Raw genomic sequence first — 41396 nt, 5'->3', positions numbered from 1 at the left:
CTGGTCGATCCAGATGACCTGCCCGTCCTCAAGCTCCAGGCGATGGGCCAGGGCATGGCTCCAACCGCGTCCCAGGCCCACGTCCAGCTCCACTGCGCTGGTGCGGTACAAGCGGGTGAAGACAAACGGCAGCCGACCATCGAGGGTGCCGTCCTCCAGGGTCAGCAGCTCCTCGCCGGTGACCATGGACACCGGGCAGCCGTCGGTGCGGGTCAGGGCCGCGCTGTCGGCACTGTCGCCGTTGGGGTTCTTCGATTGGGCTGGGGCGTCGTTGTGGGGTTCGTCTTTTTTCAAGGTGGTATTGCGTTTGGCGTCCCAGCGCAGTTGCATCCGGCCTTTCTTCACGCCGGCCACGATCCCCCGCGCGGCCACGGTTTTGTAGCGGTCGACGTAGCCCATGAAACCGTTGATCACGGTGAAGATCGAGTCGATGAAGCGCTGCACGGTATTCATCAAACCCGCACCATGCTTGGCCAGCCGCATCGACAGATAAGCGATACCGGCGCCCGCTCCGGCGAAGGTCAGGACCAAACCGATCAGCAGGTCGAGCAACAGCTGCACCGCCACCGTCGACAGGGCTTCGGCGGTTTCGCCCGCAAGTTCACTGGGCGGCAGCATCTCCAGCCAGAGGCTGGCGGTGCGCATCAGCAGGCACAGCGCCGCTTCGTCACTGACCAGCAGTTGCAGCCTGGCCATCATTTGCGGCGCATCCCGCGCCAGCTTTACCAACTGGCCGGCACTCTCACCCAATCGATCTGCAAACTCGCCGGGATCCTTGAGGATGTCCGAGAGCAAGCCGATGCTGTCCCACACCCCTTCGATGGCCGCCCAACTGCCGGCCAGCAACCCATTGCCCACCGCGGCCGCCGAAGTCGCCAGGGATTGCTGCGCCCATTGCGGCTTGAACCCCTGCCACTCGCCGCGCAACCACGCCGTCAGCTCACCGGTCAGGCCCTCGTAGGAAGAAAACAGATCCGCGATCTGCTCGGGCGCCACCTCGCCCTGGACATGCACCCGATAGAACCGGCCCGCCTCCCCCTTGAAGGTCCCCAGGCCCTGGGCATCCAGGGTTACGGGCGTGACCTTGCCGTCGTCCACCGCCACCACATCCACCACGATGTAGCCCAACGGGATCTCGTACACCGATTCGAATTTGCTCTCGAGGGTCATCACCCCACCCAGGGGGCATTGGACGACCGTGGAAAGAAAGTCATCATCGCCAGTACTGACGACGGTGGTGCTGTCACCGAAGCGAATCACCCGCTCCATGCCCAGCAGCGAAGGCAGGTCGGCGGCCTGGCTGGCCCGGTCCGCGGCCCGGCTGTACCAGCGCTCTAGCTGTTCGCGGTAGACGGACAGTGTGTCCTTGAAACTGTCGAGCTCCTGCTCGATGCGGCTGACCTGATCCATCAGGATCTGGCTCGATCAAGGATGCACAGGAAAAACCGGTCGAACATGGGCAAAAGTCTCGCAACACTCAGGAAGGACGAGACTTTGCCGGGGGTGGCTGGGGAAGTAAGTCAGGGAAAGAAGCGATGGATGTAGGGCAATTCTTTAAATGACCCCAGAAGGAGCAAACGAGCAGCCGACCGGGGGAAAAACAGCTTCAATCCGACCTGTGGTTAGACCTAGAGGTCATGGCCTTCAAGGTGCTTGAGCTTGTCCTCGGCCAACGGATGTCCGGCTTTTGCCGCCAGGGCCCACCAGCGTGCCGCTTCGACCGGGTCCGGTGCCTTGCCGACGGCCCCGGTCATGCTGAGCACGCCGACTTGATAGGCCGCCTTGCCATCACCCGCCAATGCAGCCAGTCGCAACAGGCGAACGCCTTCCGCTCGAGCGCCCAGCCCTTGGCCACGAAACGTGAGGATATGACCATAGAAACTTTGAGCACCGACATCGCCCAGGTTGGCCATGCGGGAGAACTGTCCCTCGAGCCAGGCCCAGCCACGTGGCTGCCGAACGAACCATGGCCAATGAAACAGTCGACGCGCCAGCCAGTAGCCGGCTCGCGCCTTGATCCGCCAGAACATTCAGGCCTCCGCCGACTCGGGGTATTCGTATTCGAACACGCGGACGACCTCGGAAGCATGCCATGAGGCAGCGGCCACACCATCGGAAGGCCCCGAAAAGCGTCCAAGGCGCTCGACACATTCAAAAAAACCGGTGCGCGGCAATCGGCTGGCGCCCTGGCTGATCACCAGCGAACTGCGCAGCGGCTGTTCGGCCCGGGCGTCCAGCGCAGCCAGATGCTCAAGTGCCGCGGTCAGTGTCTGCATGGCCGGGCTGGGCAACTGCAAGCGCTCCAGCAAGGCCCGATACGTCAATAAATGGCGCTGGCGGCGCGCCTGGTCCAGCTCACCCAACAACCCATCCCAATGCTGCCGACTGATACGTACACTCACGATTCATCCCTCCACCCCGGCACCGTCAGTTCCCAGGCCAGACTGCGCCGAATCGCGGCATCGGGCTGTCGCTCGCCGCTTTCGATCAAGGCCAGATAAGACGGGCTGATGCCTACCGTGCGGGCCAACGCCTCGATGGCGATGCCCTTCCCTTCGCGCAAACTGCGTAATTGATCCAGACCAGGAAGAACCTGGCCGGGTGCCGCCGCATGACGGACTGTTGCTTCGTGCGGCGGAGCTTGATGGATGCCTGCGGCTTTCAACAACGACTGGTACTGATCCCACGGTAAAACCGCGTATTCGGGCTCTCCGTCGCGTGTAATTATTTGGATATCCATGACTACCCCGTAGGACAACGACACTTAACTAGCCAGCCTTTTTCCTAGGAAGTGTAATCCTAAATGACGGCTAAGGTCGCGGGGCAATGAATCCCTGAGGGAAACGGGACGGGATCAGGACTTTTTCTGACCTTCGAGCTGGAGCTGTTCCGGCGTGTCGGGCAGCCTCTCGACTCGCACGAGCTTCTCGGGTGATTGTCGGTCACGCCAGGCACGGAAGGCGCTGAGCTCATCGTCGAGGGTCTTCATGATCCAGGCCAGCACGGCGATATCGTCGATCATGCCAAACATCGGCAACAGGTCTGGAATCGCGTCCAGTGGACTGAGGAAATACATCAGCCCCGCCACGATGGAAAGCAGGGATTTTGCGCTGACAGCCCGATAGTCGCCCCGCCAATACGCCAGACACAGGGCCTGGAGCAAACGCAGATCTTCCTTGAGCCTGCCCAACCGACTACCCTCCCGCGCGCCCTTGCTGGCGACTGCAAACAACAGCGTCGGCAGCCGACCTCGGGCCAGCAACCGCCCCGCCAGAGGCAGAAATCGAGCAAAATTCCACGGTGCCTTCATTTCTTCTTCCCACTGAAATGTTATCCACACAAATTGTGGATAACCTTGTGAACAGAGCTGCATTTCACCGCTAGAGCCCCCGTTTCACAAGGCCCCGGCTCAGATCGGGCGTTTTTTACTCACATAAAAAAACCCAATATTTCATTGACTTGACGGGCTGGCTGGGTCTAGAGCAGCGCCCGTATTGCCTATGACTGCCGCCCGCGGTGTGCGTTCGGTTTTTTGCTGTTTTCCAAGGCCCGGATGCGACAACGCCCCGCATAAGCGAGGCGTTGTCGTTATAGCAGACGCGATTACTTGGCTGCGTCTTCTTTTGTCGGGTCCTTGATTGCCAGCAGTTCCAGGTCAAACACCAGGACCGAATTGGCAGGGATGGCAGGGCTCGGGCTCTGGGCGCCGTAGGCCAGGTCGCTCGGGATGTACAGCTTGTACTTCTCGCCGACGTGCATCAGTTGCAAGCCTTCGACCCAACCCGGGATCACACCGCTGACCGGCAGGTCGATCGGGCTGCCACGCTCTACGGAGCTGTCGAACACCTTGCCGTCGATCAGTTTGCCGGTGTAGTGAACTGTCACCACGTCGGTCGGCTTGGGCTGTGGGCCGTCGGCCTTCTTGACCACTTCGTACTGCAGACCGGAAGCGGTGGTGGTGACACCCGACTTCTTGCCGTTTTCTTCGAGGAATTTCTTGCCAGCGGCCGCCGACCCTTCACTCATCTTGGCCATGCGCTCTTCGGCACGCTTCTGCAGCGCGGCGAAGGCTTCGACCAGCTCTTCGTCTTTCAGCTTCTGTTCTTTCTTGCCGACGGCATCTTCGATGCCCTGGGCTACAGCTTTGGAGTCCAGGTCATCCATACCTTCCTGAGCCAGGCTTTTGCCCATGTTCAGGCCGATACCGTAGGAAGCTTTCTGCGCCGGGGTTTTCAGCTCAACGCTGGTCTGCGAGTCGCAACCTGCGAGTACCAGGCCAACCAGGGCAACCGCCGCCGCCAACCGATGCTGTTTCATGCTATTTCCTTGTTCATGCGCCTAAAGGGCAATCGAATAAAGCCGCGAGCTTATCAGGCGGCCACGACCAATGGCTACCGGCATGTGAGCCACAAACCCATGATAAGTTCAGGTCTGAAAACGCAATTTAATCCTGGGCGGATTAAGGCTCTGTTATTCGGGACAGATGAAGACAAATTGCCGCGCCCCGCAATCCCACGATAATGGCCACTTGCCGGCCACGCAGCTCTGAGGCATAAGGGCTTATCAAAAAAACAAGGACGTTACCGTGCGCCTTCTCTCCCGCATTCTATTGTTGATCCTGGTGCTGCTTTTTGTCGCAGTGGCCGTAGTGCTCTACTACGTTGCCAACCCCCGCCTCCCCTTCTACACCCCGGTGGAACAGGTCCACTATCTGGATCAATGGAGCGCCGCCGAGCGCCAGACTTATTACTTCACGCCCCAAGGCACCCAGGTCAAAGGCCTGCGCTACGACTGGTTCACCGCCCTGGAACTGCCATTTTCGCAGCAGCGCTTCGCCTCGCCCGAATACCTGGCGCGCTTCGGTTTTCTGGTCGATCCGGCGCAAAAGGCCACGCCGCAGAATCCCGGCAACCTGCCGGTGGGCTTCACCCGCCACCAGAACCCCGGCAGCACCGAGCAGTTTCTGGATATCACCTGCGCCGCGTGTCATACCGGTGAATTGCACTTCAAGGGTCAGGCGATACGGATCGACGGCGGCTCGGCCCAGCACGTGCTGCCCTCCAGTGTTCCGACATTGCGCGGTGGCAGTTTCGGACAGGCTCTGGTCGCCAGTCTGGCGTCGACCTACTACAACCCTTGGAAATTCGAACGCTTCGCCCGCAAGGTATTGGGTGCGGAGTATGACGCCCGCAAAGACGACCTGCGCGAGGCCTTCAAGGACTCCCTGGACATTTTCGTGCGCACGGCATGGAACGACACCCACCGTGGCCTCTACCCCACCGAAGAAGGTCCCGGCCGAACCGACGCCTTCGGCCGTATCGCCAACGCCAGCTTCGGCGATGCCATTTCGGCCAAGAACTACCGGGTCGCGGACGCGCCGGTGGATTATCCGCAACTGTGGGATATATGGACGTTCGACTGGGTCCAGTGGAACGGTTCGGCCCAGCAGCCGATGGCACGCAACGTCGGCGAAGCGCTGGGGGTAGGCGCCACGCTGAATTTCTTCGACGCCCAGGGCAAGCCATTGCAGGGCGACGCACGATACCCTTCCAGCGTGCGCGTGCGCGACTTGCACACCATTGAAGAAACCCTGCAATTGCTCAAGCCACCGGTCTGGCCCGAAGCCGTCCTCGGCCCGATCGATAAGCCCCTGGCGGCCAAAGGCCGGGCACTGTTCGCCGAAAACTGTGCCGGTTGCCATGTGCCCAAAGTGATACAGGGGCCCGACAGACCGGTCCAGCAACTGCACATGCTTGCCGTTAAGGTGATCGGCACCGACCCGGGGACCGCCAACAACATCGCCGACCACCGTTTCGACCTGACCAGTCTGCAATGGGACCCGGCCGAACTGGCGAAACTGGAAGTGCAACTGCACCCGACCCCGACCCAACCCTTGGACATGAGCCAGATCTCGGTCGCCAAAGGCCTGGCTTATGTCACCGCGTTCGTCGAAAACCGGGCGTACCGTGACGCAGGCGTTACGCCCGAGGAACGTCCGGCGCTGGATGGCTTCGGCCTGCCCATCGGCGTGCGCGAACTGCGCGCCTACAAGGCCCGCCCGCTGGAGGGCGTCTGGGCCACGCCGCCGTTCCTGCATAACGGCTCGGTGCCGACGATCTACCAATTGCTTTCGCCTCAGGCCGAGCGGGAAACAACCTTCTATAAAGGCAGCTTCGAATACGATCCACGACACCTGGGCTATCGCACCGAGGCCTTTACCAATGGTTTTGTCTTCGACACCCGGATCACCGGCAACCACAACAGCGGCCATGAATTCCGCTCGGGTGAGCGAGGCAACGGCGTAATTGGCCGTCTGCTGCAACCGCAGGAGCGCTGGGCGCTGCTGGAATACCTCAAGGTGCTCGGCGGGCCGTTGGAGTCGCAACTGTGATGATGAATGTATCAGGTAAAAGGATCGCCCCATGCTGATCACACTCTGGCTGCGCCTCGGCGCCTTTCTGGGCAAGACGCTCTTGTGGCTGGTGGGCATCGGCCTGCTCGGCTGGGCGCTGGCCACGGCCTGGTTCGCCTGGCAGCACCGTGGTCCGGTCCCGGACAAGGAGCAGATCCCGCCCGGTGAAAGTGCCATGACGCAGGACATCATCCAGACCGCCATTCGCATCGTCGATCAGCATCGCGAAGGCACTCGCTATCTGCGCGACGCCCATGCCAAGGCCCACGGCTGCGTAATGGCCGAAGTCCAGGTGCCGGACAACCTGCCGGCACCGTTGCGCCAGGGTGTGTTCGCCGAACCGGGAAAGGTCTGGCAGGCAACGATGCGCCTGTCCAACGGCAACGCCTACCCTCAGTTCGACAGCCTGCGGGATGCGCGAGGAATGGCCATCAAGCTGTTGAACGTGCCGGGTAAACAACTGCTGGCAGAACGGCAGTCTCAGGGCGAACAGGATTTCGTGATGTTCAATCACCCGAACTTCTTCGTCAGTGACGTCGCCGAGTATCGTCAGAACGTCGCCGCCCAGGCCGATGGGAAAAAGGCGATGGCATTCTTTCCGAGCCTGGATCCGCGCAGCTGGCAGATCCGCCATCTGTTCATCGCTTTGGCGACCCTCTCGCCGCCGCCGGCCAGCCCGACCCAGACCACGTATTTTTCCGTATCGCCTTACAAGTTTGGTGAGGCCAACGCCAAGTTTCGAGTCGCACCGGATCCGGACAGTTGTCCGAATTACACCTTGCCGCCGCAGAACCAGGACCTGCCCAACTTTTTGCGCAGCGCGTTGAACCAGCAGTTATCCACAGACCGGGTGCCGGCGTGTTTCGTCTTGCAGGTCCAACGCCAGGATCCGAGCCGCTACATGCCGATCGAAGACACCAGTATCGAATGGCAGGAGAGCGACGCACCGTTCGAAACGGTGGCGCGAATCAAGGTCCCCGCCCAGGACTTCGACACCCCCAAGCAGAACCTGGCCTGTGACAACCTGTCCTTCAATCCCTGGTTCGGCATCGAGGCCCACCGTCCCATTGGCGGCATCAACCGATTGCGCAAGGCGGTGTATGAGGCGGTCAGCGATTACCGTCACAGCCGTAACGCCGAGCAATAATGCGCAAGTATTTCCAGACACCTGACAGCAAAAAGCCCGCTCAATGAGCGGGCTTTTCGTAGATGATCTGGCGTTCAGTGTTCCAGATGATCGAATATGGCGCAGCGGACGGGACTCGAACCCGCGACCCCCGGCGTGACAGGCCGGTATTCTAACCGACTGAACTACCGCTGCGCGAAACATTGAAAGCGTGGTGGGTGATGACGGGATCGAACCGCCGACATTCTGCTTGTAAGGCAGACGCTCTCCCGGCTGAGCTAATCACCCTGCACTTTCGATGCGGGGCGCATTCTCTCACAATTTTTTGTAACGTGCTGATTTAATTAGCAAAATCAGAAAAAAATGTTCGATACACCGCGCAGAAACACCAGACAGCAAAAAGCCCGCGTTAGCGGGCTCTTCGGTAGTTACCTGGCGTTCAGTGTTCCAGATAACTGAATATGGCGCAGCGGACGGGACTCGAACCCGCGACCCCCGGCGTGACAGGCCGGTATTCTAACCGACTGAACTACCGCTGCGCGTAACACTTTGAGCGAAATGGTGGGTGATGACGGGATCGAACCGCCGACATTCTGCTTGTAAGGCAGACGCTCTCCCGGCTGAGCTAATCACCCTTCGCTTTCGGTGTGGCGCGCATTCTACGGAGCGACCTCGAAGCTGGCAAGCACTTTTTAAATTAATTTTCTCAGCCCTTCCAAAGGCTTAGCGGAGGGTTGGCCTACGCCGCCACGAAGAGAATAATGCCCCCCTTTGTATAAAGGAGAGACTCGCCCCATGTGGTTCAAAAACCTGCTTATCTATCGCCTGACCCAAGATCTGCCTTTTGATGCCGAGGCGTTGGAAACTGCACTGGCCAGCAAACTGGCGCGTCCCTGTGCAAGCCAGGAGTTGACCACTTACGGTTTCGTCGCGCCGTTCGGCAAAGGCGAAGACGCACCGCTGGTGCACGTCAGCCAGGACTTCCTGCTGATCGCCGCTCGCAAGGAAGAGCGCATCCTGCCGGGCAGCGTTGTACGCGATGCCTTGAAGGAAAAGGTCGAAGAAATCGAAGCCGAACAGATGCGCAAGGTCTACAAGAAGGAACGGGACCAGCTCAAGGATGAGATCATCCAGGCTTTCCTGCCCCGCGCCTTCATCCGGCGCTCGTCCACCTTCGCCGCCATCGCGCCGAAGCAGGGCCTGATCCTGGTGAACTCCGCCAGCCCGAAACGTGCCGAAGACCTGCTTTCCACCCTGCGTGAAGTCATCGGCTCGCTGCCGGTGCGTCCGCTGACCGTAAAAACGGCGCCGACGGCCATCATGACCGACTGGGTCAAGACTCAGAAAGCCGCGGACGACTTCTTCGTGCTGGACGAATGCGAACTGCGCGACACCCACGAAGACGGCGGCATCGTGCGCTGCAAGCGCCAGGACCTGACCAGCGACGAAATCCAGCTGCACCTGAACACCGGCAAAGTCGTAACCCAACTGTCGCTGGCCTGGCAGGACAAACTGTCGTTCGTGCTCGACGACAAAATGGTGGTCAAGCGCCTGAAGTTCGAAGACCTGCTGCAGGACCAGGCGGAGCAGGACGGCGGCGACGAAGCCCTCGGCCAACTGGATGCCAGCTTCACGCTGATGATGCTGACATTCGGTGAATTCCTGCCGGCACTGGTCGAGGCGCTGGGTGGGGAAGAGATTCCGCAGGGGATCTAAAGGCTGATGACTTCCAGTGTGGGAGCGGGCTTGCTCGCGAAAGCGGTGTGTCAGACAGCAATTTCTCAGCTGACACACCGCCTTCGCGAGCAAGCCCGCTCCCACAATGGTTTTGTGTAATCCACTAACAACAAGGATCTGGTCATGCGCGCACTGGCTGCACTGAGCCGCTTCGTCGGCAATACCTTCGCCTACTGGGTGCTGATTTTCGCCATCGTGGCGTTTGTGCAACCCACCTGGTTCATTGGCCTGAAAAGCGCCATCGTGCCGCTGCTTGGCCTGGTGATGTTCGGCATGGGCCTGACCCTCAAACTCGAAGACTTCGCCGAAGTCGCGCGTCATCCGTGGCGTGTGGCCCTGGGTGTGGTCGCTCACTTCGTGATCATGCCCGGCGTGGCGTGGTTGCTTTGCCAGGTGTTTCATCTGCCGCCGGAAATTGCCGTGGGCGTCATCCTCGTGGGTTGCTGCCCGAGCGGCACCTCGTCGAATGTCATGACTTGGCTGGCCCGCGGTGACCTGGCGTTGTCGGTGGCAATCGCGGCCGTCACCACCCTCCTCGCTCCGCTGCTGACACCTGCGTTGATCTGGCTGCTGGCCTCGGCCTGGCTGCCAGTGTCGTTCATGGAGCTGTTCTGGTCGATCCTGCAAGTGGTGCTGTTGCCGATCGTGCTGGGCGTGGTGGCACAACGGCTACTGGGTGACAAGGTGCGCGTGGCGGTGGATGTGCTGCCGCTGGTGTCGGTGGTGAGCATCGTGATCATCGTCACGGCGGTAGTCGCCGCCAGCCAGGCGAAGATTGCCGAATCCGGCCTGCTGATCATGGCCGTGGTGATGCTGCACAATGGCTTCGGCTTCTTGCTGGGTTACTTCACCGGGCATTTGTTCAAGCTGCCGCTGGCGCAGCGAAAGTCCCTGGCATTGGAGGTGGGCATGCAGAACTCCGGCCTGGGTGCTGCATTGGCGAGTGCGCATTTTTCACCTTTAGCGGCAGTACCCAGTGCGCTGTTCAGCGTCTGGCACAACATTTCCGGAGCGCTGCTCTCGACGTACTTCCGGCGCATGAGCGAAAAGCGGGACGGCGAAACCCTCACCGCCCGGCAAACCGCCGATTAAGACGGGCTTGATCGAGTGCCCGATCATGGGCACTCTGCTGCCAGTGCGGGGACGACCCCACAGCTTGAATCGACTGTCAATCCGGGGACGACCCCATCCATTCATGAAGGGTATGTGATGTCCTGGATCATTCTGTTTTTTGCCGGCCTGTTCGAAGTGGGTTGGGCTGTCGGCCTGAAGTACACCGACGGCTTCAGCCGTCCTCTACCCACTGCCATGACGATTGCCGCCATGGGAATCAGCCTTGGCCTGCTGGGCCTTGCCATGAAGGAGTTGCCCCTGGGAACCGCCTATGCGGTCTGGACCGGGGTCGGCGCGGTGGGCACGGTGATCGCCGGGATCATTCTGTTTGGTGAATCGATGGCGTTGGTTCGGCTGGTCAGTGTGGCGTTGATCGTCACTGGGCTGATCGGGCTCAAGGTCAGCGCCTAAGTTGACTTCTAGAGCAGGTGAATGCAGGAACAATCTGTGGGAGCAAGGCTTGCCCGCGATGACCATCTCAAGAATGTCATCGCGGGCAAGCCTTGCTCCCACAGTTTTCTGCTTCTAAAGGTCTTACCCCCACAAATTCATCGTTTTATCTGGCCGCCCCGCGCAACTCCCCCACCAACGCTTGCAGCTTGGCCGGCTCAGCCATCTCGACTGCCACTGGCGGCCCGGCGATCAGTGTTACCCGCGACCAGAACCGGCGAAACAGGCCCTTGGCCGGGTCACGACTGAAGAAACTGCCCCACAAGCCCTGTAGCGCCAGGGGAATCACCGGCACCGGGGTTTCCTGGAGAATGCGCGTCAGTCCGCTCTTGAACTCATTGATCTCACCGTCGGCGGTCAATTTTCCTTCAGGGAAAATGCACACCAGCTCGCCGTCCTTCAGGTACTGCGCAATCCGGGTGAAGGCTTTTTCGTAGATGTGTATATCTTCCTGGCGTCCGGCAATCGGAATCGTCCCGGCGGTACGGAAGATGAAGTTCAGCACCGGCAGGTTGTAGATCTTGTAGTACATCACGAAGCGAATCGGCCGACGGACCGCGCCGCCAATCAGCAAGGCATCGACGAATGACACATGGTTGCAGACCAACAGCGCTGCACCTTCATCGGGGATCGCATCAAGATTGCGATGCTCCACGCGATACATGGAATGGCTCAGCAACCAGATCATGAAGCGCATGCTGAACTCGGGGACGATCTTGAAGATGTAGGCGTTGACACCGACGTTCAGCAGCGACACCACAAGAAACAGCTGTGGGATCGACAGTTTCGCCAGGCTCAGCAAGACGATGGAGACAATCGCCGAAACTACCATGAACAACGCGTTGAGAATGTTGTTGGCCGCGATAACCCGGGCCCGTTCATTCTCGACTGTGCGCGACTGGATCAGCGCATACAGCGGCACGATGTAGAAACCACCGAAGATGCCAAGGCCGAGGATGTCCATCAGCACCAGCCAGGCGTGGCCAAAACCCAGCACCTGGAGCCAACCGTGGCCGTCGACGCTGTCGGGAATCGAACCGGAGTGCCACCACAGCAACAGCCCGAACACCGTCAGGCCGAACGATCCGAACGGCACCAGGCCGATCTCGACTTTACGTCCCGACAACTTCTCGCAAAGCATCGAGCCCAACGCGATCCCCACCGAGAACACCGTCAGGATCAAGGTCACCACGGTTTCGTCGCCATGCATCCACTCTTTGGCATAGGCGGGAATCTGCGTCAGGTAAATCGCCCCGACGAACCAGAACCAGGAGTTGCCGACAATGGAGCGGGACACCGCCGGGGTTTGTCCCAACCCCAGCTTCAGCGTGGCCCAGGACTGGCTGAAGATGTTCCAGTTCAGGCGCATCTGCGGCGAGGCGGCCGCCGCCCGTGGGATGCCGCGGCTGGCCAGGTAACCCAGCACTGCGATACCGACAATCGCCGTGGACACCACCGGCGCGTAATGAACCGAAGACATCATGATCCCGGCGCCAATGGTGCCGGCGAGGATCGCCAGGAAGGTGCCCATCTCCACCAGGCCGTTGCCACCGACCAGCTCATCTTCGCGCAACGCCTGCGGCAGGATCGAATATTTCACCGGCCCGAACAGGGCCGAATGGGTGCCCATGGCAAACAGTGCCAGCAGCATCAGCCATAAGTGATCGAACAGAAAGCCCACCGCGCCGACCGCCATGATCACGATTTCGCCAAGCTTGATCAGGCGTATCAACGCATCCTTGGCGAATTTTTCCCCGAACTGCCCCGCCAGTGCCGAGAACAGGAAGAATGGCAGGATGAACAGCAACGCACAGAGGTTGACCCAGATTGAACGGTCACCCTCGATGGTGAGGCGGTAAAGAATCGCGAGGATCAACGACTGCTTGAACACGTTATCGTTGAATGCGCCAAGGGACTGCGTAATGAAGAACGGCAAGAACCGCCGCGTGCGAAGCAAGGTGAACTGCGAAGGGTGACTCATCTTCCATGTACCTGAGTGGCGTGGACACTTATTGGAATGAGGTTTTTCGATCCAGGCCACACATTACCTTTCTTTAGTGATTATTTCGCCAGCCCTGCAATGCACGGTGATACAAACAGCTCACCGTGCCAGGCACCCAGTACCGTGCGCCGGGCGACGAGCAGCCACAGCGCTACCAGCATTGCCACCAGTGCGCTGCCAAACACGCCGAAAAACTTGAGACCCAGCAGGTCCGCCAGCTTCAGCGTGGTCAGAGCATACACACCCAACGGGAAGGTAAAGCCCCACCAGCCAAGGTTGAACGGGATGCCGTCGCGCAGGTAACGGGCCGTGATGAGCAACGCCATCAACATCCACCACAAGCCCAAGCCCCACAAAGTAATGCCGGCCACCATCCCCAACCCGGCGGCGATTTCGCCGACGCCTGGGATGCCATTGGCGGCAAAAATCGATGGCGCATCGCCGCCCAACAGCAACATGCCCAGAGCGCCGGTGCCGATGGGCCCAAGGGCCAACCAGCTCGAAGCCGCCATGTTTTCGTGAGGCAGTTTATGCAGGGCCATGCGCAACAACAGGATTGTCAGAATGCTGAACGCCACCGGTAGGGAAAATGCCCAGAGCACGTAGCTGGTGACCAGCATGAGCAGCTGCGCATGAGCATCGGCCAGATGCGGTGCCAACAGCCCGCCGCTGGCGGCCGCGACTTCGGCGGCCACCACCGGCAACAGCCACACGGCGGTCATCTGGTCGATCCGATGTTCCTGCCGGGTGAACATCAGGAAGGGAATCAGCACACCGCAGGCCAGCGACATCGCCACGTCGATCCACCACAACACCTCGGCCAAGGGCACCACGCTCGCCCCCCAGCGTGGCAGGCCGAACACCAGAAGACCATTGATGAGGGTCGCCAGCCCCATGGGAATGGTGCCGAAGAACATCGAAACCGTGGAATGACCAAAGATCCGCCGCGCCTCGTCGAAGAACAACACCCAACGGGCGGCGTACAGGCCGGTGAACAATACAAACAGGAAAACATTGAACAGCCACAGACCTTCACCCAACAGGCGAAGCCCGGACACGTTGCCGGGCCATTGCGCTAACGCCAAGGCCAATACGCCGGTCCCCATGGTCACGGCGAACCAATTCGGAGTGAATTGACGGATGGCTTCCAAGGGCCTGTGCAAGTGGCTCAATGGACGTAAGCGATTTTTTGCAGCGCAACATGTCATGGCGAACTCCTGTCCCCTGAAGAGATGGGAGCCATGCTAGAGCCAGATCGAATATCTATATAACGGGTAATTTCTCTATGGTTAATCTGTTTTATAGATAAGCTCATGCATTATCTGGGGCGTTCGCCAGTCCCCGGGATTTACGCCACAAGCTCCATAGCGCACCAACGGCCAGCGCCATCAACACGGCGCCATAACCATCGGTAGTCGCAATCAATCCGAACACTCGGGTCAGGTTACCCGCCAACAAGGAGGGCAAACTGAACGCCAGATAGCTGAGCACATAAAAAGCCGACATCAAGCCGGCCCGCTCATGGGGCAGCGCCAAGGGCATGATGCTGCGCAGCGCACCCAGGAAACCGGCACCAAAACCACTGCCGGTCACCAACGTACCGATAAAGAACAAAGGCAGGCTGCCCCCATGTACAGCGATCAAAACCAGCACAAGGCCCGTTATCAACAAGCTGGCGGCAAGACGCAACATATTTTCTGCGCCCTGGTTGCGTAGCGTGTAGATGGACAGTGCACCGGTGAGCGTCAGGGCGGCGACCAATGCGCCGCCGATGAGGTTGGAAGTCGAGCCAGTGGCGGCCCGAACCAAGGATGGCGCCAATGACAAATAGAAGCCGCCCACTGCCCAGGCCGCCAGATTCAATGGCAGTATCAACCACAAGGCTCGCCGCGCCTGGACCGGCACGTGCAAGGTCGGACGCAAGGATTGCCAGGCTCCGGGTTGTGGGCTGACGCTTTCCCTGAGGCGCCAGAGATAAATCGCCTGGACCAGGAACAGCCCCAGCAGAAGCCAATACGTCAGTTGCAACGGCCGTGGCGCGAACTCGGCCAACATGCCGCAGCCCAGCGCTCCACACGCCATGCCCAGCAACGGCGCGACGCTGGTGATCAGCGGCCCTTGCTGACGATCGAAGTCCAGCAACGCGGCGCCCAGCACACTGGTGGCCATGCCTGTAGCGAATCCCTGGATCAGGCGTGCTCCGATCAGCCAACCGATGCTGTCGGCGTTGATAAACAGCATCATCGCCAGCATGTTGAGCAACAACGCCACGAAGATCACGGGCCTGCGGCCCAGGTAATCCGACAGCGATCCCACGGTCAACAAGGCGGCCAGCAGGCTGAAGGCATATACCCCGAAGATCAGCGTAAGGATCGCCGGAGAAAATTGCATATGCTCCTGATAGAGGTGATACAACGGCGTCGGCGCACTGGATGCAGCGAGGAAACCGAGCAAAGTCATCGCCAGGAAAATCAGGCTGGCACGGGTCGAAGCTGGACGAGACATGGGCACGCTCCACAAAAGCTATTCACAGGCCATCAGCAAAAGCTAATTTTTTGCTTTTGCGAAGTGTGCTACCGAGAGGCGCTTAAAGCAAATTCTTTGTGTTAAGGTCCGATACATGGCTATTAAAGAAGGTTTACGCCCCGGCGGCAGAAGCGCCCGGGTACAAGAGTCGATCCACTCGGCCGTCCGCGCCCTGCTCCAGGAACAGGACCGGGCCACCCTGACCGTGCCGCAAATCGCCGCACGCGCCGGGGTGACACCATCCACCATCTACCGACGCTGGGGTGATCTGCCGGCGCTGCTGGCCGACGTCGCCATCGCCCGCATGCGCCCCGACAGCGAGCCGGCCAATACTGGCAGCCTGCGCGGCGACCTGCTGGCCTGGGCCGAACAGTACCTGGATGAAATGAGCTCCGAGCCCGGTCGCAATATGATGCGCGACATCCAGGCCTGCGCTACACCGGGGCATTGCGTGGGGATTATCAGCAGCCAATTGCAGATCATTCTGGATCGCTATCCCGAGACGCCAAGCCCGGGTATCGAGCGGCTGATCAATATCGTGGTGGCGCCGACCGTGTTTCGCATCCTCTTCGCGACCGCGCCGCTGGAGGTTGAGGAGTTGTATCGGTTGGTGGATATTGCGTTGAGTCAGTAAAGCCGCTATCGCGAGCGTGCTCGCGATAGCTCGATAGGACGCTGCGTATCTGGCAGCTCCCATGAACAGCCAGTTGATCATCGTCCATCACGGCCTGACGGTGAGCGTGCGTACGTTTGAATATACCGGAGCGCCGCTGTGATAAAGCGACTTGGCGTAGAAGCGGTGGTCACCTGGGCCGACTGTTATACGGAGTGTCCAACCGCCGTTATAAATATTAGCTTTAACCTCACCCTTGGAAACAGCGCTGGCACCACTGCCGTCAAATATTTCGACTTTCTGGCCCAGACTCGCATTACCGGCCAAACTCAATTCCCTGCTAGAGGTGCTACCCCCGTTCGGGATATCTTGATGATCGGTGCCTCTGACAGACTTAAGGATGGGTACGATCAGCGGCACGACCTCGACATGGCGCACACCTGAGTATGGATAGCCATCGAATGGATAGAGTGCCTTGGCCCAGAAAGAGTATCGTCCAACCGGGACGGTAAAAGTGAATTCCCATGTGCCGGTTAGTAGATGTGCCGTCGCCTGGCCCCTGATATTTGCATCTTCCTCCCTGCTATCGACAATTGCGACGTTCCGGCCCCTGTTCGCTTGGCCCGACAGTTTCAACCGGGTACTAACAGTGAAGCGTTCGAAGATGCCCCCGGGGATTTCTTTATCGTTGGCATCCTTGAGGCTGTCAATGGTCGGTTTGACCATCTCCTGTTTGATAGTGTAACTACGCAACGGAAAAGTAAGCGCCTGTGCTTCATTGGTGGCCTTATCGAAAGCTACCTTGAACTCTACCGTGAGTGTCTTGCCGTCGCCCAGTTCCCTCAGATAATCGTAGGGCACATTGGCGGGCAGGTAACCCTGGCCATACTCGCCTGGCGTCACCCGAGACGGAGGCTGCCAGATGATCCGGTCGTGCGTCGAGCCATCGGCCTTAAACCCTTTAAGCCGCAGCCATACATACTGGCCCACCGCGATATGCGGCCATCCATCGATACGCACGGACGCACCACCGGTCACGTCGTCCAGGTCCAGCTCAAGCCCTTCGCCATTATTGGCGGCTTGCGTAATCCTTGGCTTGGAGGCCTGTAGATCGCTGGACGCTATCGTCTGCACCGCCAGGTTGAGTGCAACTGAGGGATCAGAGGGTTCTCCATTGCGAATCACGACAAAGGTGACCGCCACCGGCCTGCCCAGATTATAAGCGATCACGCCAATTGGAATCGGAATCTCCCGGTTGGCAGGCAGCGCTTGTGCCGACGTGGTGTGTGAGCCCTCCCCAGCGGTGCCAGTCCAGGTCACGCGGACCTGATCGTCAGGCAGGACGCCGTACTCCGGGATCACTACGGTCAGGGCATCCTTGGCTGCCACCGGATTCAATTGCTGGCTGGGCGAGGTGCCGGTGGCTTGTTTGACTCGGGGAGCCGACAGGTTCAGCGGCGCACGGACGGTATAGGTGCGCAACGGGAAGGTGACCGCCTGCGCTTCGTCAGTGGTCTTATCGAAGGCGACCTTGAACTCTACTGTCAGGGTTCTGCTGTCGCCCAGGTCCTTCAGATAAGTGTATGGCACGTTGGCGGGCAGGTAACCCTGGCCATACTCGCCTGGCGTCACCCGCGACGGAGGCTGCCAGATGGTCCGGTCGTGCGTCGAGCCATCGGCCTTGAACCCCTTCAGGCGCAGCCATACATACTGGTCAATCGCAATATGCGGCCATCCATCGATACGCACGGACGCACCATCGGTCACATCGTCCAGGTTCAGCTCAAGCCCTTCGCCATTATTGGCGGCTTGCGTAATCCTTGGCTGGGAGGCCTGTAGATCCCCGGAGGTGAAGGTCTGCACCGCCAGGTTGAGTGCAACGGAGGGATCAGAAGTTTCGCCATTGCGGATCACGACGAAGGTGACCGAGACCGACTTGCCCAGGTTATAAGCGATCACGTCAATTGGAATCGGAATCTCCCGGTTGCCAGGCAGCGCTTGTGCCGCCGTGGTGTGTGAGCCCCCTCCAGCGGTGCCGGTCCAGGTCACGCGGACCTGATCGTCAGGCAGGACGCCGTACTCCGGGATCACTACGGTCAGGGCATCCTTGGCTGCCACCGGATTCAATTGCTGGCTGGGCGAGGTGCCGGTGGCTTGTTTGACTCGGGGAGCCGACAGGTTCAGCGGCGCACGGACGGTGTAGGTGCGCAACGGGAAGGTGACCGCCTGCGTTTCCTCAGTGGTCTTATCGAAGGCGACCTTGAATTCCACCGTCAGGGTTCTGCTGTCGCCCAGGTCCTTGATATAGCTGTAGGGTACGTTGGCGGGCAGGTAACCTTGGTCATACTCACCTTGCGTCACTCGCGACGGAGGCTGCCAGATGGTCCGGTCGTGCGCCGAACCATCGGCCTTGAACCCCTTCAGGCGCAGCCATACGTACTGATCCTTCGCAATATGCGGCCAACCCTCGATACGCACAGAGCAGTCACCCGTCACGACTCTCAAGTCCAATGTTGGGCCCTCACCACTGTTGGCGGCTTGCGTGATCCTTGGCTTGGATTCCAGCAGATCGTCGGAAGTGAGAGGCTGCACCGTCAGGTGGAACAAATCCGACGGCGGCGATTCGTTGCCGCTGTCAGGCGTGACGGTGTAGTTGACCGTCACCGACTGACCCAGGCTGTAGGCAATCAGCGATACCGGCAACGGGATCGGCTTCTCCCCAATCGTTCCCACCTCAATCGGTGCCGTGGTATGTGACCCTTGCGTAGGGCTGCCGGCCGCCCCGGTCCAGGTGACCCGGATCTTGTCGGTGCTGTGCATGCCGTCATATTGCGGCACCAACGCCGTCAACATGGTCATTGCCGCCATCGGATCGAGCTGATCGCCGGGTGCTTCGACGATCGTCAAAGCCGGCAGCTCGTTGATACCGCCACTCAATGTCAGTGGTTGTTTGAAGCGAATGCAGTCGAGGCGTAATGCAAAGTCGCCGATGACATTCGCCGCCGTCGTGATGCTCCAGGTGAGGCCGCTCGCGGCCAGTGGGCGATTCCCCGTCGGTTCGAGCTGAAGCCTTTGCGCAGGATCGACGGTGAACGCCAGATCCTGACCGATCAGCACGCTTCCGGCGCACGGCTTGAGGGTCAGTTCATAGGACTGACCGGGCAGAATCCACCAATGGTCGTCAGGTGAAATGCCCGCTCCATTGACGCTGAGTTCGAACTGCGCCCATTTTCGGGTCGGGATGGTTTTGACAACAAAGGTTCGTGTCTCGGCTTCAGGTTTATAAGGGCTATCGACCACCGCTGTGACCGTGGCATCGGTGGTTGGCTGGTAGCCAAACACAGCCAAACCCTCCTCACCGGTAAGCACCGTTTCCAGAAGATCGTCCTCGTGGCGCCATTCAACGGCGGCACCGGATTCCCAATTGCCGGAAACCGCGTAACGAACGCTCACATGAAGATCGATGGTTTCCTCTTCCTCGACGCTGGGCCAATAGTCAGGCTGTCCGTGGTCGGTGATATCAAGCTTGTAGGGCCCGACGATGCAGGCCAATGCCTCGTAAGGCTCGGCATGATAGATACTTTCAAAGCGCAGGGTGGCTGTCCTGCCGTTGACGCTGAGGTCCTGGGCATCGCTGCGAATTTCCCAGGTTTTGGAAACATGCTGGGCATCGTCATCCGCGTCAGGGTCTGTTGGTGCCACTTGCAACCCAGCCTGCCCGGCCTCGTTCGGGTCGGTAAACGAGGCATAGACGCTGGTGCCGGCATACATTCCACCGCCGGCCCATCCGCACGCCTCTACTACTGGCAGGGTGAAATGATGCGCCCTTGCTCCCCGGCAGATCGGCATATAGACGCGGCCATCCTTTTCCACCCAATAGCGAGCGCTGCTCCCGTTGAATTCAGGCATGGGTTCATTGGTGCTCAATTCCAGCGGCTTGAGATGCACGAACACCGACACGCCTTGCGCCATCTCGGGGTCGATAGCAGCCCCCAAAGCCCTGCCGGAGAAATGCACCTCGCCTGGGCCCGTCGGCCAAGCTGGCTCCTGCGTGACGGGCAGATCACTCCCGTGCTCGCTCGTGGCATCGGCAGCAGCGGCAGGATCGAACAGGCCCGACTGAAACGCCAACGCAGCCTTTGGCAGCGTGATTTCGTCGTTCAGCACAATTTTGTCATCGCAGACCAGCCAGTCTCGTGGCGGCTCCGTGGTCGCGTTCACGGCGCTGGTCTGCAACTCCCGCGTCCAGAAATGCGTCCCGGCATTGAAATACGCCACTACCCTGGGGTTTTCGCTCGCTTGCTGCGTCGGCTGATACAGGAACCTGACTTGATATCCAGGCTCCGCCGTCAGGCGCAGATCGATGGGCAGGTCGAATTCGATCGCGGCTTCCGCTTCGCCATACAGATAGACATACCGGCGCTGGGTCTCGTTGCTCGACACATAGATGAGATCGGCACCGCTGAAACCGCTGCCCATGCGCCTCTTCCATTCTGGAGGCCAAGTGCTCGTGGGCAAGTCGGCCGCCGAGCCCAACAGATTCCGTTTGATCCGTTTTTGCACGTTCATGTCCACACTCCCTGACAGGTTGTGTCTACATCGATCCGGGCGACTGCGGGCCAATATTCACGAGGCTTGCTCGATATCTCGTCCTACTGGCGAAACCCTGCCTCATTCAAAAGCCCTTCGATCTTTTCGGCGAAATCCCTACCGCCATCGAGAGCGGTATATTCCACTTCAATGATGATGTCGGTCAGTGATGCCAGAAGCTCCTCTTGCATGCCAGGGCGAGTCCGTGGAATAGCTATCTGCCATGAGGAGATCGCGCCGGTTCGTTCAAAAGACGCGTAGCGGTCTTCGTCGAAGGCAAAACGCGAGCCGGTGCCGTCATCGTCGAGTCCGTCGGACACAGCGATTTGCGGCTGTGAACGCAGGTTGTAGCGCACATAGGTGGTATCGGCATCGGCATGCCGTGGATCGTAGAGATGGCGAGCACCACCCAGATCGGGTTTGATCAGCAATTTGCTGGAGATCTGCGTGAGGGTCATGCTGACCATTTCATAGGGGCCGAGCACCGCCGGGAGCGTGACCGATACACGCCGGATCTGACGCAGGTAATGGCCGGGGTAGTCGCTGTCGTAGAAGCGGCTATCAAGGTTGAAGTCCAGTTTTCCAGTGCTCTGAAGCGTCTGAATTTTATCGGACCACGCCTCAGGTTCGAAGTAATCGCGCAGTGACACCATTTTCCTGATCGTCAGGCGCCGTTCGTAGCGATGGACAAAAGCCGACTCCATGCGCAGCAGGCCAAGCGTCAGCGTCTCGCCGGCCGTGAAGCCGTGATGGCTGTCGACCCATGCGCCGGGCAGGATAAAGTGGGTTTCATAATCGCCGATTTCATATTGCCAACAGGCCTGTACGGACAAACACAGGGCGGTCACCGCATCGTAGGTCTGGAAATAGAGCGTTGCCATCTTGCTTTGCATCCAGCGATAGAGCGAGGCCCGAGAGGTGCGGGTCTGGGTGAGAAACGTATACATCTCCCTGGCTTGTTCAATGGCGCGAACCTGCTGATTGAGCGAGATCACCGAGGCCTTGATCTGGATTGCCTGGGCTTTGAGTTGCTCTTGCAGGGCCTCGCGCTCGGCAATAGCCGCCTTGTGTTGGAACTTCCACTCTTCACGCAGACGTTGTTGCGAACCGTAACGCTCACGGAGATTGGCCCAGTACGATTCACTTTGAGTGTAGGTACTCGCTGCTGCCGCAACGGTATGAAACGGAGCACTCCACTTCATACCGCCAGCTGCCAATCCGAAAACATTGGCGAAGAAATCCGCCGCGATTCCTGTGGTGGTAAAGGACCCTCCCGTTATTGCACCTGTTTTAGCGCGTTTCAGATTTTCGACCGCCTCGATTTCATACTTGTTGAGATCCTTCTGGATCAATCCGTCGTAATAGGTTTCCCGCTCGGCGATCGCTTGCTGGGTGGACTCGAGGGCGTCCCATGTCGCTTCGCTATGACGCATCAGCTCGACCTGCAACTCACGGCTGAAGTCCCCCATCTCGATAAGATGTTCTTGTTGCAGAGTTTCCTGCTCGCAACGATCCGCCTGTTCGATGTATTGCCGGAGCTGATCACCAAACCTGCAAAGGGTCTGCACCGCTTGTTGCGCACGGGGCAGGATGGCCATGAAGCGATAAGGCGGAACGATCGGCGGTGTCAGGATGTCCCGCAGGTTGAGGCCGCCACCACCTGCCTGGGCCCGCATCAGGTCCTTGGGGTTGATGGGCGTGTCATAAAGCGGCAGGTCGATGGGCTTGCCGTCGAGGGTCAGATAGTGGCGCAGGTTGTGCAGGCGTGCTTCCAAAGTCTCCCAGACATCCAGCAGGTCCCGGTTGATTTCAGGCCGAAAATCCGGGTGGTCCAGCAGCGGCGCCAACGGTGCATGGCCGGATGTCAACGGCAGATTGATCAGCGTATCGACCGATAGCAACGGGGCGAGCGCATCGAAACACTCGAGGTTTCGAGCGCCTTCCAGTTCACTGAGTGTCTTTGGCGTCCAGTTGGAGGCCCCGCGCATGTCAGGGGCCGGCCCCATCATGCGCGCGGCCCTTAGGTAGAGCATTTTGGCTTCGGTCAGGCTATCGCGGGTCAGTTGTCTATAGAGCCAATCCCCCCATTCGATCAGGGTTTCGACATAATCGCGAAAGATCCGTTTACGGTAGTGGACCGGGTTGCTGTAGGCGATGGCATCCGGGTCGGCGGGAGAGGCCACTTCGAAGCTTGGATCGCCCTCCATCAGCAACGGGCGCGAGCGCCAATAGGCGGTGGTTTCTACCCGTCCCGGATTGATCCTGGCAGACGGGTCGAAGAGATAGTGCAACCACCCCAACGCATCCTCGTAGCTCATTTCGCGGCGCAACCGTACCGCGATCAGATGCGGAAGATGGAAGAATATTTCCCAGAAGTAGCGCCCGTTCGCCCCATGGAAATCGAGAAATTCCGGCTTGTTCGACCCTGGACGCGGCGGTTCTTCGGTGTGCTGACTGTCCCAGGAGAGCAAATTTTCGATGGAGAGCGCCGCCCGCTCCACCAGTTCGCGACCGAATGTCGTGTTCAGGCGGATGGCCTCGACGGCTCGCGTCGCCTCGAACTCCCTGCCAAAATCGAGAAACTGACCGGCCTGGCCCTGAGCATTCTCGGGGCCAGGGACGATCTTCGGCCCGTCGACCCGCGGCGCCGTCAACAGAACCTCGAACTCCTGATAGCCCTTGCTCCAAGTATCGCCTGAATACTCCCCCAACCCGACGGCAACAATTTGGGGGTTTCCCGTCAGGGGGACCGTTTTGAAGAGCCCCGCACCGCCGTTGAATCGGAACAGCGGCAAATTACCGATAGGCGCCTTTTCTGCCCCAACCCAAATGGGCAGCACAAAGGGAGCCGGAACAACTGAACGATGCGAAACGGTGGGATTTATTACAAACGTAGACTGTCCATCGACCGTAACCCTCAGCCAAGTACCATGCGTTTTCCATTCGGTATCTGACAGTCGCGCTATATATCGAAATGTATCTTTATAACGTCCAGCCGCATCAAATGCCGGAATAAACTGTCGAAATATCGCGGATTCATCCAGAGATACATCAAGCGTTTCTCCAATCCCCCCGTCGTCTTTCAAAAAATCTAATCGGCATGAATTGGGCTTATAGATTCCCCCTTTAAAACTAATGACCACGGCATAACCGGTTGTGCCGCTTTCAACGTTTGTAAAACGAAGGGGGATAAATTCAATATTAAAAAAATAAAGCGCCGCCGAAGTAGCCGGATTAACACGCACGGAAGCAGTCCCCAGCCATAGCTCATAAGCAGGAATGGTGCTACTCACGGTGACGAAGAGGGAATGCCACAGATTACTTGCCCTAAGTTCCAAATAGCGCGTGTATTCTGGCTGATCTGCGGAGTCCTTTGGCCGAATGGAGGCGACGGCCCAGCCTTTGTAGTCAGTCGTTTCGCCCAGCAGCGGCATGCGCCTTTGTAGATAAGATCGATCATTATAGGTTTCGAGCAGATCACGAATGTGTTGCTGTTCCCCCTCTGCGAGATCGACACGGTTCAGTAACTCATCCCACGCGTAATAGCACGTTGTGCTTTCGCCATCGAAGGTCGACAGGATGACGCCGAGTACCATCTGCTTCGCTTCTTTGGTAATTCCGCTATCGCTAACGATCGCCAGAAGACGATTGCGTCCATCTTCGGCGCGTGCGCGCCGATAGCGCTTGCCGGAGGCGACGCTGTTGCGCTCGAGCATGACCGTGTCAACGGTAAAGGGCGGAGACCATGTGCCCCCCAAACTGCGATAGGAGAAGCGAATATCGAATATGTCCCAGTTAAGTCCCTCACTCCCGCCGATCTCATTGAGGGACGACCTGCTCACCCAGAACACATAAAGCCGGTTGCCAAAGAAGGTCAGGCGAACATTCGTTGCATCGCCAATCCCTGCCTCGATGGGTTCCCATTCACTCCAGGCACTGGGGGGAACGCGCGTTTGCCCCTCGCCGAGTACGATGGCAACCTTGCGCCAATAATATTTGTTATCGGCGCGTTTGCGCCCGAGAAGATAATAGTCAGCCTGATAAACAGTTGAATCGGACAGAACAAAAGGCCCATCGATATAACCGTTGAGTACATCGATATCGGCCACATCTTCGAATTTTTCGAGATAAGAGAGGACGGAGGATTGTGCACGCTCAGTATTGAGGCGCCCTTGCGCAAGATCCCCTTCCAGTTGTTCATAAAACTGTGTTTTGACAATACGTAGTTCTGGATCGATATAGTTTTCCGGATAACTTTGCAGTTTCTCCACGCCAGCCCAGATCGCATAACGGCTTTCCCATTGGCGCCAGGTCTCGACTTCCCGATCATCGAAATCCTGCCCGAAACCTGGCTCGTCACCGGAGTAGATGCCGTGGATATAGCGCTGCAAGCTGGCGATCATCTCGCCCACGGCGGATGTTTTCGGCGCCGTGCCGACATGGTGATCGAACAGGTGATACGCATCGAGATCAGCGACACTTGCCAGCACGTTCGTATCGCCGTCCCGGGCCGCCACGGCGCCCAAATAACATTCAAGAAGCGCTTCTTGGCGCTGCTTGCTCAAGACTTCGAGTTTCGTCGTAAGATCGGTCATGACCACGCCTCTTGGAAGTTCATTCCTGATGGCAGATTCCTTTATGCGGCCCCGACATCGGCGCGCAGGAATCGATGTGCGTCTGAAATACGTAAAAAACGGTTGCAGTGACAGGGAGGCTCAACGTCGCGGTCGTCGGGACGATGGCTCCTCCGATTGGATTTTCGTTCGCAGGATCTGGCTGTACCGGGTGCCTTGCAGTGTCGCGCCAATCGAAAATACCGCCCTGGGATCCGGCAGTTGCCTGCACTCGATCTGCCAGCTCAAGCGTCCGCCCTCGGGAAGTCGACGCATCTGCAAGAAACTCGGATTGGCCACCAGCCCTTGGCCGACCGGGTTGACGCCACTCCAGGTCAGGGCAATCTCGCGTCCCGTCGTATCACTGGAATCGGACTTGTCCTCAAGGATCAATGTGTATTTCTTGCCGACGATGAATGTCAGCGAGTCCTGCTCATCCTCGCTCGCCGCCTGCCCGAGCGGCGCCAAGAAGAACCGCCAATCCGGCTCTGCCAGGACATTCACCGTGAAGGTCACTGCCTGCCCCGAGGGGGCATCCAGTGTGGCCGACAGGGTATATTCTCCAGCCCGATCAATCGGCACGGCAAAAGCCGTCATGCCTTCGGCATCGGTCCGCGTCTCTTTCCCGCTCCCGCCGCCGTCCATGCCCCATTGCACGGGGTACTCACCAACCCCCTGAAACACCGCAGCGGAGTCTGCCCCCACCTCGGCTTCCACCCGTACCCGCACATGCACCACCTCACCGGCCAACGCAATCGCCGACACGTTGGCCGGTGACGCCGCGACGAGCCTCGGCACGGGCAGAATGATCATGACCTGTTCGAAAAACTCTGCTCTCTCATCCCCTGCCTGTGAAGGCAACAGAGTCGCGCGGACCGTCATGGCGCCTTCCTTCAGCACGGAGGAAGGCAACTCGAGAACCGCGTATCCGTCAACATCAGAAGCAACCGGCTCGCCCGGTTCATAGTTCGACTCATCAGCGAATTGCACGCTCCAGTCGATTTGTTCTCCTGGCTTGCCCGTACCGCTCAGTGAGAGAACGCGGCAAGCGATTGTGACGTCCAGCCCCAGTACATTCGGGCCCTTGAAGCGCAGCCTGTAGCTGCTGTTATCGATAAAGGGCGCATCGATGAAGCGAAACGCCGCAAACCCTTCAAGCTCCAGACCTTCGCCAAGGCTTGCCCGGACCTTCGTCATCCCCTCCTCGTTACTGAACAACTGAGCACGGGCGACCCCGTTTTCATCGGCAACCGTCGTGTCCTTCTTGAACTGGCCTGGCCCCTCGATCACGCTCCAGCGCACACGCCTGCTGCGCCCCCAGTTCCCATAACCGTCCCGCAAGACGACGGACAATTCAAAAGACTCACGACGACCGGCCAATTTAGGCGCAATGTCCTCATCCGGTTTCGGCTGACGCAGGCCCAGCGTTTCTTCGTCGCAGTCAATGGTCACCGTGGGCATGGCAATGCGCTGATCGAGCCCGATGGTTGCAAAAACCGTTGCAATGCCCATCTCGGCGCTTGATGTCAGGATGACCTCGACCACCCCGTCCGCATCCGTGTGCGAGATATCCGTATCCAAGGTCCCGGGGCCTGCCAGCGACCAACGTACGCGGATATTGACCAGCGGTTTTCCACTCAAATCCCGCACCAGCAGGCGATACACCGCCTGCGCCTTTTCCGGGGCCAAGCTCAGCGCGTTGGCCACCAGGCGCGTCTGGTCGACGGAAGCCTCGCTCGTTGCCGCCTGGCCGACCTCGGGAACACTGCCGGAACCGCCCTGTTGCAACCGACCGGCGTAGAGACTGCCGAGGGCGTATTGCACGGCGCTGCGATAGTCTTCCGTATTGGCGGACACCGGCAATCCGCCCAGTTCATGCAAGGCTAGAATGCTGAGTTGGCTCGTACGGGCCATTTCCAGCATTCGGATAAAGCCATTGAATTGGCTCAGCTGGGTAATCACCCCCGTCGGTGCAATAAAACGTGCGGCCTCCAGCACTTCGCGCGCGCTGACGCCCAACATCTCCGCGACCTTGACAGCGGCCGCATCCTGCATCAGGCGGGCATAATCCTCGCTCTCGGCGATAAGATCAGGATCGAAGGCCTGGGGATCGTTGACCAGGGACAAGTAGTCCATCAATGCCGATGGTGAAGCTTGCATCCGCGACGTGACATCGCGATAGGTTTGCAGGTGATACAGCGTGGTCAGCGCAATCGCGCCGGTTGCATCCAGGCCTGGCGCAAATCCGAATGAATCGGGGGCGTCGGGCCGACCTTCCAATTGCCGCTTGCTGGCCGCATGGCGGCTCAGCATTTCGCCATCCAACTCGAACTGACGAACCACATCGGCCAGGCGATGCAAGCTCCCCAACTTCTGGAGCATGATGTCGACATTGCTCCAATCTTCAAAGTCGTCCTCGTCCACGAGGAACGCGACCGGATGCCCGGCCGCGGCTCGAAAATGCCGCGCAACCGGATCGGAGGGGCTCAAGAACTGCAGGGCCATCGAGCGCAACGACTCAGCGGGGGTCACCACGCCCTCTGTCTCCCACACCCAACGCAAAATATCGTAGACGCTCTGATCAGCCCACTCGATGAGAGGCAGGACAAGGTCGGACGAAATAGCCAGGTAGGTGGCCAGATGCTCTTCGACCAGGGCCCGCTGCGAAGCCCGCATCCGGAGAATGACTGCAGTCACGGATTCCACCACCGTATTTTTAAGCGTGTCCGCCTCACCCTGGTCGTCCACGTGGATTGAATCCCCTTGGGCGATCCTCTCCACCACATCGGCAACGATGTTGCGAACGCTCACCGCGTAATCCGTGTCCGAGCCCGAGACGCCGTCAAGTACAATGCCCTGGGCATCGATAACGTCCGTCAGCAGTGCAACCCAATCAATGCCGACGGCTGTCGCCACGGTATTCAACGCTGGAGGAACACCGGCTTGCTCCAGGACTTCATGGGTGATGCGAAGACTCCCCAGCATGGTATGTAAACTGGCGACCAATTGCCGTTCACTGTCACTGGCCACGGGAACGGTCGTGTTTGAGCGCATGGCCCGCACAAACCACGCCAGATCGATGCCTTTTTCCCGGCACCAGCGCACGCAATCGACAACCGCCATCAACGCCGCGGAAAAGTCCGTTGCCCCCAGCGTGGGTAGCGCGTCCACCGAAGGGACGCCAGCAATCTGCTTCAAGACCGGCCCCGATTGACCAAGCGTCTGCACAAGCCCGATCAGCACCGTCGGCGGAACTTCCAAGTAGCGGGCGATACTGACAATGCGATAGAAGGAAGACAAAATCTCCAGGTTGCGTCTGAGTTCCGGCGGGTCATAGCTATTGGCGACAACACGCGCCATGTAGGTGAACTCGGACGTATCCAGGCCAAGGCTCGCACAAATCGCCTGGACGGTTTCCCGCCCGTGTTCATCCGTGTTGTCTTCGATCCGTGCGCTGAATGGCGAATTGTCCAGGACCAGGGGCTCCCCCAAAAGCCCATGCTTGACAAAAATGCGGTCATATTGGGCAACCGTCTCTCCAGCGCCAAAAATCGATACCTTATCGAGCCAGGCGGCAAAATCCTCCGCGGTCACCGCATAGCGCTGCCGCATTTCACAGAAAACCCCAAGGGCTTTCAGCGTATTGCGCGTGATTTGTGGCGCTCCATTTTTTTTCTCGGCGTGATGGGCGGCGACAATCAGCTGATCCATCTCTCTAAAAGAGGTCCCAAGCCATCGACTGAGCCGGATAAGCCGATGGATCCGGTCCGCACGTTCATCCGTCAGATTGACAAGCTGGACGGGTGGATCGACCGGGACGGCTTCCGTGTCCCTGACCTGTCGAAAGGTGTGCGGGTCATGCATTGCCAGCAGGTCAATAGCGGGGTGCTGCGCCCCATTGATGTAAACCGCGCCAAACTCATGGGGACCGGGCTCTTGAAGGGAAACCGCCGCCGCAGAGGCATATCTGGACAAAACCGGTGCGTCTTCCCTGACGGCAAACAACCCGGGAAGCGCGTCCCGCGTTATCCCGGTGCGCGTACAGAATTCCGCGCTGTCCTCTAAAGCCGCCCTGGCATAGACCCGATAGGTCGTCCAGTAAAAGTTCGCCAGCTCCTCTTCGTTTCCTGGCCGGGCGCCGTTGAAAAGCGCTTCCAAGAGAAGTTCCCGGCGCGCCGGGCCGACTGGCAAGCTCAGAAGGAACGTATCGTCGCCGCGATCGGTCTGCATGCCCGAAAAGGCAAAATAATGAAACTCGGGGTCAGTTGCGCGCGCCAGTTCACCAAAAACTGAAACGGACGAGTCAAAAAGCGACAAGATCACGCCAAGCTGCTCAACCCAATGCTCGTACGGCATGGTCAGCGGATAACGCGCGCTCGCAAGGACCCTGTCCGCCTCGACAGTATCGGGATCCGATATCCGCGCAGCGTTGAGAAGCGACGCTTCCAGAATGTTCATCGACAGCGATAACACCGTACATTCCTGGGTCATCGCCGCCGAATCAATGAGCTGAGTGGCGATATCCGGCCGACGAGCCTCCAAACGAAAACGGTACTCCTCGTCGCCGGCGCTCTCCAGGGCAAGTGCCTTTTTGTAAAGGCTGACGAGATAGGCCACGGGAGACGTTCTCGCCTCAATGGCATTCGGGCGTGCCATGTTCGACCAGTCTTCGTCGAACTCCAGGTCATAACGAGGCCCATCCGTCAGCGAGGCAAAACCGCGGCGCACATCGTAGCTCTGGCGATCCGCCCCTCGAAGCTCGCGCTCGCGATACTGGCGCGTCATCCATATCGCCGCGCTCACTGCACGCTCGTGCAGTTCCCGCGCCGGCCCGATGCGCAAGCCCTGCTCAACCCATCGCTCAGGATGTTCTCGCGCAAGCTCCAGAATAGAACCGGCCTGCGCGACAATGGCATCAACTGTTTCGCTTTCGCCGGGATTCAATTGCGACATCAGGGTAGTCGCCCACTGGGTCCGGGAGGCTGAAGACGAGCGACGATCCGGTGCCATTGAAAGTTCTCCGAAGAAAGACCCCCACTACCTTGAAGTGAATAGAACACAGCTTTTTTTGCTCAACAACTGTAGGAACTGACAGTGCCCCGACCTTGGTCGACACTGACGAACCCGAGCGGGCATGCGAGACTGTCCTGCCGGGCCCAGGTCCCGGTGTTCTTCGTTCGGGAGTTTCCATGTCGCTGTCCAGCGGGCTGATTGCCGTTGTTGCCCTGGCCTATATGGCCATCATGTTCGCCATCGCCTTCTACGGCGACCGGCGCAGTACGCCGTTGCCCCCCCGGGTCCGGGCCTGGGTCTACAGCCTGTCGCTGGCGGTTTACTGCACCAGTTGGACCTTCTTTGGCGCGGTGGGCCAGGCCGCCGAGCAGCTCTGGTCGTTCCTGCCGATCTATCTCGGGCCGATTCTGTTGCTGGTGCTGGCGCCCTGGGTCTTGCAGAAGATGGTGATGATCAGCAAGCAGGAGAACATTACCTCCATCGCCGACTTCATCGCCGCCCGCTACGGCAAATCCCAATCCCTGGCCATCGTGATCGCCCTGATCTGCCTGGTCGGCGTGCTGCCCTACATTGCCTTGCAGCTCAAGGGCATCGTGCTGGGGGTGAACCTGCTGATCGGCGCCGGCGCCGACGCCATGGGCACCCGCGCCCAGGACACCGCATTGATCGTCTCGCTGATCCTGGCGTTGTTCACCATCGTGTTCGGGACCCGCAACCTGGACGCCACCGAGCACCACCGCGGCATGGTGCTGGCGATTGCGTTCGAATCCCTGGTCAAGCTGCTCGCCTTCCTCGCGGTGGGCGCTTTCGTGACGTTTGGCCTTTACGACGGCTTCGACGACCTGTTCAGCCAGGCGATGCTCGCGCCGCGGCTGGAGGAGTACTGGAAGGAAACCATCAACTGGCCGTCCATGGTGGTGCAGACCGGCGTGGCGATGATGGCGATCATCTGTTTGCCACGGCAATTCCACGTGACCGTGGTCGAGAACATCGAACCCCAGGACCTGCGTCTGGCCAAATGGGTATTCCCCGCCTACCTGGCCCTGGCCGCCCTGTTCGTGGTGCCCATCGCTCTCGCCGGGCAAATGATGCTGCCCAGCTCGGTATTGCCGGATTCGTTCGTCATCAGCCTGCCCCTGGCCCAGGCCCATCCGTCGCTGGCAGTGCTGGCGTTCATCGGCGGCGCCTCGGCCGCCACCGGCATGGTGATCGTGGCAAGTGTCGCGCTCTCCACCATGGTGTCCAACGACATGCTGCTGCCCTGGCTGCTACGGCACAACAATGCCGAACGGCCGTTCGAAGTATTCCGCCAGTGGATGCTCTCGGTTCGCCGGGTCAGCATCGTGGTAATCCTGTTGCTGGCCTATGTCAGCTACCGGTTGCTGGGCTCGACAGCAAGCCTGGCGACCATCGGCCAGATCGCCTTCGCCGCCGTGACTCAGCTGGCGCCCGCCATGCTGGGGGCGTTGTATTGGAAGCAGGCCAACCGCCGCGGGGTGTTCGCCGGCCTCGCCGCTGGGATCTTCCTGTGGTTCTACACGTTGGTGTTACCGATTGCGGCCCATAGCCTGGGCTGGTCGCTGAACAGCTTTCCTGGGCTGGCCTGGCTGCATGGCAATCCGCTGAGCCTGCCCATCAGCCCACTGACTCAAGGCGTTGTGCTGTCCCTGGCGGGCAACTTCAGTCTGTTCGCCTGGGTTTCCGTATTGTCACGCACGCGGGTGTCGGAGCACTGGCAGGCCGGACGGTTCATCGGCCAAGAGATCAGCGCTCGACCCAACGCCCGTTCGATGCTGGCGGTGCAGATCGAAGACCTGCTGCAACTGGCGGCCCGCTTCGTCGGCGAGGAGCGGGCGCGCCAGAGCTTCATCCGCTTTGCTTATCGCCAGGGCAAGGGATTCAACCCGAACCAGAATGCCGACAGCGAATGGATCGCCCACACCGAACGCCTGCTGGCGGGTGTACTGGGGGCTTCGTCCACCCGGGCCGTGGTAAAGGCCGCGATCGAAGGCCGGGAGATGCAACTCGAAGATGTCGTGCGCATCGCGGACGAAGCGTCGGAGGTGCTGCAATTCAACCGAGCCCTTCTGCAAGGCGCCATCGAGAACATCACCCAGGGCATCAGCGTGGTGGACCAGTCCCTGAGGCTGGTGGCCTGGAATCGCCGCTACCTGGAACTGTTCAACTATCCGGACGGCTTGATCAGTGTCGGCCGGCCGATTGCTGACATCATCCGCTATAACGCTGAACGCGGTCTCTGCGGACCGGGCGAGGCAGAGGTCCACGTCGCCCGAAGACTGCACTGGATGCGCCAGGGCCGGGCCCACACATCCGAACGCTTGTTCCCCAACGGTCGGGTGATCGAGCTGATCGGCAACCCGATGCCCGGCGGCGGTTTCGTCATGAGTTTCACTGACATCACCGCCTTCCGCGAAGCCGAGCACGCCCTGACCGCGGCCAACGAAGGACTGGAACAACGTGTGGCCGAACGGACCCGGGAATTGTCTCAACTGAACCTGGCCCTGACCGAAGCCAAGAGTACGGCCGAAGCGGCCTATCAGTCCAAGACCCGCTTCCTGGCCGCCGTCAGTCATGACTTGATGCAACCCCTCAACGCCGCTCGCCTGTTTTCCGCCGCCCTGTCCCATCAGCACGAAAGCCTGCCGAGCGAAGCCCGGCAACTCGTACAGCACCTCGACAGCTCACTGCGCTCGGCCGAAGACCTGATCACCGACCTGCTGGACATTTCCCGCCTGGAAAACGGCAAGATCAATCCCGACCGCCAGCCGTTCGCACTGAACGAGCTGTTCGATATCCTCGGTGCCGAATTCACGGTACTGGCCCGGGAACAGGGCCTGAAGTTCCGGGTACGCGGTTCTCGTCTGCGGGTCGACAGCGACATCAAATTGCTGCGTCGCGTCCTGCAGAACTTCCTGACCAACGCCTTCCGCTATGCCAAGGGGCCGGTGCTGCTGGGGGCGCGTCGGCGTAATGGCGAATTGTGCCTGGAGGTCTGGGATCGCGGCCCCGGCATCGCCGAAGACAAGCAACAAGTCATCTTCGAAGAATTCAAACGATTGGACAGCCATCAGACCCGGGCCGAAAAAGGCCTCGGCCTGGGCCTGGCGATTGCAGACGGGCTATGCCGGGTACTGGGTCATACGTTGCGCGTGCGCTCCTGGCCGGGACGCGGCAGCGTGTTCAGTGTCAGCGTACCGTTGGCCCGCACGCAGACCGCCGCGCCCAGCACCGTCGTCGAACCCAACGGCCTCTTGGCAAACGGAGCCCAGGTGCTGTGTGTCGATAACGAAGACAGCATCCTGATCGGCATGAACAGCCTGCTGACGCGCTGGGGTTGTCAGGTCCGGACAGCGCGTAACCGTGATGAATGCGAGCGCTGGCTGGCCCAGGGCGGGCGGCCACAACTGGCCCTGGTGGATTTCCATCTGGACGATGGCGAAACCGGTACTGAGTTGATGGCCTGGCTGCGTACACGCATGGGGGAACCGGTGCCTGGAGTGGTGATCAGTGCCGATGGTCGGCCGGAAACCGTGGCCCAGGTGCACGCCGCGGGCCTCGATTACCTGGCCAAACCGGTGAAGCCGGCGGCGCTGAGGGCCTTGTTGAGTCGGCATTTGCCGTTGTAGGCGCAGGGGTTTCCGGCCGGACACCGAGCCTGTGGCGAGCCCAAGGGTTTGATCAATCCTGGGCTTTTGCGGTTTCTTCCGACAACTCACGCAACCCATCCCCATCGGCCATCGCCCGTTCGAGCAGTTCAGTGGGCAGGCTCTTGCTGGCCCTGGCGCCGAGCAGTTTGAGCTGTTCGCTACGACTGATCAGGTTGCCACGCCCTTCCGTCAGTTTATTGCGCGCCGCACTGTAGGCCTTGTCCAGCTGCTGCAAGCGGCTTCCGATTTCGTCCAGATCCTGGATGAACAGTACGAACTTGTCGTACAGCCACCCTGCCCGCTCGGCGATTTCCCTGGCGTTCTGACTCTGGCGCTCCTGCTTCCAAAGACTGTCGATCACCCGCAACGTCGCCAGCAGCGTGGTGGGACTGACGATCACGATGTTGCGGTCGAACGCTTCCTGGAACAGGTTCGGCTCGGCTTGCAAGGCAGCAGAAAATGCGGCTTCGATCGGCACGAACAGCAGGACGAAATCCAGGCTGTGCAAACCGTCCAGCCGCTTGTAATCCTTGCCGGCCAAGCCCTTGACGTGGGCCCGCAATGACGCAACGTGTTGCTTGAGCGCATGCAGGGCAATGGCATCGTCGTCGGCGCCCACATACTGTTGATAAGCCGTGAGACTGACCTTGGAATCGACCACCACCTGTTTGTCGCCAGGCAGATAAATCAGTACATCAGGCTGGAATCGTTCGCCGTCCGGCCCCTTCAGGCTGACCTGCGTCTGGTATTCACGGCCTTTCTCCAGACCCGCGTGTTCGAGCACCCGCTCCAGGATCAACTCGCCCCAGTTCCCCTGGGTCTTCTGGCCCTTGAGCGCTCGGGTGAGGTTGGTGGCTTCCTCGCTCAGGCGCAGGTTCAATTGCTGCAGACGCTCCAGCTCCTTGCCCAGGGAAAACCGCTCCCGTGCCTCGGCCTGATAGCTTTCTTCAACGCGTTTCTCGAAGGACTGGATGCGCTCTTTCAGCGGATCGAGCAACTGCCCCAAGCGCTGATGACTGGTTTCGGCGAAGCGCTGCTCACGTTCGTCGAAGATTTTCCCTGCCAGCTCCGCGAATTGCGCACGCAGTTCGTCTCGCGAGCCTTGCAGGTCGTCCAAGCGCTGCTGATGGCTTTCCTGTTGCTCGCGCAACTCGGCCTGCAGGGACGCCGCCTGGGCGTCCAGACGACGCAATTCCGCTTCCTTGCCGGCACGTTCCAGGTTCCAGGCGTGAGCCGCGTCCCGGGCGTTGTCGCGCTCGATTTGCAGCAACTCGACCTCGCGGCGGGCAGCAGCAAGTTCTGCTTGCCTTACGGCATTGGCCTGGCTCAGGTCGCTGATTTCATCACGGCAGGCGTCGAGCTGGGCGTTCAGGCCATCATGAGCCATATGGGCCATGGCCAGGCGCTCTTCCAGCAACGCCAATTCCGTCTGCGCGGCACCGGCCTGGCGCTGCAGGTGCCAGGCCAATGCGAGCAGCGGCACCGCTGCGCCTGCCAGGCCAAACAACAGGCTGGTCAAATCCATAGCCATGACAAATCCTGCCGGTCGAATAAAGCCCGAAGGTTAACCAAGCCGCTGTGGGTTGCCCAGTCGCGTCTACGATTTCATCCTTCTATTTCAGTCAGGGCCTGTTGTGCACGAGCGTCCCCGGCCCGGGCGGCCTGGCGCAACAAATCCTGGCCGATACGCCGGTCCCGGGCGTTACCGCACTCACGACACATCAATTGCCCCAGGCGACTTTGCGCGGCCACCACGCCATCACGGGCCGGCTGCTTGAGCAAGCGCCCGGCAAGGTGTTTGACGCTGGGGCTTGTGCCAAGCCGTGGACTGTCGAGCAACCACTCGGCGACTCGCATCGATATACGCTTGGGAGAGGTAACACCACAGGGTGTGGAGGTAACAGCAGGTGATACTGAGCGAAACTTCATAAAGCACTGTGGGACAGATCGGAAGGCGCGCCACTCTACTCCTTTTTTCGTGTGGGTAAAGTCGAAAAAAACCGGCACGCCCGTCCTAGAGCAAGTGCTTGGGACAATCCACAGAAGCTGTGGATAACTCAGTGGACAACCCCCCCTTAATGGGTCGTAAGCCCTGTAGGACGGGGCCTGCGCTCAAACTGACGATTTTTTCACCAGTAAAAAAAACCGATGTTTTTCATTGACTTAAATTTTGGATACAGGCAGCCACCCGGGATTGTTTCGACGTGACAGTCACATGACAGCTGTCGCCACGAGTGTGCACAAGTAACATCGAAAAGGTTATATCGCTGCTTTTTTTTGGTGCGTTTGCATACGCGCCACGGTCGCAAAGCGCTCGCCTTCTATCGTGCGAACCTGGTGCCTGTGTCCCAAAGAACAGGGTCAAGCGCCCCAGATGTCGCCGGTTGGAGATTTCTTGATCAACAGTCTTCCTTTTTGCGGATTGATTCGTTACTATCCGCGCCGTTAGTACCAAGCTGAAAATCAATTCCGGGTCAAACGCTTCGCATACGGTCGCCAGCCCCAAGGGCAGCCTACCGATGGAAGAGACCGGACCCCTCGATGGTTTCCAGGTAAGATTCGCAACCGCACGGCCTTTGATCGATTACAAAGGTGTCGCCAGGTTCCTTACTCTGACCGAACCAGCCTGTAAATTGATCAGGATCTTCACCCTGGGCCCAGAACCTCTGCCCTTGATGTGTCGCCTGCCCTCCTAAGTACCTACCTGCCGGCCCAAGCGCGCACCTTTTACAGCGCTCGAACTGGCTGCTTTGTTCCAGTCGGGTTCTTCGTTCGACCAATGGTGGTCGACGTTACTGGAACGTTTTAACGTTGCACGGTTCTTAACCGTGTCATTTGTAGGAACACCCATAACATGTCGACTCAAATCCAGACACAGGATGCCATCCGCACCCTCACCAACGCCTTCGCTCCAATGAACTGCCTGATCCTGGCCGCTCGCAAAGGCTGTTTCAGCTTCACGCTGGTCAACGAACATGGCATCGCCCGTCACAGCGAGCGCCTTTATCCAGACCAATACTCCAGCGCAGAACCACTGCAGGCTGTGATCGAGCGTACTCGTCAGGCCTTGGTTGCCTGAGGCGCCAGCGAGCTGAAAGAGAACGCCCCGCCCTGAAAAAGCGGGGCTTTTTATTGCCTGGAAATGGGGCAGGAAAGCGAAGCGGCTTAAGCACCAAGGGGTATAAGGTTTATAACCCTTTGCTGAAGATGTTTTAAAAACAGTCCTTTACAGCGGGAATATCACACTACACTTCAAGTCAAGCGGCATGATCCGCTTCCGGCGGAGCCTGAACCGACCCACCGCTGCCAAGCCCACACCTTCAGGCTTCGCCCCTTTCACGTTTCGAGGGTTTTATGGGTATCGCTGCCAGCGAACTGTGTCGATATGTGATCCGCCCCACGCTCCTCTACCTGGGGAGCCACAGTGCCACGGCGGAATCCCTCTTGTTGGGAATCGCCGCCAGCCAATCCGCCTTGGGTTCTGCCCTGCATGACCGTCGCGGGCATGGTTTGTACCGCATTCCCGAACCTCGCCATCGTGCTCTCTGGGATCATTACCTGGCGCGGGATCCGGAACGCGCTAGCCTGGTACGTGGTCTTGCCAGCCAGCATGCTTTTCTCAGCGGCCCCCACCTCGAATTGACCGTCAACCTTCGCTACGCCACCGCCATCGCATGGCTATTGGTGGAAGAACAAAACACTCCACTTCCGGAAGCCGACGATCTGCTGGGTATGGCGCGGATCTGGCGTCATACCTTTCATCCCCAAGGGCGCCTGAGGGATTTCACGTGCGCCTGGCAAAAATGTGTGTGCCCTTTGAATCAGGTCGCTTGCTGAACGGGAATTGTAAAGTTCCGGTGTTGGTAGCGATTTTGGTCGGATTGTCCTACAAAACCGCTCTAAATCAAGCAATACAGGCTATAGCGCTTGACCGAAAATGTTGGTAGTTTTTGCCCCGGTGATCACCTGGAGTTCTAACAATGAAAAAAATGATGCTCAAAACCACCCTTGGCCTTGCCGTTACCTTGGCATCCACTCAGCTCTTCGCCAGTGGTTTCGCCTTGAACGAACAAAGCATCAGTGGCATGGGCACTGGCTTCGCAGGTCGTTCCTCTTCTGCCGATGATGCAAGTACCGTGTTCGGCAACCCTGCCGGCATGTCGCGCCTCAAGCGCCAGCAAGTGACTGGCGGTTTTGCCGCTATCGACGCTTCCACCGATATCAACGATACCAGCGGTACCCGTTCCGGCACCAACAAAGGCGACATGGTCCCGCTCACCGGTGTTCCTATGGGCTATTACGTCAAGCCTATCGATGACCAATGGACCTTCGGCCTGGGCGTTTATGCGCCATTTGGCCTGATCACTGACTATGAAAGCAGCTTCCAGGGTCAAAACTTCGGCAGCAAAAGCGAAGTAAAAGTCGTTACCTTCCAGCCGACAGTCAGCTATGCCTTCAACGACAAGGTATCGATTGGTTTCGGTCCGACTATCAACCGTATTTCCGGTAAGTTGGAATCAACTTTGAATTTGCCTTTGGGCGCTCCGCTCAATGGCGATAACAATGTCACCATCAAGGGCGATGACATTGGCTATGGCTACAATATCGGCCTGTTGGTCCAGGCGACCGACACTACTCGTGTCGGCCTGACCTACCACTCCAAAGTCAAGTACAAGCTCGAAGGTCATACTGAAGTCAACCCAGGCGCTGGCATTCCTGGCGTAATCCTGAGCGGCGCGAAGTATGACGCTTCGCTGGACATCACCACGCCTGAATCGGTGGACTTTTCGGTCACCCAGCAAATCAATGATGCCTGGACCGTTTATGCGGGCAGCACATGGACTCGCTGGAGCCGCCTGAAAGACATTACCGTGCAAAACGACGGTACTGAAACTGGCGGCGGTTTGGTGAACCCTCAACTCGGCACCATTACCGAAGAACAGAACTGGCACGACACCTGGGCCTACGCCATCGGTACCTCCTACCAGTTGAACAAACAGTGGGTGCTGCGTACCGGCCTGACCTTCGACCAGTCGCCTACCAACAATACCGACCGCTCGCCACGTATCCCTACCGGTGACCGGACCATCTTCAGCCTGGGTGCCGGCTGGAGCCCGACCGAAGACCTGACTATCGACGTGGCTTATTCCTACCTCAAGGAAGAAAAAGTCAGCGTCAACCGTACCAACGCGCTAGGCCAGGCCTATAGCGCGGAGTATGAAAACAGCGCAAACGGTTTTGGTGTTGGCGCAACCTACCGCTTCTGATGATCCACGGCGCGCCTGAACCGCTCGCCGGCCGAAACGAAAAAAGCCCCGCGCTCTGCAAAGAGGCGGGGCTTTTTCGTGCCTGGATTCAGGGCTTGGATTCCTGAGGCTTGGAGGCGATGGCCGTCTCTACCGCCTTGATGAACTCCGGATCGTCAGGCTTGATCCGACTGGAGAAACTGCCGACCACCTTGCCCTGGCGGTCCACGACATACTTATAGAAATTCCATTTCGGCGCCCCGGACTGTTCGGCCAAGTGCTTGAACAACGGGATGGCGTCAGCACCGCGCACCGGTTGTGGCTCGGTCATGGTGAAGGTCACTCCGTAGTTGACGTAGCAGACCTTGGCCGTCTCGGCACCGTCCTTGGACTCCTGCTTGAAATCATTGGACGGCACGCCCAGCACCTGCAGCCCTTCGCTCTTGTAGCGTTGGTTCAGCGCTTCGAGGCCTTTGAACTGCGGCGCGAACCCGCAAAAGCTGGCGGTGTTGACCACTACCAGCGGCTTGCCGGCGAAGCGCTGGCACAAATCGATGGTTTCCTTGGCCCGCAGCTTGGGCAGCGAACCCTCCAGCAACGGCGGGCAATCGGCGGCCCAGACTTGCCCCGTTGCAGCCAGCAACAGGGCGGGAACAGCAAGCCAGCGCATCAGCATGGCGGATGTCCTTGAAGACAAGTCAGGCCATGACGTTACTCCGCTGCACCCCGTGCCGTCCATCATTCAGCAGTTACCCATGCCCAGTTGCATCAAGGCCAGCCCGCCCTGATGCCAGCCCCACCAGGCGAACGCGAGCAGCAGGCCGGCGCCCGCGGCAATCAACCAAGGGCCGACGCGACTCACGCTGCACCCGCCTGTACTTGCAGGCGCGCTACCGGACGCTCGCTCACTGGCCAGTTCAGCGCCGCCGCCATCAGGCTGAGCAGGATCGACACCTGCCAGATCAGGTCGTAGCTGCCGGTGTGGTCATACACCACGCCGCCCAGCCAACCGCCCAGGAACGACCCCAATTGGTGGAACAGGAATACGATCCCACCGAGCATGGAAAGATTTCGCACACCAAACAACGTCGCTACCGTACCGTTGGTCAACGGCACCGTAGACAGCCACAGCAAGCCCATCGCCATGCCGAACAGGTAGGCCGTGGTAGTGGTCACCGGCAGCCACAAGAACAAACCAATGACCACCGCCCGCAACAGGTACAAGCCGGTCAGCAGCCGGGGCTTGGACAGGCGCCCGCCCAGCCAGCCTGCGGTGTAGGTGCCGAATATATTGAACAGCCCGACCAACGCCAGCACGGTGGTCCCGACACTGGCCGGCAGATGCTGGTCCACCAGGTACGCGGGCAAATGCACGCCGATGAAGACCACCTGGAAACCGCAGACAAAAAAGCCGATCGCCAGCAGCCAGAACCCGGAATGGCTGCATGCTTCGCGCAATGCTTCGGACAAGGTCTGCTCGTGGCCGGCAAGCGGCGCGGGCGAGTCCTTGAGCATGCTCACCAGGGGCACAATGAACGCCACCAGCAAGCCCAGCGCCAACAGCGCGGCGGACCAGCCCAGCCAGCCGATCAACCCCAGGGTACCGGGCAACATGGCGAACTGGCCGAAAGACCCGGCGGCGCTGGCGATGCCCATCCCCATGCTGCGTTTTTCCGGCGGAACGGCACGGCCGACCACCCCCAGGATCACCGAAAACGACGTGCCGGACAGGCCGAGCCCGATTAGCAGGCCCGCGCTCAACGACAACGACCAGGCAGAATCCGACAACCCCATGAACACCAGACCGAGGGCATAGAGTACGCCACCGATCAACACCACCTTGGCCGCGCCGAAGCGGTCAGCCAGGGCACCGGTGAAGGGTTGAGCCAGGCCCCAGATCAGGTTTTGCAAGGCAATGGCGAAAGCGAACACTTCGCGACCCCAGCCGAACTCGGCGCTCATGGGCGCGAGGAACAGTCCGAAGCCATGCCTCACCCCCAGGGACAGCGCAAGGATCAGCGCACTGCCCACCAGGACCCAACCACAGGTTCGCCACATCGATGTCATTTTATTCTCCAGTCGCGGGTATATACCCACTTATCAGCGAACGAACCGGCATCACGCCAGTTCATCCAGCAAGGCCAGCAAGGTTTCGCGCTTTTCGGCGCCCAGCTTATCGATCAGTTTCTGTTGCGCCGCTTCCCAAGCCGGCTGCGCAGCCTCCAGCCTGGCATGCCCGGCGTCGGTCAATACAACGATGCGGTTGCGCAGGTCTTCGCCCTCGGCG

27 protein-coding genes and 4 tRNA genes (1 of these 31 cut by a window edge) are annotated in these 41396 nt (G+C 59.5%); 10 read left to right on the top strand and 21 right to left on the bottom strand.

Going from position 1 to position 41396, the window contains the following annotated elements; genetic code table 11:
- The 6 genes from AD666_RS03100 to AD666_RS03075 form a co-directional block, all read right to left on the bottom strand.
- Positions 1–1410: DUF6531 domain-containing protein (locus AD666_RS03100; RefSeq protein ID WP_256222432.1), on the bottom strand; the 1410-nt coding region annotated here is incomplete at its 3' end.
- A 218-nt stretch (positions 1411–1628) separates the two neighbouring features.
- Positions 1629–2030 carry a sel1 repeat family protein gene (locus tag AD666_RS03095; protein WP_053147423.1) on the bottom strand — a complete coding sequence of 134 codons (402 nt, stop codon included), beginning with the start codon at positions 2028–2030 and terminating at the stop codon, positions 1629–1631.
- On the bottom strand, positions 2031–2402 hold the full coding sequence (locus tag AD666_RS03090; protein ID WP_003179080.1) for a hypothetical protein: 372 nt from the start codon (positions 2400–2402) through the stop codon (positions 2031–2033). It lies immediately after the preceding gene.
- On the bottom strand, positions 2399–2740 hold the full coding sequence (locus AD666_RS03085; protein WP_053147421.1) for a helix-turn-helix domain-containing protein: 342 nt from the start codon (positions 2738–2740) through the stop codon (positions 2399–2401). Before AD666_RS03085 ends, AD666_RS03090 begins: the two co-directional genes overlap by 4 nt.
- Positions 2741–2854: 114 nt before the next feature.
- A complete protein-coding gene (locus tag AD666_RS03080; RefSeq protein WP_053147418.1) occupies positions 2855–3310 on the bottom strand; it encodes a YkvA family protein in 456 nt (151 codons plus the stop codon).
- A gap of 293 nt (positions 3311–3603) precedes the next feature.
- Entirely contained in the window at positions 3604–4317 is a 714-nt protein-coding gene (locus AD666_RS03075) for an FKBP-type peptidyl-prolyl cis-trans isomerase (RefSeq protein ID WP_053147416.1), read from the bottom strand.
- A gap of 268 nt (positions 4318–4585) precedes the next feature.
- On the opposite strand from AD666_RS03075, the gene AD666_RS03070 reads away from it, so the two are divergent.
- A complete protein-coding gene (locus AD666_RS03070) occupies positions 4586–6391 on the top strand; it encodes a di-heme-cytochrome C peroxidase (RefSeq protein ID WP_053147414.1) in 1806 nt (601 codons plus the stop codon).
- A gap of 31 nt (positions 6392–6422) precedes the next feature.
- Positions 6423–7559, top strand: coding sequence for a catalase family protein (locus AD666_RS03065; RefSeq protein WP_053147411.1), 1137 nt, complete (start codon positions 6423–6425; stop codon positions 7557–7559).
- Positions 7560–7656: 97 nt separating this feature from the next.
- On the opposite strand, the gene AD666_RS03060 is transcribed toward AD666_RS03065, so the two are convergent.
- From AD666_RS03060 to AD666_RS03045, 4 genes are all read right to left on the bottom strand, one after another.
- A tRNA-Asp gene (locus AD666_RS03060) sits at positions 7657–7733 on the bottom strand.
- A gap of 17 nt (positions 7734–7750) precedes the next feature.
- Positions 7751–7826, bottom strand: a tRNA-Val gene (locus AD666_RS03055).
- A gap of 174 nt (positions 7827–8000) precedes the next feature.
- Positions 8001–8077 (bottom strand) — tRNA-Asp (locus AD666_RS03050).
- A 20-nt stretch (positions 8078–8097) separates the two neighbouring features.
- Positions 8098–8173, bottom strand: a tRNA-Val gene (locus tag AD666_RS03045).
- A gap of 160 nt (positions 8174–8333) precedes the next feature.
- On the opposite strand from AD666_RS03045, the gene rdgC reads away from it, so the two are divergent.
- The 3 genes from rdgC to sugE all read left to right on the top strand — a co-directional run bounded on the left by rdgC (position 8334) and on the right by sugE (position 10799).
- Positions 8334–9254, top strand: a complete 921-nt coding sequence (gene rdgC / locus AD666_RS03040; RefSeq protein ID WP_053147409.1) for a recombination-associated protein RdgC — start codon at positions 8334–8336, stop codon at positions 9252–9254.
- A 144-nt stretch (positions 9255–9398) separates the two neighbouring features.
- Entirely contained in the window at positions 9399–10367 is a 969-nt protein-coding gene (locus AD666_RS03035; protein ID WP_053147407.1) for a bile acid:sodium symporter family protein, read from the top strand.
- Between the two features lie 117 nt (positions 10368–10484).
- A complete protein-coding gene (gene sugE / locus AD666_RS03030) occupies positions 10485–10799 on the top strand; it encodes a quaternary ammonium compound efflux SMR transporter SugE (protein ID WP_053147406.1) in 315 nt (104 codons plus the stop codon).
- Positions 10800–10944: 145 nt separating this feature from the next.
- Here sugE and AD666_RS03025 read toward each other — a convergent pair whose 3' ends face one another.
- The 3 genes from AD666_RS03025 to AD666_RS03015 all read right to left on the bottom strand — a co-directional run bounded on the left by AD666_RS03025 (position 10945) and on the right by AD666_RS03015 (position 15345).
- On the bottom strand, positions 10945–12819 hold the full coding sequence (locus AD666_RS03025) for an MFS transporter (RefSeq protein WP_053147404.1): 1875 nt from the start codon (positions 12817–12819) through the stop codon (positions 10945–10947).
- A gap of 80 nt (positions 12820–12899) precedes the next feature.
- Entirely contained in the window at positions 12900–14048 is a 1149-nt protein-coding gene (locus tag AD666_RS03020; protein ID WP_053147402.1) for a TDT family transporter, read from the bottom strand.
- Between the two features lie 103 nt (positions 14049–14151).
- Positions 14152–15345 (bottom strand): MFS transporter, encoded by a 1194-nt coding sequence (locus AD666_RS03015; RefSeq protein WP_053147400.1) that lies wholly within the window; start codon positions 15343–15345, stop codon positions 14152–14154.
- 115 nt (positions 15346–15460) lie between these two features.
- Between AD666_RS03015 and AD666_RS03010 the strand changes: the two genes are divergently transcribed.
- On the top strand, positions 15461–16000 hold the full coding sequence (locus AD666_RS03010; RefSeq protein WP_053147398.1) for a TetR/AcrR family transcriptional regulator: 540 nt from the start codon (positions 15461–15463) through the stop codon (positions 15998–16000).
- A gap of 87 nt (positions 16001–16087) precedes the next feature.
- Here AD666_RS03010 and AD666_RS03005 read toward each other — a convergent pair whose 3' ends face one another.
- The 3 genes from AD666_RS03005 to AD666_RS02995 all read right to left on the bottom strand — a co-directional run bounded on the left by AD666_RS03005 (position 16088) and on the right by AD666_RS02995 (position 30135).
- The gene (locus tag AD666_RS03005; RefSeq protein ID WP_156315906.1) at positions 16088–20548 is read right to left on the bottom strand and encodes a hypothetical protein; all 4461 of its coding nucleotides are present in this window, start codon (positions 20546–20548) and stop codon (positions 16088–16090) included.
- An 83-nt stretch (positions 20549–20631) separates the two neighbouring features.
- Complete coding sequence (locus AD666_RS03000) at positions 20632–25164, bottom strand: neuraminidase-like domain-containing protein (protein WP_053147394.1); 4533 nt, start codon at positions 25162–25164, stop codon at positions 20632–20634.
- A 120-nt stretch (positions 25165–25284) separates the two neighbouring features.
- The gene (locus tag AD666_RS02995) at positions 25285–30135 is read right to left on the bottom strand and encodes a Tc toxin subunit A (protein WP_172679581.1); all 4851 of its coding nucleotides are present in this window, start codon (positions 30133–30135) and stop codon (positions 25285–25287) included.
- 236 nt (positions 30136–30371) lie between these two features.
- On the opposite strand from AD666_RS02995, the gene AD666_RS02990 reads away from it, so the two are divergent.
- The gene (locus AD666_RS02990; RefSeq protein ID WP_053147390.1) at positions 30372–33842 is read left to right on the top strand and encodes a PAS domain-containing hybrid sensor histidine kinase/response regulator; all 3471 of its coding nucleotides are present in this window, start codon (positions 30372–30374) and stop codon (positions 33840–33842) included.
- A gap of 52 nt (positions 33843–33894) precedes the next feature.
- Here the strand turns inward: AD666_RS02990 and rmuC are convergent, their stop codons facing one another.
- Together rmuC and AD666_RS02980 are read right to left on the bottom strand one after the other, a co-directional pair.
- The gene (gene rmuC, locus AD666_RS02985) at positions 33895–35280 is read right to left on the bottom strand and encodes a DNA recombination protein RmuC (RefSeq protein ID WP_172679587.1); all 1386 of its coding nucleotides are present in this window, start codon (positions 35278–35280) and stop codon (positions 33895–33897) included.
- A 188-nt stretch (positions 35281–35468) separates the two neighbouring features.
- Positions 35469–35792, bottom strand: a complete 324-nt coding sequence (locus AD666_RS02980; protein ID WP_082339649.1) for a sel1 repeat family protein — start codon at positions 35790–35792, stop codon at positions 35469–35471.
- A gap of 925 nt (positions 35793–36717) precedes the next feature.
- Here AD666_RS02980 and AD666_RS02975 point away from each other — a divergent pair.
- The 3 genes from AD666_RS02975 to AD666_RS02965 all read left to right on the top strand — a co-directional run bounded on the left by AD666_RS02975 (position 36718) and on the right by AD666_RS02965 (position 39130).
- Positions 36718–36942, top strand: coding sequence for a hypothetical protein (locus AD666_RS02975; protein ID WP_053147385.1), 225 nt, complete (start codon positions 36718–36720; stop codon positions 36940–36942).
- 275 nt (positions 36943–37217) lie between these two features.
- Entirely contained in the window at positions 37218–37700 is a 483-nt protein-coding gene (locus AD666_RS02970; RefSeq protein ID WP_053147383.1) for a hypothetical protein, read from the top strand.
- A gap of 143 nt (positions 37701–37843) precedes the next feature.
- Positions 37844–39130: an OmpP1/FadL family transporter gene (locus AD666_RS02965; RefSeq protein WP_053147381.1), complete on the top strand. Its 1287-nt coding sequence runs from the start codon at positions 37844–37846 to the stop codon at positions 39128–39130.
- Positions 39131–39218: 88 nt separating this feature from the next.
- Here AD666_RS02965 and AD666_RS02960 read toward each other — a convergent pair whose 3' ends face one another.
- From AD666_RS02960 to AD666_RS02950, 3 genes are all read right to left on the bottom strand, one after another.
- The gene (locus AD666_RS02960) at positions 39219–39785 is read right to left on the bottom strand and encodes a glutathione peroxidase (protein ID WP_053147379.1); all 567 of its coding nucleotides are present in this window, start codon (positions 39783–39785) and stop codon (positions 39219–39221) included.
- A gap of 182 nt (positions 39786–39967) precedes the next feature.
- On the bottom strand, positions 39968–41176 hold the full coding sequence (locus tag AD666_RS02955) for an MFS transporter (protein ID WP_053147377.1): 1209 nt from the start codon (positions 41174–41176) through the stop codon (positions 39968–39970).
- Between the two features lie 51 nt (positions 41177–41227).
- A protein-coding gene (locus tag AD666_RS02950; protein WP_053147375.1) for a MarR family winged helix-turn-helix transcriptional regulator crosses the window boundary here: on the bottom strand, positions 41228–41396 show its final stretch. It continues 236 nt past the right edge of the window; only the last 169 of its 405 coding nucleotides appear in the window; its start codon lies off the right edge, out of view; the stop codon is at positions 41228–41230.

It is taken from the genome of Pseudomonas sp. Pf153, assembly GCF_001269775.1.
GTDB lineage: Bacteria > Pseudomonadota > Gammaproteobacteria > Pseudomonadales > Pseudomonadaceae > Aquipseudomonas > Aquipseudomonas uvaldensis.
This window is presented reverse-complemented; position numbering and strand designations above follow the sequence as displayed.

Coding starts and splice junctions, on each gene's coding strand:
- AD666_RS03095 (WP_053147423.1), bottom strand. CDS start 2,030: ATGTTCTGGCGGATCAAGGCGCGAGCCGGCTACTGGCTGGCGCGTCGA.
- AD666_RS03085 (WP_053147421.1), bottom strand. CDS start 2,740: ATGGATATCCAAATAATTACACGCGACGGAGAGCCCGAATACGCGGTT.
- AD666_RS03080 (WP_053147418.1), bottom strand. CDS start 3,310: ATGAAGGCACCGTGGAATTTTGCTCGATTTCTGCCTCTGGCGGGGCGG.
- AD666_RS03075 (WP_053147416.1), bottom strand. CDS start 4,317: ATGAAACAGCATCGGTTGGCGGCGGCGGTTGCCCTGGTTGGCCTGGTA.
- AD666_RS03065 (WP_053147411.1), top strand. CDS start 6,423: ATGCTGATCACACTCTGGCTGCGCCTCGGCGCCTTTCTGGGCAAGACG.
- rdgC (WP_053147409.1), top strand. CDS start 8,334: ATGTGGTTCAAAAACCTGCTTATCTATCGCCTGACCCAAGATCTGCCT.
- AD666_RS03035 (WP_053147407.1), top strand. CDS start 9,399: ATGCGCGCACTGGCTGCACTGAGCCGCTTCGTCGGCAATACCTTCGCC.
- sugE (WP_053147406.1), top strand. CDS start 10,485: ATGTCCTGGATCATTCTGTTTTTTGCCGGCCTGTTCGAAGTGGGTTGG.
- AD666_RS03025 (WP_053147404.1), bottom strand. CDS start 12,819: ATGAGTCACCCTTCGCAGTTCACCTTGCTTCGCACGCGGCGGTTCTTG.
- AD666_RS03020 (WP_053147402.1), bottom strand. CDS start 14,048: ATGACATGTTGCGCTGCAAAAAATCGCTTACGTCCATTGAGCCACTTG.
- AD666_RS03015 (WP_053147400.1), bottom strand. CDS start 15,345: ATGTCTCGTCCAGCTTCGACCCGTGCCAGCCTGATTTTCCTGGCGATG.
- AD666_RS03010 (WP_053147398.1), top strand. CDS start 15,461: ATGGCTATTAAAGAAGGTTTACGCCCCGGCGGCAGAAGCGCCCGGGTA.
- AD666_RS03005 (WP_156315906.1), bottom strand. CDS start 20,548: ATGAACGTGCAAAAACGGATCAAACGGAATCTGTTGGGCTCGGCGGCC.
- AD666_RS03000 (WP_053147394.1), bottom strand. CDS start 25,164: ATGACCGATCTTACGACGAAACTCGAAGTCTTGAGCAAGCAGCGCCAA.
- AD666_RS02995 (WP_172679581.1), bottom strand. CDS start 30,135: ATGTCGCAATTGAATCCCGGCGAAAGCGAAACAGTTGATGCCATTGTC.
- AD666_RS02990 (WP_053147390.1), top strand. CDS start 30,372: ATGTCGCTGTCCAGCGGGCTGATTGCCGTTGTTGCCCTGGCCTATATG.
- AD666_RS02980 (WP_082339649.1), bottom strand. CDS start 35,792: ATGAAGTTTCGCTCAGTATCACCTGCTGTTACCTCCACACCCTGTGGT.
- AD666_RS02975 (WP_053147385.1), top strand. CDS start 36,718: ATGTCGACTCAAATCCAGACACAGGATGCCATCCGCACCCTCACCAAC.
- AD666_RS02970 (WP_053147383.1), top strand. CDS start 37,218: ATGGGTATCGCTGCCAGCGAACTGTGTCGATATGTGATCCGCCCCACG.
- AD666_RS02965 (WP_053147381.1), top strand. CDS start 37,844: ATGAAAAAAATGATGCTCAAAACCACCCTTGGCCTTGCCGTTACCTTG.
- AD666_RS02960 (WP_053147379.1), bottom strand. CDS start 39,785: ATGCTGATGCGCTGGCTTGCTGTTCCCGCCCTGTTGCTGGCTGCAACG.
- AD666_RS02955 (WP_053147377.1), bottom strand. CDS start 41,176: ATGACATCGATGTGGCGAACCTGTGGTTGGGTCCTGGTGGGCAGTGCG.